This window comes from Polaribacter butkevichii, assembly GCF_038024105.1.
Classification (GTDB): Bacteria; Bacteroidota; Bacteroidia; order Flavobacteriales; family Flavobacteriaceae; genus Polaribacter; species Polaribacter butkevichii.
Genome location: NZ_CP150661.1, coordinates 2,807,472 through 2,865,142, shown reverse-complemented (window position 1 = coordinate 2,865,142; position 57,671 = coordinate 2,807,472). Strand labels below are relative to the sequence as shown.

Below are 57,671 nucleotides of genomic sequence, written 5' to 3'. Positions count from 1 at the left end.
AAAACCTTCATCCATCCAAGGGTGTAAACTTTCATTAGATGCTAACAAAAACTGAAACCAGGTATGTGCCATCTCATGTGCTGTTACGCCAAAAAGACTCCCAAATTTACGTTTACCAGTAATTAACGTAGACATTGCATACTCCATACCTCCATCTCCACCTTGTATTACAGAATATTGTTTGTATGGGTATTGACCAACATGCTTGCTATAATACGTCATTAATTCTGCAACTTTAGGTTGTAAATCTTTCCAGTTTTTTAAATACTCTGCTGCAAGATTTTCCTTGTATAAAAAGTGCAAATCAATTCCGTTTTCCATTTTTAAAACATCATGAATGTATGCTGGATCTGCAGCCCACATAAAATCATGCACATTTGGTGCTTTAAAATGCCATGTTAATTTATCGCCTTTAGGCAACTTTAACTCTTTTAATTCATCTTGATATCCATGACCAACTTCTTGAGGGTTTTGTAAATTACCTGAACCACCAACAGTATAGTTTTTATCGATATGAATGGTTACATCAAAATCTCCCCAAACACCTTGAAACTCTCTTGAGATGTAAGGAGGCGTATGCCAACCTTGAAAATCGTATTCAGCTAATTTAGGATACCATTGCGCCATAGATAACGCAACTCCTTCTTTATTGTTTCTTCCAGAACGACGAATTTGAACAGGAACCTGAGCATCAAAATTCATTTCTAAAGTAACTGTTTCTCCAGATTTTATAGGTTTATTTAATTGTACTTCTAAAATTGTACCTACGGTTTCATGAGAAACTGCAACGCCATTTTGTTTTAACGAATTTACTTTAATGTACCCTATTTCATCTGGCTGTAATTTGCTAATTCTATCTCTAACCCTTCTGTCTGGATCTTTAATATTTAAAGAACGAACATCCATTTGAGATCCTGGTTGAAATGCATTAAAATATAAGTGATAAAATACTTTATCTAAATCGTCTGGAGAATTATTAGTGTACGCTAAAGTCTGTTTTCCTTTGTATTGATATTTGTTTACATCTACATCAACATCCATTGTATAATCTACATGTTGTTGCCAATAGGTTTCTTTAGACACAGAAGTTGTGTTTTTTGTAACCGTACAAGAAGTTAACATGATAAGCGACAATCCTAAAAAGTAAATTTTTCTCATATTTAAGTTGATTAAAGTTTTAAAAAAAAAGCAGCATCTTTTACAATGCTGCTTTATCTAATTAATAATTATTTTTTTCCGTTTACCATTTCATCTGCCATTTTTAAGGCATTGTAAGCATTTACAACTCTACCCGAAACTGATAAATCTGCAAAAGGAACTTTTATTCCTTCTGGGTTTTCTCTTGATTGAGAACCTGGCTGAATTACATCAAAATTAATTTTGATACCAGAATTCATTAAAATATGTTTTACCTGACTTGCAGATAATTTAGGGTAATAAGAACGAATTAACGCTGCAACACCAACGGTAGAAGGTGCAGCCATAGAAGTACCGCTAAATTTTTTGTATTCATTTTCTGGAGTTGTAGAATAAATTTGAACTCCAGGTGCAAAAACATCTACATTCTTTTTACCGTAGTTAGAAAAATTAGCGGGTAACTTTTCGTTATAATTAGCACTCATTGCACCAATTGTTAATACGTTATCAGAAATTTCTGTTTCTAAATCTTTAGAATCGTTAGGATACGTTCTTTCTACGTCAATATTTTTACCATCATTTCCTGCTGCATTTACAATTAATACATCTTTAGAAGCTGCATATTTAATAGCATCATAAACCCATTCTTTTTTAGGCGAATATCCTTTACCAAAACTTGTATTAATAACTTTTGCTCCGTTATCTACTGCATAACGCAAACCTAAAGCAATATCTTTATCATACTCATCTCCGTCTGGTACAGCTCTAACAGCCATAATTTTTACATGATTTGCAACCCCATTTATTCCTATTCCATTATTTCTGCTTGCAGCAATAATACCAGAAACATGCGTTCCGTGTGCTTCATCTTTTACAGAGTGACCGGTTTTATTATTTCCATACACTTTTATATCCATGGTGTTAGGATTGTCTCCTACAGCACTTCTATAGTCTTTCTTTAACGCATCTCCATTTAACAACTCTGCAGAACTTGTAACCAATTTAGTTAATTCTGCTTTTGCTGCACTTAAAGATGGTAAACCAAAACTAAACATTTGCTTAGCAATCGCAACACCTTGTAATAAAGCAGGGTCTTCGGTAACAATAGCTAAAACCTCTTCTTTAGTATAATCTGTTTTATTTAAGTTTTTAGAAATAACATCGTCTGCATTTGTTATTCCTTGTAACATTTGCTCGTATCTTAATTTACTTTTCTCTGCACCTTCTAGTTTTTTATCATAAAACGCTTTTGCTTCTTTTGCTTCTTCTTCACTGGCAATAGATGGGTTTTTTACAATTCTTTCGTATTCTAAATTTTCTTTATAAATACTCCCTAAAAAATTCCAGCCATTAATATCATCTATAAAGCCGTTTTTATCATCATCAATTCCGTTACCTGCTACTTCTTTTGGGTTAACCCAAGCCACATCTTTTAAGTCTTCATGCTCTAAATCTGTTCCAGAATCTACCACACCTACAATAACTTCTACTCCTTTTTTACCAGAAAGAAACTGATATGCTTTTTCAAGACTCATACCTGGTATCGAATCTGTTAGCAAGTCTGCATGACTCCATTTATTTAACTCATCCTCAGACAACGTTCCTTTTTTAGCGGTTGCATTTAGTACCGTTGTTGCCCCCTGTGGAACAGGAATCTTAGAAATTGATTTACAACTAGAAAAAACTAAACCAGCAAAAGCTACGTAAAAAATAGGTTTTAAAACTCTCATAATCTCACTTATCTTAATTAAATATGTCTATAAATTTATGTGTATTCTTTAATCTAACTCCTTTTTCTGTATGCTGAACCGTACAAATTTCATTATAAGCATCATGTTCTAAAAAAAGGTAATATTCTTTATCTGCAGCTTGGTTTAAAAATGCTGCTTTTTCTTTTAACGTTAACAGGGGTCTTGTATCATACCCCATAACATAAGGCAAAGGAATGTGCCCAATAGTTGGTAATAAATCGGCTACAAAAACAATGGTTTTACCTTGGTAAGTTAACATAGGTAACATTTGTTTTTCTGTATGGCCATCCATAAAAAGTACGTCAAAACCAATTTGTTCTTTAAAATTACTGTGAATAAAATTTAATTGACCACTTTCTTTTATCGGGATAATATTTTCTTTAAAAAAAGAAGATTTTTCTCTTGGGTTGGGTTCGGTTGCCCATTTCCAATGTTTATCATTAGACCAAAATTTTGCATTTTTAAAAGCAGGTTGTAAAAAAGTTCTTTCTGCATTCCACTCTATAGCTCCTCCACAGTGATCAAAATGTAAATGTGTTAAAAAAACATCCGTAATATCATCTCTATGAAAACCATATTTTGCCAAAGAAGTATCTAAAGAAAAATCTCCAAAAAGGTAATAATAGCTATAAAATTTATTTGATTGTTTTGCTCCTAAACCTGTATCTACAAGAATTAAACGGTTTCCGTCTTCAATAAGCATACTACGCATGCTCATATCTATTAAGTTATTTTTATCTGCCGGATTGGTTTTTTGCCAAATTGTTTTAGGTACAACCCCAAACATTGCACCACCATCTAATTTAAAATTACCTGTTTCTATAGGATATATCTTCATTCTGTGTAGATTAAAATCATAAAAAAAATCGACTATAAAAATAATCAATTAAGACTTAATATATTCACAATACTTCATAAAAGTACAAGAGAACAAAGATGTAGAAAATTATATAAGTTTTTGTTAAGAAAAATCTAAAGGTTACCTATAAAACCTAAAATATTTTATGAATGTTAACCTTGCTTATTACTTGCCCTGTTAAAACTCAAATTACATAAAAATTTAGCAACTCTTAAAATTAAAAAAACTAAAAGAGTTAAACCTAGAATTACAAATAACAATTGATTTTCGAAAACAGATTCTACTGCTGCTACATTATTTGAAGATAAAACTTGTAAAAACATAATCAATTGTATTTTTATTACTTGAGCAACAAAAATAGGCTTCAACCGCTTTTTAAAAGTTTCTATTCGATAAACTGCGCCTAAGTTTCGATAACATGCAACTTACCCTCTTTTAATAAATTATTCCTTAACTATTATTTGTTGATGAATTTCGTTTCCAAAATTATCTGTAGCAGAAATAAAGTAACTTCCAACCCCTAAATTCACACCAAATTCATGCACTTCTTTTGTGGTTCCCAAATACGTATCATCTACATACCAATACAATACTGCCTCTTTATTTGCATGGGCTATTTTTAAAACAAGTTCATTCTTTTTTCCATCAAAGTTCTTTGGCAAAAAAATGGTGCTTTTTTCTGTTGGATACATAAATTTCATCACATTTTTTTGTTCTCCTAAACAATCATTTCTAAATTTTGGTAACGTTTTGTAAAACGGATTTTTATCCTTGTAATAGTATTCCATTAATGGAGGCAACACAAACCATTTTTTTTGCTTGATATTTTCTAAGCGTTCACAAGAAGTATTTACCTGATAATTTTCTGATACATCCACATTCACCAATACATGATATGGACAAGGTTTGGTTTTTAAACCCGAATTCTGTACAAATTCTACAGTTTTTTCTTCGCAATTTTCAGTAGCCCTATAACCACTTTTAGTACAAACTTCTATTTCTGTCATTTCATCAAAAGGTTTTTCAAACCATTCTGAATTTGGTAATTTATCAAAAACATCAAACAAAATAGGTGCTGCTGCTTGCACGCCAACCAAACCAGGTCTTCCTTCTCCATCTGCATTACCCACCCAAACTCCAACTACATAATCTTTGGTTGTTCCTATTGCCCAAGCATCTCTAAAACCAAAACTAGTACCTGTTTTCCAAGCAATTTGTTTAGACAAATTAAAAAACTCCCAATTCTGATCTGCATTGGGTCTATTTACATCTTTCAAACTCTCAAAAGTTAAATAAATAGAAGCGGCATCAAAAATGATTTTTTCTGATGATTTTTCTCCGAAATCTATTTTTTTATCGGCATAAAAAGTAGGTTCACAAAATTCATTTTTAAAATACCTGCTCGAATGTTCTGAATAGTGATTTACCGTAGATGCCATAGACGCATAACTTTTACACAAATCCCACAAGTTACTCTCTGCGCCACCCAAAGCCAATGTTAACCCGTAATAATTAGGATTTTTCTTTAAATCTTTTAACTTTAATTTTTGCAAATAATGATGAAATTTTTCTAACCCAAAACTTTGCAACATTCTTACCGTTGGTACATTTAAAGATTTAGACAATGCTAATTTTGCAGAAACAGCACCCGCATATTTTTTGTCGAAGTTTTCTGGATGATAACTTCCAAAATTTGTTGGTACATCTGCAATTAACATATTTGGCAACAAATCTCCACTATCTAACATGGCTGCGTACAAAAATGGTTTTAAAATACTTCCTGTACTTCTAGGCTTATCTATAACGTCTACAAATTTTTGATTTTTTTGCGTTGTTTCAGAATTGCCAACATAGGTTAAAACCTTCCTATTTTTTATATCTAAAACCAAAACAGAAATATTAAATATCTCATTGTTTTTCAGTTTTTTATAATGATTATTTACAATTAAATTTGTTTGAATTTGCAACTTTTTATCAATCGTAGTTTTTACAAATTTTCCATTATTATTTTTATTGATTTTCTGCAATAAATGCGATGTAATTTGAGGAAGCGGAAATGGCTTTTGTGGTAATTCTTCTAAAACGGATAATTCGTATGTTAATGAATCTATTATTTTTTTAGAGCGTAACTTTTTTAACAATCGATTTCTTTTTACCAATAATTTATGTTGATTTTTCCCTGGATAAATCAAGTTTGGCGCATTGGGTAAAACAGCTAAAGTTGCCGATTCTGCCCAAGATAAATCTGTAGCTTTTCTATTAAAGTAACGCCAAGAAGCAGCATCTAAACCTACAACATTTCCACCAAAAGGCGCATTAGAACTCCAATAGGTTATAATTTTTTCTTTAGACGCCCTAAACTCTAAACGCGTTGCCAAAATTAATTCTTTTACTTTTTCTAAATAAGTTCTAGGTCTATTATCTCTACTTAACCGAATTACTTGTTGCGTAATGGTACTTCCGCCTCGTTTTACACTTCCGGCTTGTAAATTTTGTTTTAATGCTTTCAAAATAGAAACCGGATTAAACCCTGGATGTTCATAAAAATGTTCATCTTCAAACTGAATTAAACAGGTTTTAAATTTCTGCGGAACCGAATCGTTATGCGGAAAACGCCATTGACCATCTTTTGCTATTAACGCACCCAACAACTCGTTTTTGTTACTTGTAATTACAGTTGATGTTGGCTTTGTAAATAATCTATTGGGCAAACAAAGCACATAGAAAATCAGCAAAACAACCACTAGAATTGTTTTCTTTTTATGGCGTTTTATGTAGTTTGTTATTTTCAATTTTTGATGTATTAATTTCTTTTAAGGTTTAATTGTCATTTCGAAATGAGCTTTTTTAGCGATTGAGAAATCTCACAAACAAAATATTCATGATGAGATTCCTCTTCCTACGTCAATTGGAATAACAATTCTACTTTTATCTGTCATTGCGAGTTTACAAAGCAATCTGTAATTTTTATCGAAAGATTGCTTTGCTCCTCGTAACGACAATCACACTTCCATTCCCTGTACAATTGTCATTTCAAAATGAGCCTTTTCAGCGATTGAGAAATCTCACAAACAAAATATTCATGATGAGATTCCTCTTCCTACGTCAATTGGAATAACAATTCTACTTTTATCTGTCATTGCGAGTTTACGAAGCAATCTGTAATTTTTATCAAAAGATTGCTTCGTTCCTCGCAATGACATTTCTCTACTTAATAACTTCAATCCAACTCCCTTTAGTTCTCACCATATAATCATTATCATACATAGCTTCTACCTGAATTCCCGGTAAATAATAAGTCCCTAAATAGGCTGCATTTAATAAAACTGAAAACGTTTTTGTTTCTGATTTTTTAGATTGATGCTTCAAATCGAAGTAAAAATTAACCCTATCATCTCTAATATCTGTATAACGAGCTTCACTTTTTGTAGTGGATCCAAAATCTGTAAAACGGGTGTTTACAATTTCCCATCCAGACGGGAAAATTTGTGTTAACGCAATATCATTAACCGTTTCGTTTTTAGGATTACTGACCGTAATTTTTGCTACAAAATCCTGACCTTGTTTTAAGTTTTTTATATCAATAGCCTTCCCTTGTATATCTTTATACTGAACAGCAACACTTAAACCTCTAGCTTCTGTAATTTCATCGCCCAAAGGCAATTGACCCAAATTGATAATTCTTGCAAAAACAATATTATTATCATCATTTTTTATGTTGATAGCATTTGTACCGCTTTTTACATCTAAAGTTCGTTGCACCATAGAACTTTGCGTTTTAATAGCCACTGTTTTTCCATTATTGGTATACTTCAAATTCATGGCTTTTCCTCCGTTTTTAACAACCATTTTACCAATTGCCAACAAACTATACGCGGTAGATTGTGTGCTCATCCATCTTTTACTAGACAACTCTTTGGCTATAGATTTTGCCACACTTTTAACGTCTTTATGATCGGTAATTAGCATGGTTTCTAAAGCCATTGCTCGGTTTCTATCTACAGAGCCATAAGAGTAATAATTGTATTTAGAAGATGTAAAATTAATGTTTGCACTACTCATAATTTCTTTACTTGCTTCTTTCTGACCTGCCAAAGCATAAGCTGCAGCCAATCGCCATTTTGCTTCGTTAGAAATTTGTTTAAACTCGCGCATTCTGTTCATTGCAGATAAGTCTGGACTACCAGCCAATGCCAATGTATACAATCTGTAAGCTTGCGCTAAATCTGTGTAATTATGACTATAATTCGGTCTCCAGTTTCTTGCAGCATTTTTCTGATATCTTATAAAATTACTTTTAAAAGTTAATGGTAAAACAAATCCTTTTTTGGCTGCTTCTAACATAAAATGACCTGCATATGTTGTACCCCAGTCATTTACATAATTTTCTCCAAGCCAATAACTCAAGCCTCCATTTGCTTGCTGAAAGTTTCCTAATCGTTTAATTCCGTTTTCTATATTTTCCTGAATTTCACGTTTTTTATCCGACGTTAAGTCGAAAATATCATTCAGAAATAATTGAGGAAAAACACTCGACGTAGTTTGCTCTACACAACCATGTGGATACTGAATTAAATACGCCAATCTACCAGAAAAATTAATTGGCGGAATTGTAGACAACTCTAACGTAGCGGTATTTGAACCTGCTACACCAAATGTACTAAAGTTAATGGTTTGGGTTTGTTTCCCTACTATAGTTGCCTCTACCAATTTAGAGGTAGTTGGGTTTGGATTTACAACATCTAATTCCACTTTATAAGTAGCTTTTTCTCCGTTTCCTGATGCAATAATTTCTACCGTATTTATGCCGTTTGCTTTTAAAACATCCAATTCAAAATACACCATTTTTTCATCTGGTTTCTCAAAATTGATGTTTTGCGTTTTATTGCCAATAACCGAAATTCCGTTAGACGTTTTTACCTGAATCGTTACATTTTTCACTTTTTTATCCATTGCAAAAATGGTAATTGGCAAGGTAACTTTTTCTTTTGGTGATAATTTTCTTGGCAACGTAGCCAATACCATTAAAGGTTTTTTAACAGGCACCGCTTTTTCTGCATTTCCAAAAGCTTCCTTATTTACATCACCAGCAACCACCATTGTTCTTACAGAACCAATATAATTTGGTAAGGTAATTTTATGCGAAGCTGTTTTTCCTTTTCCTAAATAAAACGGACCTAAATACTTTACAACCGGTTTAAATCTATTGGCTTTTCTATTTTTCCCTTTTGCAGCACTTCCATCTCCACCAATGGCAAAAACTTGATCTACGCTGCCCGAATACGCACCAATTACATCATCAAAAATATCCCAAGTTTTTACACCTAAAGCTTCTCTTGCATAAAAAACATCAAATGCATTTGGAGTTTTAAATCGTGTTAAATCTAACAAACCTTCTTCTACAACCGCCAAAGTATAGGTCATGGTTTTGTTGTTTTTTTCTGAAACTTTTACCACAAACTCTTTTTCTGGCTGTAACTCATCTGGCATAGAAATCTGAGGTTCTAATTTGGTGTTTTTATCTTCTACCAAAAGCGGAATTACACCAAACAACCTTAATGGTAAATCGTTTTCTGAAACATGATGTGGTTGCAATAATGAAATGTTTACAAACACATTAGGTGCCATATTTTTATTGATAGGAATTTCTACAGAAGTTGTTCCTTTTTGGGTTGCTACCCATTTAGTTTCTAAAACTTTTGTACCATTTTCTATACTGATTAATGCATGCCCTTTACTTCCTGAAGGAAATGTAATTTTTGCAGTTTCACCAACAGCATACTTTTCTTTATCTGCAGAAAAAACCAACATTTTAGCAGCTTCTTTATCGCCAGAACCAGCATTTTGCCACCAATTCTTATAAAAATACGCAGTTCTACCCGTTGCATGACCACTTTTTTTATCAATAACACGTATTAAAAAACGACCTCTATCTCTTTCTGAAATATTTAAATTAAAACTCCCTTTTCCTTTAGAATCAGTACTAATTTTTATTGTTTTATAAGGTTTATTATAAGAACTAGAAGTATATCTCGATAAATTATCATCTGAAGAACTCCACCACCAACGCCATTGAATTTGATACACTTCTACCTCAATTTCATCTCTTTTAGTTGGCACTCCTTTTTCATCAACAGAAACCACAGAAAAGGTTTGATTTTCATCTGTAAAGAAAGAACCATATCTATTTCCTTTTGGCGATTTTAACCCTACAAAAAACTCAAAAGGCGCATATTTTTTAGTAAAAGCATCTATAGAAAAATCTCCTCCGTTTTCAAAAGCCCTCACCAAAAACTGCACATTTAACATGCCCGGAGCATTTTTACCAATACTTAATTTACTATTTATTTTTGCCATTCCGTTTGCATCTAATTTTCCTTCGAAAACATTTATTTCTTCGGATGAAAAATCTCTTGACGGATCTGTAAAAACATAATCTTTATAGGCTTTAAAGCTATAATTAGCCGAAGAAACCTTAGCTTTAATTTCTGCTTTTAGATTTTTTGCAGGTGTACCATGCAACCATTTTACATCTAAAGTTCCGTTTATAGGTTTGTTGTTAGATAAAACCTCATCATTAAAATCTACTTTAATTTTTAAACGATTTGGTTTAACTGTTTCAATTTTTAAACTCTTGTAAAACTTGGCACCACCTACAGAAACTTCTGCATTGTAGTTTCCTGTTTTTGCTTCTTGTACTGTAGAAAATGTAAACTTGTAAAAATTATTTAAATTCTCTGATGTTACTTTTTTATACACCAATTTACCACTCGGATCTGTTACTTCTAATTTTACAGGATGATTTTTTGGCAACTTATTATCGGCATCATTTAGCATAAAAGTTAAGTGCACATTATCTCCAGGACGCCAAACGCCACGTTCTCCATACAAATATCCTTTTAATCCTTTTTGGGTTTTACTTCCCGCAACATCAAACTTGCTTAAAGACAAAGAATTTCCGTCTAACAATCTAATATAGCCTTTGTTATTTCCTTTAGAAACTACTGCAAAAGAAGCATTTTTAGCGGTTTCTACATTTGCAAATCCTTCTGAATCTGTTTTAGTAGAAAGAATTTCTTGTTGCTGAAAATTATATAATTTTATGGTAGCACCTGTTTCTGGTTTTGTCGTTAAAATATTAGTGATCGCAAAGAAATAAGAGTTGTCTGTCCCTTTTTTTGCAATGATACCTAAATTAGAAGCCAGTAAATTCTGAGTTACTTCTTTATAGCGATAATAAGAATCTGAACAAGGATTGTCTCTTTCTCTCCAATCATAATCACGGTCTTTATAATCGTATAATTTATTATCCCAATATAACTCTTCTCTTGCATTTGCGTCTTCAACAATACTTAAATCATCAAAGTCATTGTCATCAAATTCCTCTAAATTTGTATTGGAAGTTTTATTTTCTGAACACGTATAAAACACCTGATTTTTACTATAACTCAACTCTACCCTGTAAATTGCTCCAGGTTCTGCCTCAAACATTTTAGACAGATCTACACTGTATGCTTTCCATTTTTGTGTATTGTTCTTTTTACTATCAATTAAAGTAATGGTTTGTTTTGCAACTCTTCTACCAACTCTTTTAATTTGATACTCATTATTACTATTGATGTTATTTTCTTGCAAAAACTGCAATACATTATCTTCATATATTTTAATAACTCTAACATCTACTTCTTTTACGTTAATGGCCTCGAAATTGAATTTTAAATCTTTAGAGTTTGGTAAAATTGTTCCGCTACTTATGGCTCTAATTTGTGGTTTTTTTTGCTCGAAAGTAATGGTTTCTTTAAAAAGTTTTTTGAGCTTAAAATCATCTGAATTTCTAATTCCTTCAAAAACGGAAACCAAAATATTTCCTTCAAATTTATTATCAGAAAATACTTTTAACTCATTTCCGTTAACGATAAAACGAGGTTTTTTTTCATTTTGAATAGCAACCAAACCATCAAAATTTTGTTGTTTTTTTAAGCGATCAGAAAAGTTGATAGAAATGTATTGCTCTGTACTATTATTAACTTTTAAGCTTAGTACTTTAAAATTGTTTTTACCCGGAATTAAAATTTTATTTTTTCCTTTTGATGTTGCGTTAATTGCTTTACCATCCCAAGAAATTTCTAATTGAGAATCGTCTACAAAACGTTTGATACTATCAATCTTAAATTCAAATATTTTTCCTTTCTCATACGATTCATTCCAAATTATATTTTTTGAATCGCTGTTTTGAGAAGCATTTAAAAGTTTTTTTGCATTTTCTAGAGAAATTACATCTGCAGATTTTACAACACCTTCTATATATTGATATTCTTTAGAATACGACTGTAAGTTATTCGTTTGAATATTAAAATTAGGTGTAATTGTTTTAAACTGAAACGTGTAATCGTTAAATCCCTGAGGTGTATTTTTATAAATCTCTTTTAACTTTACCGTTACACTATATTCTGTATCTGCATCTAAAACCTCATCCGGAATAAAAATAAAAGCATGCTTATTTACCGTTTTAATTTTTCCGTTTACAAATGGTTTTATAACAATTATTTCTGATGAAATTTCTTTATTTGCTTCCCAACCGGCTACTTCTTTAGCTAGGTTAATTTCAATATTATTAGCCACAGAAACTACTCCTGAGGTAGTATAACTAATATATTCTTTAAATTTAAAGATATTATCGGTTTTCATTTCTTCTTTTTTACAAGAGAAAATTAATAGCAAAATTGAGATTGTTAAAAGTAGATTTTTAAGTTTCATAATAATTGTATTTGTAAACACTTATCAAAAGTAAGGGTTCCTTTTTAACTTAAGGGTAACCATTTAGTATTCGCTACTGTTTATTTAGTATTCGTATAAAATAAAAAAAACCCCAATCTTAAAGACTGGGGTTTTTGAGGTGTCTAGCGGATTCGAACCGCTGTACATGGTTTTGCAAACCATTGCCTAGCCACTCGGCCAAGACACCTTTTTATCTTAAAACTAATTTACAAAAATTTATAAATATGTTTTTAAGGATTGCAAATTTAAGCAAATTTACAAGGATTGCAAGTGTTTTTTTACTTTATCGCTTTTTTGTAAGAATAATTACCACTTCTTCTACATTTCCGCCGATAGGTGGATTGATTTTTGCCACAGAAACTTTGGCTTTTTTTACCATTAAAATTTCTTTAAAAATTCTATCTAATATTCTCTGTGCCACCTCTTCTAACAACTTAGAACGAATTGCCATTTCTTCTTTTACAATACGATTTAAGTGTACATAATCTACCGTATCTGCCAATTCATCTGTTTTAGATGATTTTTTTAAATTGGCTTTAATTTCTACATCTACACTGTATTCAGATCCTATTTTTGCTTCTTCGTCTAAACATCCATGAAAAGCATAGAGTTTTATATTGTTTACTTGTATTATTCCCATTTTGTATTTTAAAAGTACAAATATAGCTTTATTAACCGATTTTTATTGACTTTCTACAACCGTGTTAGTGATTGAAACGGCAGCTTTTTTATAGTTTTTTTTCTAAAACTATAAAAAACTACAGTGTAAAGCACGACCCGCAGGGAAACACCCAAAAAAAAGAACTTAAAAATGAGTTATTTTATGTAATTTTGGGGCTTAATTTTGTACCGAAACAGATGTCTGAAGAGAAAAAATCGCTCAATTTTTTAGAGCATATTATTGAAGAGGATTTAGCAAACGGAATGCCTAAAGAAAATTTACGTTTTCGTTTTCCGCCAGAACCAAATGGGTATTTACATATTGGTCATACCAAAGCAATCGGAATTAGTTTCGGTTTAGGTTTGCAATACAATGCACCCGTAAATTTGCGTTTTGATGATACAAACCCAGCAAAAGAAGAGCAAGAATATGTAGATGCCATTAAGAAAGATATTGCTTGGTTGGGGTATTCTTGGGCAAATGAATGTTACTCATCAGATTATTTTCAGCAATTGTTCGATTGGGCAATTTTGTTAATAAAGGATGGAAAAGCGTATGTAGATTCTCAGTCTTCTGAAGAAATGCGTCTGCAAAAAGGGACGCCAACTCAGGTGGGTACCAATAGTCCTTTTAGAAACAGATCTGTTGCTGAAAACTTGGAATTATTTCAAGGAATGAAAGACGGAAAATTTAAGGAAGGGGAACATACTTTGCGTGCAAAGATTGATATGGAGAGCCCAAATATGTTAATGCGTGATCCTTTAATGTACAGAATTATGTATAAATCTCACCACAGAACGGGTGATGATTGGTGCATTTACCCAATGTATGATTGGACGCATGGTGAGAGTGATTATATTGAGCAAATATCACATTCTTTATGCTCTTTAGAATTTAAACCTCACAGAGAATTATATAACTGGTTTAGAGATCATATTTATAATTTTAGTAAATCTGAATACCCAAATCCGCCAAAACAACGTGAGTTTTCTCGTTTGAATTTGAGTTATACAATTATGAGTAAACGTAAATTGTTAACGTTGGTAGAAAAAGGAATTGTAGCTGGTTGGGACGACCCAAGAATGCCTACAATTTCTGGTTTAAGAAGACGTGGTTACACACCAGAATCTATAAAAAGTTTTATTGAAACTGTTGGGGTTTCTAAGCGTGAAAACGTAATTGATGTAGCACTTTTAGAGTTTAAAATTCGTGAAGATTTAAATAAAACTGCTAAAAGAGTAATGGGTGTTTTAGACCCTGTAAAAGTAGTAATTACGAATTATCCGGAAGGAAAAGAAGAAATCTTAGACGCTAACTATAACGACTATGAAGATGGTTTTGGTAGCAGAGAGGTTCCTTTTTCTAGAGAGATTTATATAGAACGTGAAGATTTTAGAGAGGAAGCTAATAAAAAATTCTTCCGTTTAAAATTAGGAAAAGAGGTTCGTTTAAAAAATGCTTATTTTATTACTGCAACGAGCTGTACTAAAGATGCTGATGGAAATATTACAGAAATACAATGTACTTATGATCCGTTAACAAAATCTGGAATGGACACTGAAGAAAGCAAGCGTAAAGTAAAAGGTACTTTGCATTGGGTTTCTGTAAAACATGCTGTAAAAGCAGAAGTAAGAGCTTATGACAGGTTGTTTTTAGATGAAGCGCCAGATAGCCACAAAGACAAAGATTTTATGGAATTTGTAAACCCAAATTCTTTAGAAATAATTACCGCTTTTGTAGAACCTAGTTTACAAACGGCTAAAATTGGCGAACGTTTTCAGTTTCAACGTATGGGCTATTTTAATGTTGATGATGATGCTACCGAAGATAATTTAATTTTCAACAAAATTGTTGGATTAAGAGATTCTTGGGGAGGGAAATAAGTAAGAAGTGTTCAGTTGCAGTTATCACTGTTGTCTAATTAGTATTCAGTAGCAGTGGGCAGTTATCACTGTTGGGGTAAGACATCTCGATACAATTTTGATGAAAAATCAAAATTACTCGATGTGACAGAAACCGACAAATAAGTGTTAGGTGTTAGCAAATTACGAAATGTCAGTTCTTGCACGGTAGAGAACTCATAAAAATTATAATTATGAAAAAAATAATCGTTTTAAGTTTATTAATTTTAGCTTCTTGTGCTAATAAAAAAGAAACGAAGCAAATTGCAGAAATTTCTTGCGGCCTATGTCAGCTTCATTTAGATGCTGATGAGTGTAGCTTAGCGGTTAGGTTTAATGATAAAGCGTATTTTGTTGATGGTTTTAATATTGATGATTTTGGCGATGCACATGATGAGAAAATTGGCTTCTGTAATGTAATTAGAAAAGCAGAAATTACTGGTGTAGTTAAAGATGGACGATTCGTAGCGAGTTCTATTGAATTGATTGAAGAATAGAACCTAGATTTTAAGCATTAAAAATCAAGACATAAAATAGATTTCTGCTTTCGCAGGAATAGAAACAAAAAAATCCGATGAAATAATTTTCATCGGATTTTTTTTATACTGTAAACGGAAGACTGTAAACTACCCACTAATCTAAGGCGCAGGATTCGGAATTAACTTATGAACAGCTTCTATTTCATTTAAAATTTCTTCTGATAAATCAATGTTTATGCTACCAATATTTTCTTTTAACTGACTCATTTTTGTAGCACCAATAATATTACTCGTTACAAAAGGTAATTGATTAATGTATGCTAAAGACAACTCAGTTAAGCTCATTCCGTTTTTTAACGCAATTGCTTCATAGGCTAAAACTGCTTGTTCGCTTAAATCTGACTGGTACCTTGTAATATAATTAGGAAATAAAATTCCTCTTGCATCCGCAGGTTTTTGTCCTCTTAAATACTTCCCTGTTAAAACTCCTTGTGCTAAAGGAGAATACGCTAATAAACCAATATTTTCTCTCATAGAAACTTCAGACATTCCGTATTCATAACTACGGTGTATTAAAGAATACGAATTCTGAATCGTAGCCATTCTTGGTAAATTTACCTCTTTAGCAGCTTGTAAATATTGTAGGGCACCCCAAGGAGTTTCATTAGACAAACCTATTTGTCTAATTTTACCTTCGCTAATTAAAGTTTGTAGCGTTTCTAGAATCTCTACATGATTTTCTGCCTCTTTATTAGAAGTTTTATAAGGATAATCTCTTGTACCAAAACAGTTAACACCCCTTTCTGGCCAGTGCAACTGATACAAATCTATATAATCTGTTTGCAACCTTTTAAGACTACCTTCTACAGCATCTATAATTGCTTCCTTTGCAAATCCGTTTGCTCTAATATGCGCTGTATAAGGCCCAGAACCAGCAATTTTACTTCCTAAAACAACCTTATCTCTATTTCCTGTTTTTTTAAACCAATTTCCTATAATTGTTTCTGTAGTTCCATAAGTTTCTGGCGTTGCAGGAACTGCATATAACTCTGCAGTGTCAAAAAAGTTTACGCCTTGTTCTAAAGCGTAATCCATTTGTTTAAAACCATCTTCTTGCGTGTTTTGCCTTCCCCAAGTCATGGTTCCTAAACAAATCTTAGAAACTTTAATATCTGTATTTGCTAATTTTGTGTATTTCATAGTAATGTGTAAACGTGTAATTGTTTATTTGTGTAACTGTACAAAAACTGACCGCGAAATTATAATATATTCTTCTATAAAACAATAAGCGTGTAATTTTACAATTACACGCTTATTAATAAATTTATATTTTAAAATGAAACTTAGTCAAGCTCAGTTTTACATCTTAAATGTTAATTAGAATCTGAAATATGATTTAAAAATATAACGGTCTATTAAACAATTACACGATTAAACAAATAAACAGTGAAACGACTATTTTAAAATTGCATCAATTCCTGGTAATGTTTTACCTTCTAACATTTCTAACATAGCACCACCACCAGTAGAAACATAACTTACTTTATCTGCAAAACCAAATTGTTTAACAGCAGCAACAGAATCTCCACCACCAACTAAAGAGAATGCACCATTTTTGGTTGCTTTATCAATAGAATTACCAAGAGCAATTGTTCCTCCTGCAAAAGATTCCATTTCAAAAACACCTAAAGGTCCGTTCCATAAAATTGTTTTACACTTATTTACTACAACATCAAAATTTGCTTGAGATTTTGGTCCTGCATCAACACCTTCCCATCCATCAGGAATTGCATTGATATCGCAAATTTGAGTATTTGCATCATTAGAAAAATCATCAGCAGCAATAACATCTACAGGAATATGTACTTCTACTCCTTTTTCTTTTGCTTGCTTTAAAATATCTAAGGCCAATTCCATTTTATCATCTTCACAAATAGAGTTTCCAATTTTTCCTCCTTGTGCTTTAATAAAAGTAAAACTCATTCCACCACCAATAATTAAGTGGTCTACTTTATCTAAAATATTTTCGATAACCGTAATTTTAGAAGATACTTTTGCACCACCCAAAATTGCTAAAACTGGTCTTTCAGAATTATTTAATACTTTGTCTATACTTTCTATTTCTCTTGCTAATAAGTTTCCAAAACATTTGTTTTCTGGAAAAAATTGAGCAATAATAGTTGTTGAAGCATGAGCTCTGTGTGCAGTACCAAAGGCATCGTTTACATAAATATCACCTAATTTAGATAATTTTTCTGCAAAAGCAACATCTCCTTTTTTCTCTTCTTCGTAAAAACGTAAGTTTTCTAATAATAAGATTTCTCCAGACTGTAAATTTGCAACGGCTTCTTCTACTTTATCACCAATACAATCTGCCACAAATTTTACATTTACACCCAAAATTTCAGTTGCTTTGGCTACAATATGACTTAATGAAAACTCATCTTGAAATCCTTTTGGACGTCCTAAATGAGACATTAACACACAGCTTCCTTCTTGCTCTAAAATATCTATAATTGTAGATTTTGCAGCTTGAATTCTAGTAGCATCCGTTACTTCAAATTTATCATTTAAAGGCACATTAAAATCTACACGAATTAACGCTTTCTTATTCTTGAAATTAAAATCTTTTAGTGTTTTCATCTTTTATTAATCTATTTTCAACAAAAATACCGAATTATTTACTCTTTTTGAACTCTAAAACCCAAAATTTAATACAACGTTTGCGAAGATAAAGACAACGCTTACTTCTATTTTAGAAATTAAAAGATTGCACTCTAAAATTGATGGATTAATGCCAAACAAATTTTATATTTGCCTATGCTTTTTAACCAAATTATCGGCCAAGAACACATTAAAAAACACTTAAAAGTATCTGCGGAAAACGGCAGAATTCCGCACGCGCAATTATTTGTGGGTAAAGAAGGAAGCGGAACCTTGCCTATGGCAATTGCATACGCACAGTTTTTATTGTGTAATTTTTCTGATAATGTAGACGTTTGTAACTTAAAGTGCGACAAGCTACAACATCCAGATTTGCATTTTACATACCCTGTTACCGCTAATGAAAACGTAAAAAAACATCCTGTTAGTAGTTTGTTTTTAGAAGATTGGAGATCTTTTATAGCTACACAACCTTACGGAAGTTTGTTTAATTGGTTGCAACATATTGGCGTAGAAAATAAACAAGGAATTATTGGTGTTGATGAAGCAGAAGAGGTTGTAAAAAAACTGCGCCTTAAAAGTTACGAAGGTGGTTTTAAGGTAATGATTATTTGGATGGCTGAAAAAATGAATATTGCTGCCGCCAATAAACTATTAAAGTTAATTGAAGAACCACCAGAAAAAACGGTTTTTATTTTAATTACCGAAAACGAAGGAGACATTATAAATACTATAAAATCGCGTTGTCAGGCACTACATTTTCCTGCTTTAAGCGAGCAAGATATTTCTAATACCCTAGTGGTAGACCATCAGGTTTCGGATAATGAAGCTGCAAAAATAGCGCATCAGGCAGAAGGTAATTTTAACAAAGCCTTGCAATTACTACAGAATAATTCTAATGATCTTGTTTTTGAAGAATGGTTTATTGCGTGGATTAGAACCGCTTTTAAAGCCAAAGGAAACGCCGCTGTTGTACAGCAATTAATAGAATGGTCGGAAAACATTGCCAAAACCGGACGAGAAACTCAGAAGCGTTTTCTAGAATATTGTTTGCAATTTTTTAGACAAGCTTTATTATTAAATTACAAGTCTAAAAACTTGGTTTTTATGGAAACCAAAACCGGATTTGACCTTTCTAAATTTGCTCCTTTTGTGCATTCTGGTAATATTTTAGACATAGAAAAAGAACTAAATGATGCCATGTATCATATAGAAAGAAACGGAAATCCAAAGATTATTTTATTAGATTTATCTATGAAATTGACTCGTTTTTTACACAAAAAAGAAGCAACGGTTTAGAAGCTATTTCCAGCTTTCGTTACTCGCTTTTTTTACCATAAAAAATGGTAAAAAAGAGCTCAAACAGACCACTCAATCTGGGCTAAACTTGTTTGCTAGCTAATATTTAATTCTGTTTTTAGTTTTTTCAAAAACAAATAATTCAGTTAAAAACAAACTAATTAACAATACATTAATAGTCAACACTTTTCATATTTATATTTTTGACAGTAACTTAAAAGTTAAAAAATGAAAATAGTATTAACTACATTCCTTCTTTTTATTTCAACATTTATTTTTTCTCAAGAAAAATTCAATAATGAAAAAGAAATTAAGAATACTCAGAACTATAATATTCAAGAAATAAGTAAAAAAGTAAATGAAACCATTACAATTTTCGGAACATTACTCACACCAAAATCTAATTACAATAATATACTTGTAATATTATCCGGAACGGGAAAAACATCTCAAAAAGCTCATAATTATTTAACCAACTACTTGCTTAAAAATAATATTGGGGTTTTTAAATTTGACAAAAGAGGAGTTGGTAAATCTACCGGAGAATATAATGACCAACCAAAAATTTATACAAGTGATTTTATAGGAATATACAGCGAATTAAGAAAATTAGAACCTATAAAAAATAAGAAAATTGGCTTTTTAGGTCACAGTTTAGGTGGCATTGTAACTACAATGGCTATCGAACAGAATGTAAAACCCGATTTCTTAATTCAATGGTCTGCTCCAATTGGAAAACCAAGAGAATTATTAGGCTATCAAATTAAAAATGGAATTAAAAACTATAATAAATCAATAATTGGCAAGAACAAAGAGGAGCAGATAAAAAGTTTAAATTACATTCATCATTTGATAGATAAAAACCCAAATAAAACTGCTTTAGAATTATGGAAAATTGCAAAAAAAGAATCAAAAAAAGTAAACATCAATAAAAAATCTTTTTCGAATTACTTAACACCTATAAAAGTTGAGTTTGCAAGAATTAACAATACAAAAACCTATCAAAATATAGATTTTCCAACTTTAGTAATTATTGGAGAAGAAGATATTTTGGTTGACCCAAAACAAAGTAAAGTCGAACTAAATGAAATTGGAAATTCAAATATTATATTTAAAGAAATTAAAAATTTAAACCATTTTATGACTAAAAAAGGAACTAGCCAACTAACAAATGAAATTTATAATGTGGATATATCATTTAAAAAGTATTTGGTAAATTGGATTGCAAGTTTAAAAAGTTAAAAACTAATCACTAATTCCGTTTTCAATTCTTTTTGCAATAAATAAATCTGCAATTGTTGGATTTTCTGAGCAACTTTTTATCTGTATAAACTCGTCACCAGCTTTTACAAAACCTGTTTGTAAAACTTTAAAATAAACACCACAAAAAGTGGTTTTCCAAAACTTTTTTACAATGCTCATATTATTAAAACGGACTCCCAATTTATAACAAGGTTCTCTTTGTACAGTTGCTTCTAGAATGGTATCACCAACTTTAAAAGTATCACCTTGATGAATTTTAGTTTCATCAACATCATCAATGGTTAAGTTTTCTCCAAAAATTCCCATTTCAAAATTCACTTTCGGATACAGCTCTTTCCAATATGTATAGTGTTTAAACGAATACCCATAAACAGATTGCAAAACACCTCCATGATTCTCTCTATCGCAAATAGCGTCTCCTTTTACCTCTTCTACGTCTAAAAAAACCGGATGCTCAACTGCATATTTAAAGATACCTGTAGTAACCAATGTACCTTTGTAGTCTATTTCTTTTCGTTCCCCAATATTTGTTGAAATGATTTTCACACTCTTATTTTTTAAATTTTAACAATGCCTTTTTAGTGAATTCTGATAAAACTAATTCTCCTGAAACAGCAGCTCTTTCTACCAATAAATCCGGCCAATTTTCTGTTCCTTGCCACAATGCTTTCTTCATTTCTAATAAAGCTACAGAATTGTAAGAAGCCAATTTTTCTGATAACAATTCAACTTCTTCATCCAGTTCTTTTTGCGATTCAAAAACCTTTGCATACAAACCTTTTTCTTTAGCCCAATAGGCATTTTTCCAATTGGTTGCATCTAACGTTAATTCTGCGGTACCAGAAACTCCAATTTTACGAGTTACTGCTGGTTCAATTACAAAAGGTCCAATTCCTATTGTAAATTCAGATAGTTTTATTGCTGCATTTTCTGTAGCCAAAACATAATCGCAAGCAGCAGCTAAACCAACTCCACCTCCAACTGTTTTTCCCTGAACACGACCAATAATTAATTTACCACAAGTTCTCATGGCATTTAGTACGTTTGCAAAACCAGAGAAAAATTGTTTTCCTTCTTCTAAATTTGAAATGGCCACTAACTCATCAAAAGAAGCACCCGCACAAAATGCTTTTTCACCTTCAGACTTTAAAACAATAACAGAAACAGCTGCATTATTTCCCACTGAAATCAATTCGTTCGTTAATCTATCTAACAATTCACTCGGAAAAGAATTACTTGCAGGATGCCCAAATTCTATGGTTGCAATGCTATTTTGAATATTGATATATAAACTTCCGTTTTGTCTTGTAGTGCTCATATGATTGTATTTTTAGTAAAGTTAAGGTTTAATTCTTAATGTCATTTCGAAATGAGACTTTTTAGTCGATTGAGAAAAATAAAAGTATAATATTTAATGAGATTGCTTCGTTCCTAGCAATGACAAACATACTGTCATTACGAGGACGATAGGACGAAGTAATCTGTTTATTTAGAGTGTTAATTTAAAAGATTGCTTCCTTCCTCGCAATGACAACGCAAACTAATCATGTTCCGCAAGTGGTAAAAACTTACTTCTAAACTTAATAATTAATGGCAATCCTCTTGCAACCATCCAAAGGGTAAAGGCAATCCAGATGGCAGTTAATTTAAAATCGTAATAATCAAAAATCAATAAAGTGGGAATAAAAACCAAACTGGTAGCTAGAATAAGTAGGTTTCTTAAATATTTCATTTCTCCCATTCCTTTAAACATTCCGTCAAAAATAAAAGTAACTGCGTTTATAGGTTGCATTAATAAAATAATCCAAAAAACATTATAAAACTGTTCTAAAACAGCTATTTCTTTCGTGAAAATTTGTCCGATAAAATCATAAAAAACAAAACCTACTAAAGCAATAATTACGCCCATTATTAAACCATATTTAAAAAGCTTGTTACTTAATTCTAACAATAATTTATAAGATTTTGCCCCTAAAAGTTTACCCGATAAAATGTTGCCTGCACTCGAATATCCATCAATCATAAAAGCACCCAACAACCAAATATTAATACCAATAGTATACGCAGCAATGTATTCTTTTCCGTAATCTGTAGCATAAGAAGTTGCAAAGTACAAAGCTGCATTTAAAGCAATGGTTCTAATAAAAAGGTTACCAATCATCCCCAACAAACGAGGAACTTCTTTATGAAAAGGTAGTTTTAATTTTAATGAAATAGGCGTTTTTTTCATCAACAAAACCAATGCAATAATTGCCATTACAACTTGCGCAATAATACTTGCATAAGCAGCACCTTCTATTTGCATTGCTGGTATGTAACCTTCTACTCCGTAAACCAAAATAATATCTAAAAACACATTTAACAAGGCTCCTATTATGGCAATTATCATTGGATAATAGGTGTTTTGCAAACCTCTAAAAATACCGAAAACAGCAAACACAAAAAGCGAAAATGGAAAACCAAAAATTCTTATTTTAAAATAAGTAATACAATACTCTAAAACAATATCTGATGCATTATAAAATTGAAAAATTTGTTTTGCAAACGGATAAGAAATTGCTAAAACAAATACACTGCCTAATACAACTATAGCAATGGCTTGTGCAGGTAAATCTTTTACTTCATCTAATTTATTGGCACCAACATATTGAGAAATAATTGAAGAAATGGCGCTTCTAATTTGCCCAAAAACCCAAATTAACATCGAAATAAATGCACCTACAATTCCTACGGCCGCTAAACTTTCGGTTGCATTTTCATTAATATTACCAATAATGGCAGTATCTGTAATAGATAATAAAGGCTCTGCAACCCCAGCAATTAAAGCAGGAATTGCTAATTTATTTATGTTTTTAAAACTGATGTTTGTTTTCATATCTAGATTTTGCAAATGTAACTAGATTTGCGTTAAAGATTACAGCCTTTCTAATACACTCCAGATAAATTACATGCTTACAGCGCAATACAAACAAGTACTTAAAACCCAAAGCTAGTACCTTGTAGTAACGCCCAAAAAAAAAATGTAACTTTGCATCTTTAAATACAGCATTATGAAAAATATTTTAGTCCCAATCGGATCTACAGAAAAAGCAATTACCACTTTACAATATGCCATTGATTTTGCAGAAGAAATAAATGCAAACGTATTAGTTTTTAGGGCATATAAAGCAAAATCTAAAGCAGGTAGTATGGTAAATATGACGGCAATTATAGAGCGTGAAACAAAATTATACCTAAAAACATTGGTAAGCGCTGTTCATAGAAAAAATGTAGATGTAAAGTTAATTTCTTCTAAAGGAGGAGTTCTTGAAAGTGTTGAGGCTATAGATAATGAAATTGGTGTAGATTTAATTATTGTGGGAGCTAAAAGTAATTCTATTAAACATGGTGTTTTTCTAGGAAGTACAGCGGGTAGCTTGGTTAAAAAATCTGATTTACCTGTTTTAACGATTCCTGAAGGCTATGTTTATAAACCTATAAAATCTATTTTATTGGCATTTAAATCTGGTATTATTAAAAGTAAAACGGCTTTAAATCCTTTGGTTACTTTGGCAGAAAAATTTAATCCAGAAATAAATTCTTTATTAGTTAAAACTGTAGGTTATAAAGATGAAGATTTAGTTTTAGATAAAGGATTAATTGAACTACAAACCACACTTACAACTACAGAAAATGCCACAACGTATCAAGGTGTTCTAGAGCATTTTAAAACACATAACCCAGATATGTTATGTGTTTTTAGACGTAAAAGAGGTTTCTTTAAAAAATTATGGGAAAAAAATACAGTACTTAAAAAAGAGTTTTATACCTCTATTCCTTTATTAACTTTAAAAGGAAAATAAACTAGTATTTTAAATCTGCTGGTTCAATAAAATCTACATCAAGGGTATACATTTCTTTGATGTAGGTTTTTATTTCTACCATAAACTCTTCTAACTTTTCTTCCGTTATTTCAACGTCTGGTTTTCTATAATTTGATGAAAAATTGACAGATAAAAATCCACTATTTAGGTTTTTAAAAGAATAAATTCCGCCTTCTAAAGGTTGCTTAAAATCGTACTTTTTACTTTTAGTATATAAATAAGCGTACAACAATACCTGTATGGCTTTGTGCTGCTCTTTTTCTCTTAATTTATCAAATTCTACAACACGTAAATCGGCACTACTTACCATACCTGTTTTATAATCTGTAATACGTAACACACCATTTAATTCATCTACTCTATCTACCTGACCATGTATTTTTATAGGATATTCAATACCTTCTATTTCTATGTCTGCAGATAAATTTTCTTCGGTTGCCAGAATCTTTAATTGATTGTTTTTATCTTTTAATAATTCTTTTTCTTGTGATAAAAAATTATTAACAAATCGGTTGGCTACTTCAAAAATCAAACGGTTTCTACCTGTAGATATATCTCCGTTTTTAAAGGCTTCTTTAAAATGTTTCACCACCAAATCTTTCGATTTTTTGCCCATCGAATCAATATCTTCTACTTGTAAAAACTTACCTACAAACGGTGTGTATAGTTCATCTAATGTTTCATGAACAACAGTACCTAAGGTGTTATAAGCAACGGTTTCTTCTACATCTTCAAACTCTTTTAATTTAATTATTTTCTGTTTGTAAAACGAAATTGGGTTGTATAAATAATTGGTTAATGCAGACGGAGAAATTCCTTTTACAGCCAATTCTTGTAACTTATCTAAAACAGTTTTATCTTTTTTAATTTCTTTTAACTCCACTTTTTGATTCAGTACTTTTGGAGCAACCGTTTTCTGAATAACGTCTGTTCGCATCATTTCTAATTGCGTAACAAAACGGCTTTTCTCTCCACTTCCTAAAACATCGTGTTCTGTATTATAAATGATAAACACATTTTTGGCTCTCTGCATCAATCTAAAAAAGTGATACGAAAAAATAGCATCTTTTTCTCTGTAAGTTGGCAAACCAAACTCTACTTTAACATCAAAAGGAATAAAAGAATTTTGTTGACTACTTGCTGGTAAAACTCCTTCGTTAGTAGAAATTAAAATAATGTTTTCGAAATCTAAAACACGGGTTTCTAACATTCCCATTAACTGTAAACCTCTTAAAGGTTCTCCTTGAAACGATAAACTTTCCGAAGAAATTAATTGTCTAAAAAAGAGGGCTAATGTTTTTAAATCTGGGAAGTATTTAAACTCATTTTGCAAGGTTTTTAATTGCGTAAAGGTGGTGTAAAAACGAAACAAATATTCTTTTTCTAAATCACTTACATCTTCTTTTAAAAGATTGATTAAGTTTAAAACCCGATCTATAAATTCATCTACAGAAGCATACGCGTTAAAAATTGAAATAAGCGCTTCTTTTAACGCTGCATCTATATTTTCTAATAATTTATAGATGTCTTTTTGTTTAATAAACGTTTGGTTATGTTTGGCAATATTGTCTGAAAAAGCATCTATATCTGGTATTATTTTATAAATAGATTGATGTTTTAAAAACCGAATTACATCCTTATAATAAAATTCATTTACAACTGCTTTTTGCAATTTTTCTTGAGAAATAAATAGCTGAAATACAGAAAACAACAAGTTGGTTGTGGGCACATCTTTTAAAGGGTATCCCATGGTAATATTAATTGCATTGATGTTTTTAGGCAAAGAATTTAACGTTATTGGCAACAAAGTTTCATCTGCTAAAACCAAAGCTGTATTTTTAAAATCAGTAATTTTTTCTAAAATTTCTCCTGCATATTTTATTTGAGTCGTGTTTTTAGATGCCCCAATTACTTCTATTTTTTTAGGCTCTGAAAATGTTGTACCTAAAGTTTGTATTTCGTTTTTCTCGTAATATTTCCATTGTTTTTTATACCTTCTGATGAATTTTCCGGCTTGATGATTTGATTTGAAAAAGGTTTCATCAATATCCCAATAAATTTCCGAATTACCACTTTCTAAAACTTTCTGAAACAATAATTCTTCGGCAGTGTTTAAGGCATTAAAACCAATAATAAAGAATTTTTTTGTTGAATTTTTTTCTAAAAACTCATCAATTTTATCGCAAGATTCTCTATAAATTAAACCTTGGTATCCTATCTTTTTTTCTTTTAAAAATTGATAAAAAGCATCGTAATACACATTTAATTTCTCTAAAAACGAATAATGATCTTTCATTAACTCGGTTTCTGTAAACTCACCGTCTACAGACCATTTTTTTAAACGCTGAATGTCTCTTAAGTAAATAAAAATCTTTTTAGTTTCTATTAAATGCTGATCTATCTCGTTAAAATCTTGAATAACAGTAAATGCCCAAGAAGCAAAAACATCAAAAGTTACAGGTTCTTTCTCTAACCCTTTATAAATGGTATAAAAATGAAATAATAATTGAATGCTATCTGCCTTTTCTATACCTGAAACCTTATTTATAAATTGCTCTACATTAATTATTTCTGGTAAAAAACCAACCGTAATTTTATCTTTAAAGGTTTGCTTTACAAACACTTTTGCTCTTTGAGATGGAAGTATAAATACCACATCTTGAAAAGATTTTGTGCTTTTTAAAATGTTTTCTATAGTATCAGAAATAAAAGATTGCATAGTTAAAATAGGTCTCGACTGCGCTCGACCAGACATTTAGGAGAACTTGTCTCCTCGAACGGAGTCGAGAGGTTTATATTAAATACCAAATTACAATTTTTATCCTATTTTTGAGTAATCTAATTTTTAATTTTAAAAATAAAAAATGCAAAACGAATTGAACATTGTTGGTATTCAGGCAGATTTAGTTTGGGAAAATCCTGCAAAAAATTTGGCTTTTTTTGAAGAGAAAATTAATATGCTTTCTAAAAACACCAATCTTGTTGTTTTACCAGAAATGTTTACTTCTGGTTTTACCATGAACCCAGAAAAAGTTGCAGAAGAAATGAATGGAACTTCGGTTTCTTGGATGCAAAAAATGGCAACAGAAAATGCTTTTGCAATTTGTGGTAGCTTGGTGATATACGAAAGACCTTTCGACTGCGCTAAAGGTGACAAAAAATATTACAATCGTTTGGTTTTTGTACATCCTTCTGGTAAAATAGAAACGTATGACAAACGACATTCTTTTACCTTGGCAGGTGAAGATAAAGTGTATACTTCTGGTGCTGAAAAACTAATTGTAAATTATAAAGGATGGAAAATTTGTCCGTTAATTTGTTATGATTTGCGTTTTCCTGTTTGGGCTAGAAACACTGAAAATTACGATCTTTTAATTTTTATGGCAAATTGGCCTATAATTAGAATTAAAGCTTGGGAAACACTTTTAAAAGCACGCTCCATAGAAAATATGTGTTATGTAATTGGCGTTAATAGAACCGGAAAGGATGCTAATAATTATGATTACTCTGGAAACTCTTTAGTCTTGGATTTTTTGGGTGATGAGCTTTCTCAATTAGAAAGTAATGAAATTGGAATTGTTACCACTACTTTGGTGAAAACCAAGCAAGATGCAATTAGAAAAAAACTTGGTTTTTTAAATGATTTGGATACTTTTAAAATTGATTTTTAATGTTTCTACAACATAAAAAGACCTTTCTGTATTTAAACAAAAAGGTCTTTTTAAATTATATATAAGTTTGCAAACAAGTCTAGCCCTGATTAACTCTGCTTTACTATTTTTTTGAATCGTTGAATGCTTCGCATTTGAAACGACATCCTTTTTGTTTTTTACAAAAAGATATAGTGGAAAGCAGGAAATAGCTTCTAATACTAACTAGGATTCATCATCCATTTGAATTTGAAATCTGTTTGAGGAACTACAATTCTTTCTGTAATTCTGTACATTCTATCTGGTAATTTCATTAAATAATCTCTTGCCTTTTCTGCTTCTGGCGTAAGATTTGTAATTTTATCGATTTCCCAAGCTTCATTTAATTTTCTTAAAATATCTACATAATCGAAACCGGTGTAAACACCAACTCTTTGTGCTACAATAGAAAAATCATCGAACAAACTTCCTTTTGCTTCAAAAGATTCTCTTAAATGCATTGCAGGCATTACAATCTTATGTTTCATCATGTGCTGAAAAGCCAACATCATTTCACTAGGATCAATTTTAAAGATTTCTTTTACGAATTCTGTATATGCTTGGTGATGACGCATTTCGTCTCCTGCAATAATTCTAGACATTTTTGCCAAAGCTTTGTGCCCTTTTTTACGTGCAATTTTAGCTACGTTGTTGTGAGAAACATAGGTTGCTAATTCTTGAAAACTTGTGTACACAAAGTTTTTATATGGATCTGTAGAAGTACCAATATCAAAACCATCTGCAATTAAATGTTGTGTAGAAATTTCTACTTCACGCATATTTACACGACCAGATAAGTACAAGTATTTGTTTAAAACATCTCCATGTCTGTTTTCTTCTGCGGTCCAAGTTCTTACCCATTTTGCCCAACTATTGTCTGGATCTTGAGAAACTCCGTCTAAATCTAATAACCAAGATTCGTAGGTTGGTAATGCTTCTTCTGTAATGGTGTCTCCTACTAAAACAATCCAAAAATCGTCGTGCAATTCTTTAGATAATTCTCTAATTTCTTCTACTTCTGATATAAAAGAGTCTTTCTGAGAATTTGGCAAAAAGTCTGTTGGCTGCCAGATTTTTTCTGCAGGGATTAAATATTTATCTACAAAGGTATGCATGCTTTTTTCTAAGGTTAGCATCACTTCTTTTCTTACGTTGTGTATAGACATATCTTTATTTTATGTGGTCTTTAATGACTGATTCGGTTTTTTCTAATAATTCATTAAAAGGTAATGAATTTATTTTTAATGGTTGATGAACAGTAAATGTAATTGGGCTACCTAAACCTAATGGAAATTTTCCGTATTTAAAAATTTTCCAAGAATTATTTATTGTTATTGGCACAATATAACCTTCTTTATTAAATTTAGTGATGACTTTTAAGCCATTTATGGCAAATTTCTTAGGCTTACCATCTCTACTTCTTGTTCCTTCCGGAAAAATTACGGCTCCCCATTTATTGTTTTTAATTCTTTTTGCAAACTCCATTAAGGCTGAAATGGCTTGTTTTGAATCTTTTCTATCGATTAATGCTGCACCACCATGTTTTAGGTTAAAAGAGATACTAGGTATGCCTTTACCGAGTTCTTTTTTAGAGACAAATTTTGGTTGATGTTTTCTAAATGCCCAACTAATTGGTGAAATATCAAACATACTTTGATGGTTAGAAACAAAGATTAGTGAGCAATCTTCTGGTAGTTTGTGTTGATTATCTACCTTAACAACTACGCCTAAAATTAATAATGTTTTAGATAAAAACCAGTTCATATAATCTACTACAAACTGATGCCCTTTATAACCAAATAATTTTAACCCCAACCATTGTAATGGATGAAATATAAGTAGTGATAAAAAAAACACCAATATAAAAATTGGTGATAATATGTAGCTTAAAATTTTCATTTTGAATCTAATATAGATGCTTGCTTATGCAAGGATGCTTGTTATTAAAACCAGTTACTCCAAGGGATTCTAGAAAGAATCAATATTAAAGCAATACCGTAGAAAATTGCAAATGTTTTAAATTTAGCTGCATCTTCTGTTTGCTTTTTATGTTTAGACCAACCTATTGTTATAAATACAATAGCAATAAGCATCATTAAAGGGTGTTCTACAGCTAATAATCTAGTTGCTTTATTTGCCATAACTTCGCCACCATTAGCTTTTAATGCTTTGTACCAAGGAGACATAAAATACCATCCTAAACCAATTAATAATTGTATATGAGACACTATTAAGGTAAACAAACCTAGTCTTAAATCTTTATCTGTAAATTCTTTTTTTTGCTTTAAACCAATTACTGCATTAACTACTGCAAAAATTAAAATTGCTAAAACAAGGTATGCCCAATATGAATGTACGTCTTTCATGCTTTTTATATTCTATTTGTATATGTTACAAAGTTACTAATTTTAATAATAAAAAAACCACCTCAATTGAGGTGGTTTTTGTTAAGGTTTTTTTTAGGATTTATTCATTCCAAACCCATTCTCCATTTTCTTTAATTAAATATCTGATTACATCATTTGTACCATTGTCATACAATAAGTATGTAATTAGGTATTTTTGACCATCTTCTGCAGATGGATTTAAATGATCTAATAATAGGTCTAACGAAAATAATATTTGATCGTCTTCCCAATTATAATCATAATCAGAATAATCCGCAAGATTACTTAAACTTACATTATCAAAATCTGTATTACCTTCTAATTCTGCAGCCATATAAACATAATCATCTGCATTTAAAGTATATTTAATTGTATTATCTGGAATCCAGTTACTACCATCATGACCAAATTGTAATGTTGTACTCATTGTTGATTGATGTTTAACCCAAACTCCATCAGTTTTTGTATATCTATCTCCACGTACTTGCGCACCACTAGAACTAGATACATATTTATATAGTACATCTAAAACAGCATCGTTTTTAGCATAAGGAAATTTTAGGTTTAAAAAAGCTGCTAAATAATCATCTGCAGGCTTAGAGCTTCCAAAGTTTTCAAGTCCCATTGAAGCAAAATCTGCATCAGTAACTGAGTAAAATCCATCTGTAGATGGGATTTCCCAAGCACCTTCATTGAAAGTGTAAATAGCATTATAAGTTTCTTTATTACCTACAGTTTCATCTGCTAAAGTTTCATTACTCATAATAGAAGACCAAGTGTTTGCAACACGGATACCATCTATGATAGCTGATGGTCCGCCACCACCCTGACGGATACCAATTCTTTTAGCGCTATTACCAGAATTACCCGTATTTGTAGCTTCAGGAGTAGCAGGTTCTGTATCTGTTACAGACGTTAATACATATAAATTTGCAATACCTGTTTCAACCTCATAAGAAGTTACTATAAGATAAGTAGTATCTAATTCGTAAGCAGTTGTACCATAAGTTAAAGAACTAGAACTAGCACCTATACCAAATAAAACTTTTCCGTTACCATCGCTTTTTGCTCCGGTTCTTGCAGAAAAATTAAAACTTCCGTCTTCTTCCATTAAATGGAAAAAGTAAGTTCCATTACCAACTTCACTTAATTTAATTAAAGCGCTAGAATATACTTTTTTGGAAGTTAATTCTGGAGAAATAGCTGTATTTACATCTTCAGAACCAGCAGTAGAAATAGCTAAAGCCCCCCCAACATTTGAAGAAGGATAATCTGCCATTGTTAAGTTTTCTGTTGTATACATTAATTGATTATCAGCTCCTGAATGATTAACCCAAGCTCCTGCAGAAATTGTAGTTAAATCTCCAGCTGTTGTACCGTAATCTAAGTTTTCATCTAAAGAAACCTCAGGTGTTACTGTAAAAGCACTACCTGTAAATTGATCATATTGTGCAGAAACAAAATCTCCTTCTGTTGCAGTAGGATATTTAGCTGTAATGATATCTACCAAATAATCTCCTGGTGTTGCAGTAGATTGGAAACCTAATAAATCACTTCCGCTTGTTGTATAATCTGCTTGATCTAAAGTGTAATTTTTTAAACCAAAAGCATAACCAACATTTAATTGGTAACCTACTAAAACAGATGAATTTTTTCCCCAAACTGGGTATTTATCTGCTAAAAAAGCAGGTAAAGCTGCTTTTGCTTCATCTACGTCGTTAAAACGTCCAGATAATTCTAATGCGTCGTAGTCATCACTTGTAAGTGTATAAGAAGCTTCTCCTACGATTGCATTTTCATTCGCGTCAACTTCTGCATTAATATCTTCTAATGGCTCACAAGAAGTAAATACCATTGAAAAAATTGTTAGTAATAATACTATTTTTTTCATCTTTTGTTTTTTAAAATTTAACTTTTAATCCTAGACTAAATGTTCTACCTGCTCCATAATAAACTTGTGCAGTATCATAAGTAGAACCATCACCATCATTTGCATCTGAAATATATTCTACATCAAATAAGTTGTTCATATTTGCTGTTAAAGTAGTATCAAAATCACCAATTGTAAATCCGTGTCTTAAACCTAAATCAAATAAACTATAGCTTGGTAATTTCCAAGGGTTAGATGTGTTCGTTGGATCATTTCTTCTGTTTACATCAAAGTAAGCATAGTTGTCTCCTGCATAATTAAAATCTAAAGAAATTGTAGTTTTTTCTAATAAATCATACTTTGCACCTAATGCAAATGTAGTTTGTGCTGCATCAGATACTTTTAATCCTTTAGCATAAACTGTAGAGCTAGCTATTTCAGTACCATCTTGCGCAAATGTTCTACCTACTGCATCGTTTTTCCATTTCCAGTTACCAACAGAAGCCATACCTGTAATAGCTAATTTATCCATAGGTCTAAGTAAGAAATCGAATTCTACACCTTGGTGTAAGGCATCTAAACCATTAATATTTACTGTTAAGTTTTCTCCTCCAGGTCCAGGAAGACTTCTAATAAGAGATTTATCTAACCAAGAAGTTGTGTAAATGTTAAGGTTTGCAGAGAATACTTGAGATTTAAAACCGTATCCTACTTCTGCACTAAAAACTTTTTCATTAATAGCATCTTCATTTAAAGCTGTAGATCTATCACTTTGAAAAACGTTTCCTGTTAAAAATGGTGCTTTTGAGAAATAACCTACGTTAGCAAAAACATTTTGTTGATCATCAATATTATAGTTTGCTCCACCTTTAGTACTGTATCCTAAGAAATTTGCTACATCAGATTTTCTTTCAGGATCATTTGCTGCATATTTCATAAAGTCTTCTTTACTGTATGCTGTGTTAGAAATTGCAGTAGAAAAGAATACAGATAAATCGTCTACAGAATATTCTAATTGACCAAATACACCATATCTTTTTACGATACCATCGTAATCTTTACTAAATCTATCTCCTACTTGTAATGCTTGACCTCCTGTATTATCAGAACTATCATCGTTATAGAAATACTCTCCTCCTAATAAGTCTGTTACCTCATACCAGTGAGACCCCACATAAGATCTTGCGTCTATACCTACAGATAAAGATAAAGTTTCTGATAATTTAGTTTTTAAAGTTGATAAAACTCCGTACCATTCGTGAGAGTTTTTTGAAGCTGCAAAGAAATCTGTAGCACCTAAAGCTCCGTTTGATATATTTTCATCAACAATTCTATCGAAATCTATTGGTTGGTCTGCACCACCTAATCTATAATCATTGCTAATAAATTTTGAACCTTGAGTTCTTCTTCCTCCTCCTGTACCAAAAGAAGCATATACAGAAGTAGTTAAAAATGTTTCTTCAGAAATTATCCAATCATAATTTAAAGAAATTTGTGGTTTGTGATAAAAGTTAAAAGAAGTATTTTCTACTTGACCATTTCTGTAACCCCAATCTGGGTTAAATCTTTTACCTCCTTGTTCTGTTGCTCTATATTCTGCAATAGTTCTTCTATTATATCTTTGTCCGTGTTCTTGAATTGTACCAATTACGTTGAAAGATAATTTATGTTTCTCGTTAATTTCTTTAGAAACATTTAAGAAATAGTTTACACCACTAAACTGAAGACCATCTACATAACCCTCTCCAGAAACTTTAGCTGCAGAAGCTGTTACTGCAAAACCATTGTCCATCATACCTGTAGATAATGTCATTCCATATTTTTGGTAACCATTGTTTCCTGTACTCATTCTAACAATACCACCTTTTTCTGCATCTGTAGATTTAGAAATAACATTAATGGTACCACCAATAGAAGGTACTGCTACTTTAGAAGCTCCTAAACCTCTTTGTACTTGCATTGCAGAAGTAACATCTGATAATCCTGCCCAGTTAGACCAGTAAACTGCTCCGTTTTCCATATCATTAACAGGTATACCATTAATCATAACTGCAACGTTTTGAGATCTAAATCCACGTAAGTTAATTCTTCCATCTCCATAACCACCACCAGATTTGGTAGCATAAACACCTGGAGTAGATTTTAAAATCTCTGGAAATTCCTGTGCTCCTAATTTAGCTTCAATATCTGCCGCTTTAATTGTAGAAACTGCCACTGGTGTTTTTCTACCAATTGCAAAAGAAGTTGCTGTAACAACTATTTCATCTAAAGCTCCAGCATCCTCTTCTAATTTAATAGATTTAAAATTTGATTTTGAAGAAGAAAACGCAAATTCTCTAGTTTTGTAGCCTATAAAAGAAACTACCACAACCCCAGACTTTGTTTTTGCTGTTAAAGTGAATTTTCCATCAAAATCTGTTGATGTACCGTTTGCTGTACCTTTTACAACAATACTTGCTCCTGGTAATGGTTGGTTTGTATCATCTACAACTGTACCAGTAATTTTAGTTTGTCCTAAAATTGTAGCTGTTACAAATAGTAAGGCTACAAATAATAAGTTTTTAAAATTTCTCATTGTTTAATTTTATGTTATTAAATGTTCTGCAAAATTCCTCTTTTCGTAGAGTTCTAATGTTAATTTAATGTTAAGCTTTAACAAAAAATTAAGACAAGTAAGTACATAAAATATTTTTTCTATACTAATAATCAAACTGTTAAAAATAAACAGATATGTTAACAAAAGTTAACTAAATAATTAATAGTTTAAAAAACAAGACAAAAAACTAAATTTAAGATTTATTCAATAATTTTTTAGCCATTTCTTTTCCTAATTCTACACCAAATTGATCGTAGCTATAGATGTTCCATAAAATTCCTTGTGTATAAATTTTATGTTCATAAAGTGCTATTAATTTACCTAAAGAACGTGGTGTTAATTTATCAAAAAGGATAGCATTACTTGGTCTGTTTCCTTCAAAAACTTTAAAAGGCAAAAGTTTTGCAATTTTATCTTCATCACCAGAAAATTTTAATTCTAAATGCACCTCTTCTTTTGTTTTACCAAAAGCCAATGCATCCATTTGACCATAATAATTAGACATTAATTTTTTATGATGATCTGTTAAACCATATAAAGATTCTTTGTAACCAATAAAATCTGCAGGAATTAATTTGGTTCCTTGGTGTACCAATTGCATAAAAGCATGCTGCATATTTGTACCTGTACTTCCCCAAACAATGGTACCTGTTTGGTAAGTTACTTTTTCGCCATTTCTGTCTACACCTTTACCATTACTCTCCATAGTAGCTTGTTGTAAATAATCTGGAAGTTTAGATAAATACTGAGTATATGGTAAAACAGCCTCTGTTTCTGCTCCATAAAAATTATTATACCAGATACTTAACAATGCTAAAATTACTGGAATGTTTTTATCGAAATCTACATTTTTAAAATGAAGATCCATTTCTTCTGCGCCTTCTAAAAGCTCTTTATAGTTATCGAAACCTACTGACAAACTAATAGACAAACCTACTCCAGACCAAAGTGAAAAACGACCTCCAACCCAGTTCCACATAGGAAAAACGTTACTTTTATCGATACCAAAACTATCTACTGCCTCTAGATTTGTAGAAACTGCCACAAAATGCTTTGGAATATCAAAAATAGTTGCCGATTTTAAAAACCAATTTTTAAGCGTTTCTGCGTTGGTAATGGTTTCTTGTGTTGTAAATGTTTTAGATACAATTACAAATAAGGTTGTTTCTGGATTTAATGTTTTCATAATTTCAGAAACATGATCTCCATCTACATTAGATACAAAATGAGGTGTTAGTTGGTTTTTATAAAACTTTAAAGCTTCTACAACCATGTCTGGTCCTAAATCTGAACCTCCAATACCAATATTTACAATATCTGTAATAGATTTTCCTGTATATCCTTTCCATTTACCAGAAATAACTTTGTTAGAAAAGCTTTTAATTTTTCTTAAAGCGGCTTGTATTTGTGGTTTCACATTTTTTCCATCAACCAAAACAGGTTCATCAGAAGTACTTCTTAGCGCAGTATGTAAAACTTCTCTACCTTCAGTTACATTAATAACATCACCAGCAAATTGCTTTTCTATGGCATCTTTTAAATCTACCTCATTTGCTAAATCCAGTAGTAAACTAATGGTTTCTTTAGTTACTCTATTTTTAGAAAAATCTACCAATAAATCATCAAATTCTAAAGAAAAATCTTCTTTTCTGTTTGCATCTTTATCTAAATCTTTAATCTGGATATTTTTAATATCGTTAAAATGATTTGTTAATGCTGTCCAAGCATTTGTTGTAGTTGGGTTGATGTTTTTTAAAGCCATTTTATTTTAATTTTGTGCTATTTTTTCTATAACTTCTGGTTCTTTAACCGGAAGTACTTTGTTTTCTAATTGATATTTAAGCGGTTTAATAAACTCTAAATATTGAGGTTTTAAACTTTTCTTTAAAGGTTCTGCAGAAGGTAACTTCTCTTTAAAAGGATCTACTTGCTTGCCATGTTTCCAAAAACGATAACATACATGTGGCCCACCTGTGTTACCTGTCATTCCTACCCAACCAATTACATCCCCTTGTTTTACGTAGTCGCCTTTTTTAACTTTACGTTTTTTCATGTGTAAATACTGTGTAGAATAGGTGCTATTATGTTTAATTTTTACATAATTACCATTACCGCCTCTTCTTGCAGACTCAGAAACGGTACCGCTAGCTGTTGCTAAAATAGGTGTTCCAATTTTGGCTGCAAAATCGGTACCCTTATGTGGTCTTATTTTATTGCCGTAATATGCAATTCTTCTTCTTAAATTGTATCTAGAAGAAATTCTATACTGAAACTTTATAGGTGATTTTAAAAACTGACTACGAAGCATATTACCGTTTTCATCATAATACTCCGAAATTCCTTTTATAGAATCTGACATATATTTAAATGCATATAAATCTTGTCCTTTATGATTAAATATTGCCGATTTAATTTCTCCATATCCTGCAAAAAGAGAGTCTTTTATATATTTCTCCTCAAAGATAAGTTTAAAAGTATCTCCTTTCTGTAGTTTGTAAAAATCTAAAGTCCAAGCATAAATATCTGCAACTGCATAGGTTAAATTTGCAGATAAATGCAAACTATCCATTGCGTTAGAAAGATTAGAATGAATTTCTCCTTCTACAATTTTCTCTACTGTTTTTATTGGCTGAACATAAGTGTGTGCATCTATTATAGAATCTTTAAAATCTATAACTGTAGCGTTAATTAAATTATCCTTGTAAATAAAAACCTTGGCTTCTTCTAAAGAATCTTTACTAGATAAAATTACATAAGGTTTTCCTGTTCTTAATCTTCTAACATCAAAAACATCTTTTATAGAAGTAGTAATTTTACTAATTTTTGGGTAACCTACATGATGCCTATCTAAAATAGCGCCAAAACTTTCGCCTCTTCTAATAGTATCTTGTATTACTTTATAATCATCTATTTTATACCCAAATTTATAAACAGGTTTAGGTTTTACTTTTTTAGGTACTATTATGGGTTTTTTAACATCTTTTTTACAAGATGAAAACGAGGTAATTAAAACTAAAAGGAGGATTATTTTTTTCAAAAATATGTGCTATTGAATGTAGCTTCAAAAGTACAAATAAAAAAGTTTTTTTAGGTGTCTATCTCCATGAACTTCCGATATCGGTTTCGTTAAAAATTTCCTAATTTTTGATAAAAGGATTCGCTAATCCATTATAAGACTCTAATTCTGCTCTTAAAGAACCAACTGCTAAATCTGCTTTCATTTTAATAGGAATTTTATTAGCATCATCTGTAATCCACAAAGTAACACTCTCTTGCGCTTTAAAAACTCGACCAGACTGAACTAACGGTCTAAAAATAAGGGTTTTAATTTTACCGAATTTTGTTCTTAACGTTTCTCTTCCTATAAAACGCAACTTAAAAGGATATACCTGAGAATCTAAAAACATATCTATAGCAATTTCTTCTCCTTTATTCATGTTTTTAACATCTTTATTTCTTAAATAATAGAATGAAGAAAGGATGTCTTGCACATTAGAAAAAGAAACAGAAGTATCTTTTTGCATTGTAAAATCTTGAACGTATGCCTTATTAGAATCATAATTAAACCTTGTAATTCTGTGTTTTTTATAACCACCTTCGTCAATTTTTCTTTTAAAAAGATACGGTTTTACGCTATCTCTATCAAAATAGCTTTCATATTTATCATCAACACTAAAAAACCATTTTATCATACCAGAAGTCCAACCAGTACCTTTTGTATAAAATACTTTTTTACCATTTAGTACTTTTTCTTTTACTTCTAAAACGGCAGTTCCTGCTCTTAAAAAGCCACTGTAACTCATTTTATAACGCAACAATTCTCCGCTTTTAAAAGCAACTGATTTTTCTTGACTGTTAGTAATTGTCAAGAAAAAAAGGGTCAAAAATAATAGGGTATACTTTTTCATATTAAACCAAACATATAAAAAAGTAATGACAATTACCGTTCCAAAATAAAAAAAAACCATTTACTAACTATTTGTAAATGGTTTTTTAATATAAATCTATGTTTCTATCAGTCAATCAAATTGAGTAATAATTTGACAAAAATGATCGTTTTATTTTTATTAAAAACAAACTATTTTACTTTAAAATGTTCCCCAATTTTTTAATTCCTCTTCGCTCCATAAATATGGGTAAAAAATTCTTCGTTGATATTTTGGATGCATGTATTTTCGCCAATTACTACCTCCAGTAGCTTTTAATTCAGAATCATTACCGCCAATATATTTTGCAGCAGCGTTGTAATGAGCCATTACCCATTTTACATTTACCGTATAATCATAATGGCGCATTGCTTTTATTAAATCTTCATTTTCTTGAATTTCCTTTGGAAGCTGCTGAAATTTTAAGGACAAATTAATATCATTATAATCTTCCATAAAATCGATAAAATCTCCCATATATTTTTTTTCAAAAAGATTTAATAGAGTAGATTTTTGCCCTGTGGTGTAATTTTTACCTGCAGCTTGCCAATACAAATGATTATACGCATTTTTAAATGACGAGTTTCTATCGATATTATCTCTAAAACGAACATCTATTAAATTGATTAATTCTGTGGATGCAAACTCAATTTTACGGTATTGTGCACTTTGAAAACCACTTGCAGGTGTTAATGTATTTCTAAATTTTAAATATTGTTCTCGTTCCATACCATCTGCCATCACCGTAAAAGAACTACAAAGCATATCAAAATACCTGCTAATTCTACCTAAATGCATCGAAAATTTATCGGCAGTAACTTCTATTGTTTTTGCAACCTGATCTATTTCCCACAAAATCATTTTAAATAACAACTCATTTACTTGATGATACATGATAAAAACCATTTCATCGGGTTGTGTGGTTCTTGGAGTTTGCAAGCCTAAAAGGGCATCTGTCTGAATATAATCCCAATACGTAATTGGTGTACTGTGCAACAAACCCTCTAACATAGAATCTACGGGAACACCTAATGTATCGTACTTTTCTTCTATTGCTTTTAAAATTTCGTCTCTGTTCATTTTTTTTTAAGAATCAAGATAATTAGGGCCAAAAAACAAGAAATTTTTGATTTTTGGACATTATTGATGCAATTTAATATAAAAAATAAAGATTATTTCATCTTTCTAGTGATGTTTAATTAAAACAAAAAACAAAGTCTTAAATCTTGATTCTTGGTTCCTTTTTATTTTGTCTCTTTTTATAAGGTTCCCCTTTTTGCTTGTTCTCTTTCTATAGACTCAAACAAGGCTTTAAAATTTCCTGCACCAAAACCTCTTGCTCCCATTCTCTGAATAATCTCGAAAAACAACGTTGGCCTATCTTCTACTGGTTTGGTAAAAATTTGCAATAAATACCCTTCTTCATCGGCATCAATCATAATACCCAACCCTTTTAGTTTTTCGATATCTTCTTTTAATTCGTGGCTATGTTCTTCTAACCTACCCGGAACTGCTTTGTAATAGGCTTCTGGCGGTGTTGATAAAAACTCGACTCCTTTAGATTTTAATTGAGATACTGTTTTAATAATATCGTCTGTTGCAACAGCAATATGTTGCACACCAGAACCTTCATAAAAATCTAAATATTCTTCTATTTGAGATCTTTTTTTCCCTTCTGCTGGTTCATTTATCGGAAACTTAATTCTTCCGTTTCCGTTAGACATCACCTTACTCATTAAAGCGGAGTATTCGGTATGAATTTGCTTATCATCAAAAGATAAAAAATTGACAAACCCCATAACATCTTCATAAAATTTCACCCACGTATTCATTTGGTTCCACCCCACATTACCCACCATGTGATCTATGTATTTTAAACCCGCAGTTGGCGGATTGTAATCGGATTCCCATTTTTTAAAACCTGGTAAAAATGCACCTTTATAGTTTTTACGTTCTACAAATAGGTGTACGGTTTCTCCGTAGGTATATATTCCTGCTCTCACTACTTCTCCGTGCTCATCTTTTTCTACTGTTGGTTCCATGTAAGATTTTGCGCCACGTTTTGTGGTTTCTTCGTATGCTTTTCTTGCATCTTCTACCCAAAGTGCTACTATTTTTACACCATCGCCATGTTTTACAATATGGTCATTAATTGGCGATTTGCTATTAAGGGGAGTTGTTAGCATCAACTTTATTTTGTCTTGTGTTAACACATAACTTACAGAATCTTTAGAACCCGTTTCTAATCCGCGATACGCGTGTGACTGAAAACCAAAAGCTGTTTTATAAAAATGTGCTGCTTGTTTTGCGTTACCAACGTAAAACTCTACATAATCTGTTCCTAAAAGTGGAAGGAAATCTTGTGCTCCTTCAAATATTTTTTCTAAACCGTAGTTTACTGATTTTATTTCTTTTTTACTCATCTGTATGTTTTATAGAACAAAGAAAAAAGAGACAAGAAAAAAGACTTTTAGAGCTTATTTTGAAACCCCATTGTCATTTTTTGAAATTCTTGAATTTTTGCTTCAATCTTTGTTAATTGTTCTTTATTTATATAATTTCTGTTACAAGCTATTATTAATTGAGTTTCGAGCTCGAAAGAAGAACCTAAAGCGATATCAATAAAGTGAGAAAAAGATTTATCTGTTCTCGATGATCCTTCTGCAATATTACTTGGAATAGAAACTGAACATCTACTAATTTGAGAAATTAACCCAAATTTTCGTCTTTTGGAAAATCTTCGATAATCGTATAAACATCATCTACAATTTCGATTCCAATTTTCCAAATCTTTAAATTCTTATAATTATGTCTTTTTCTAACGGTCATAATCTCTTTTCTTGCTTCTCCTTTCTATTTACTCCAACCACGATTTATAATACTCTTCATCGGCAATTTTCATGGCTTCTTCTGTAACCATCAAAGGTTTAAAAGTATCTACCATTACTGCTAATTCTTCGGTTTTTGTATGCCCAATACTACGTTCTGTTGCGCCTGGGTGTGGACCATGAGGAATTCCGGCTGGATGCAAGGAAATATGCCCTTGATCGATGTCGTTTCTACTCATAAAATCGCCATCTACATAATACAAAACTTCATCTGAATCTATATTACTGTGATTGTATGGCGCAGGAATTGAGTTGGGATGATAATCGTACAAACGGGGTACAAAACTGCAAATTACAAAGGCATTGGTTTCAAAAGTTTGATGCACTGGTGGCGGCTGATGAATACGACCTGTGATGGGTTCGAAATCGTGAATTGAAAATGCATACGGAAAATTATAACCGTCGTAACCCACCACATCAAAAGGATGCGAAGCGTAGGTCATTTCTATAATTTCGCCTTGTTTTTTTACTTTGATAAGAAAATCACCTAACTCATTATAAGTTTCTAATTCTTGGGGTCTTCTTAAATCTCGCTCACAAAAAGGTGCATGTTCTAATAATTGACCAAAGTAATTTCTGTACCTTTTTGGTGTATACACCGGACTGTAAGATTCTACAATAAAAAGTCGGTTGTTTTCATCATCGAAATCTAATTTGTAAATAATTCCACGTGGAATTACCAAGTAATCTCCGTATTTAAAGTTGATGTTACCAAGATGCGTTCTTAATTTTCCGGTTCCTTTATGGATAAAAATCACCTCATCTGCATCTGTGTTTTTATAAAAATATGCTGTGGTAGATTTTTTTGGTGCCGATAAAATAATATTACAATCAGCATTTGTTAAAACGATTTTTCTACTTTCTAGATAGTCGTTTTCTGGCGGCACTTGAAATCCTCGAAAACGATAGGATTGAATATTATTGGCTTTTGCAATTTTTGGTTTTACAGAATATTGTTTACCAATATGCTTAACCATGGTTGGTCTGTGCTCATGATACGAATTGGTAGACATTCCGTCGAAACCAATAGTACCAAACAATTGCTCGTAATATAAGCTTCCGTCTTTTTTACGAAATTGCGTGTGTCTTTTGGGTGGAATTGCACCTAACTTATGATAAAAAGGCATAAAATGTGTTTAATTGTTGAACTGCTTAATTTTTTGTCTCAGCTTTATAAATGAGATTCTGAAACAGGTTTAGAATAACAACAAATAATTCTTTATTCAGGATTACGCTTTATTAAAAACTTTAGATATGTAAGTAAATCTGAAAACATCTCAATCGATTTCGTTAGTTATTCAAATATACAAAATGTATGCAGAAAAAAATACTATAAGAAGTAACCTGTATTTAAAAATTTGAAGATAGGCATAGAAACTACTATTAAAATAAAGAATACAACAATAGTTTTAGTAACAAATGAATATTCCTTTACTACTATAATTTCAATTTGACTATTATTTGAGGTTTTAAAATCTGTTTTGTTGAAAAAATTGTGAAGAATAATTGAAGTTAAAACTGACAAAAAGGTCAAAATTATTATACTGTCTGAACTTAATTGAAAAATAGAATCTGGATTAGGATAATAACCACCCCAACATGTACACAATAAGCCTAACAAATTTTCTTCTTGATTCATAATTCTAATTTTTACCTAAAATAAGAAATTTAATTTACAAAGTATGGATTCCTGCCTTCGCAGGAATGACAAAAATAAAAAGACCTCACAAGAAAAAATCTTGTGAGGTCTTTTTATGTTGTTGAACGCGTTAGGGATTGAAATGACATCCTTTTTGCTTTTTTTTTTGCAAAAAGATATAATGTAAAGCCCGACCTTTAGGTAACGCCCAAAATTATATTTTTATAAATATTTTAATTAGTTTACGCTACGTTTATTACTTCTGTAATTTGTGGTGCAAACTTTTTAATGGTAGCTTCTACTCCGTTTTTTAACGTCATTTGATTTACAGAACAACCTGTACAAGCGCCTTCTAATTGTACTTTTACAATAGAATCTTCTATTGATAAAAGCTTAATATTCCCTCCGTCACTAATTAAAAAAGGGCGAATTTCGTCTAATGCTTTTTCTACATTATTTAATGTTTCTTCTGCTGTCATAAATCAAGTTTATTTAGAACTACAACCACTCATAGTTGTAATTCTTACCACTTCTGTTGGTGGTAAAGTTTCATTTCTTTTTAACAATTCTGAAAGCATTTCTTTGGTAATATCGTTAAATGATTTTTCTAAAATTGTTCCGTTTTGTAAGGCTACAGGATGTCCAACATCTCCAGCTTCTCTAATACTTTGCACTAAAGGAATTTCTCCTAAAAATTTAGTTTTAATATCTTCTGCTAAATTTTTTGCGCCATCTTTACCAAAGATATAATATTTATTATTTGGTAATTCTTCTGGTGTAAAATACGCCATATTTTCGATAATTCCTAAAACGGGTACATTAATACTGTCTTGTTGAAACATTGCAACTCCTTTTTTAGCGTCTGCTAAAGCAATGTTTTGTGGTGTACTAACAACTACTGCTCCGTTAATTGGTAAGGCTTGTACTATTGATAAATGTACATCTCCTGTTCCTGGAGGTAAATCGATTAATAAAAAGTCTAATTCTCCCCAATCTGCATCAAAAATTAATTGATTTAAGGCTTTAGAAGCCATTGGTCCACGCCAAATTACTGCTTGATCTGGGTTTGTAAAAAAACCTAAAGACAATAATTTAACTCCGTAATTTTCTACAGGCTTCATTTTAGAACGCCCTTCTACTTGTACAGAAAGTGGTTTTGATTTTTCTACATCGAACATAATGTGTTGCGATGGCCCGTAAACATCTGCGTCTAAAACACCTACATTAAAACCCATTTTTGCTAATGAAATAGCTGTATTTGCTGTAATTGTAGATTTACCAACACCACCTTTACCAGATGCAATTGCTATAATGTTTTTAATATTAGGAATTGCTTTTCCTTTAATTTGATTCGGTTTTGCTTTTTCTACTGGCTTTTCTACCTTTACATGTATTTTAACCGTAATATGCTCTCCTACATTGGTTTGAATTGCCTTTGTAATTTCCGTCTCAATCTTCTTTTTTGCTTGTAAAGTAGGGTTACTAATGGTAACATCTACCTCTACTTCATTACCAAAAGTAACAACGTTGGTAACATTGTTATTTTCTATTAAACTTTTACCTTCTCCGGGAGCGGTAATTGTTTCTAATGCGTTGTATATATCTTGCTTTTTAAAACTCACGTTTTCTTATATTTAATCTTACAAGCAAAGATACGTCTTACTGCTCAGAAAAGAAAGTTTGTAGATTGTGAATATTGATGAATTGATAGGTTAGAATTATAGAATGGTTTTTGATTACTATTTGATCATGTATTTACAACAAGAAAACGTTTAAATTAACTCTTCTGAAGGGTTCCAAAATACGTTTTCTAAATCTTGAATTTGGTTTTCTATAACAATTATTCCTTCACTTTCTAATAATTGCTGCATCAGGTTTGTGCCATCAAAGTGATGCTTGCCTGTTAGTAACCCTTTTCTATTTACAACTCTATGTGCAGGAATATCGTTTAAATTATGGGCTTTGTTCATTGCCCAACCTACCATTCTTGCAGATCTTGCTGCTCCTAAATACGTTGCAATTGCTCCGTAACTGGTCACTTTTCCGTAAGGAATTAAACGTGCAACCTTGTAAACTTTATCAAAAAAATTGTCTTCTTTTTCCACGTTGTGAAGATACTATTATTACACAGAATTTTGCAGAGAAATTTAGAGTGTTAGAAGTATACATTAACAATAGTGATGCTATGAGATTCCTCAATCGCCTAAAAATGCCCATTTCGGAATAACCGTAGAACCTTTTAATGAATATTGATAATTAGAAATGATAGAAATAAATAATATTGATTTTCAGAAGCTAAAAACCGACCTACTTTTAAATTTTGTAATAATTCGAGTTTTATGGAATGGCTAGTGTCCAAAGAACGTAGTGGTCTGGACACGTGAATGGAATAAAATGTAGAATTTTAGAAATTTAAAATAAGTCTAGATTTTTTTGTTTTGTTTTTCATCAATGGAAAAAAGAAAAGAAACTTATTACGCAGAGGTTCAGGGAGTTAAAAATAAATACTCAAAATTGTTGGTAATGAGATTCCTCAATCGCCTAAAAAGGCTCATATCGGAATGACAGTAGAACGTTTTAATGAATATTGAGAATTGAATTGACAGGAATAAGTAATATTGATTTCAGCATCTAAAAACCGACCTACTTTTAAATTTTGTAATAATTCAAGTTTTATGGAATGGCAAGTATCCAAAGAACGCAGTGGTCTGGACACGTGAATGAAATAAAATGTAGAATTTTAGAAATTTAAAATAAGTCTAGATTTTTTTGTTTCGTTTTTCATCAATGGAAAAATGAAAAGAAAGTTATTGTACAGAATTTTGCAGAGAAAAAACTAAGATTCACGGAGTTAAAATAAGTGCTCACAATTGTATGGTAATGAGATTCCTCAATCGCTTAAAAAAGCTCACTTCGGAATGACAGTAGTGCGTTTTAATGAATCTTCATAAAAAAACTAGTACTCATTAAAATGAATACTAGTTTTTTATATCTAAGATTTCCTTAAATTACCCAAAAAGGTTTTTTGAAGAAAAAAAATTAATATTTTAATCTAAATTTAATGTAGGTAATTGGCTTATCTACTTCTAAATATTGATTTTCGTAAAAGGTTTGTGTTTCTGTAACTTCTTTCGGAGCTCCTTCATTTTTATACACGGTATGATTTGCATATAAAACCTCATGCCCTTCTCCATGTAACAAACCTAAAGTATAACCATGCATAAATTCAGAATCTGTTTTTAAGTTCATAATTCCGTCTTCATTTAAAATATGGTGGTACTTTTTCATAAAACTAGAATTTGTCATTCTATGTTTTGTACGTTGATATTTTATTTGTGGATCTGGGAAAGTAATCCAAATTTCTGAAACTTCATTTTCAGCAAAAATAAAATCGACCAATTCTATTTGAGTTCTTACAAAAGCTACATTAGGTAAATTTTCTTCTATTGCAGTTTTTGCGCCTCTCCAAAAACGAGCGCCTTTTATATCGATACCAATATAATTTTTATTCGGATTTTTCCTAGCCAAAGCAATGGTATATTCTCCTTTACCACAACCAAGTTCTACAACAATAGGATTGTTGTTACCAAAAAAAGAATGCCATTTCCCTTTATGAGAAAAATCTGTTACAACTTCTTCTCTAGTTGGTTGAATGACATTTTTAAACGTTTCATTTTCTTTGAAACGTTTTAGTTTATTTTTGCTTCCCAAATTGTTATTTTAAGCTTTATCTTCAGTTCCTTCTCTCTGAAATTTAAGAGATTCTTTCATCCAATATGCTAATAAACATAATAAAACCACTAGAAACCCCCAGTTTACTGCATTAGAAATCCACCAACCTAAATCTGCTTGTGCTACACTTGTGCGTAACCAATTAAATGGAAGGAATAAAAAATCAGTAAATAAACTACCAATCAGTCTAAAAATATTGCTTGCTATCATAACTTAATTATCTTTACGCTGCAAAAATAACAAAAGAAACAATGCTAGCCAATTTTTTAGAGAAATCTAAACCAATCAATTTTATAGTCTATTTAGGACTCTTTTTTTGTTTCTTTTTAATTACTGTTTTTACAAGTAATTTTACAGGATACCAAACCATAGAAAACCTGTCTTTTTTATTGTTATTTTTGGTTGTTTTTTTCTTTTATAATTTTATCGTTTCTAAGAACAAATTAACCTTCGATCATTCGTATGCGTTCTTTATTTTTGTACTCACAACCATCCTTTTTATTTCTAAGCTACTTGAGTCTAAAGCCCTGTTAATGCTTATAGTTTACTTACTTTTTTTAAGAAAAACTTACAGCTTACGCTCTTCTAAACAGGTTATTCAAAAATTATTTGACAGTGGTTTTTGGTTAGGTATTCTTTTTATTTTAGAACCTTTTACATTGGTATTTATCCTTATCATATATGCATCTATTCTGTTAAGAAAAAAAGTATCAATTCATACTTTATTAACCCCAATTACAGGGTTTATTTCTCCTTTAATTATTTACTTTGCGTACTTATTTTGGAATGATGCAACAGAAAAAATACACCATTTATTCTATTTTAAAAGTATAAATAGTCTTTTTATTTACGCAAAAGACAATACTATATGGATTTTTGGAACTATAATTTTATTAACAATCTCTTCTATTTTCTTAAAATCGCCTAAAGCATTTTCTGTAAATAATTCTTTTAAAAAGAGTTGGACTCTGTTAATTATAAATACAGTTATTGCAGTTACCTATGCTCTAATTATTACCAATAAAAATGGATCTGAAATTGTTTATTTATTAGTTCCAGCATCAATAATTATTGCAAATGGGTTTGAAACCATTGATAAAATGTTGGTTAAAAATATTTTAGCAGGATTGTTGTTTATTGCAACAGTACTAACTTTTTTCTTTTTATAATTTAGATCCAAAAGCCAAATCGCCAGCATCACCTAAACCAGGCACAATATATCCTTTACTATTTAAAGTATCATCTACCGCTGCAATCCATAAATGGGTGTTTTCTGGAAACTTATCTTCTATAAATTCAATTCCTTCTTTAGAACCAATAACCACTACAATATGAATTTCTTTTGGAATTCCTTGCTTTTTTATCGCTTCGTAAACAGACACTAAAGATTGCCCTGTTGCCAACATTGGGTCTGCCAATAATAAGGTTTTATTTTCTACGGATGGAGCAGCAAAATACTCTACTACAATTTCAAATTCGGCATTGTTATTTGGGTGATGACGGTATGCAGAAATAAAAGCATTTTCTGCATCATCAAAATAATTTAACAACCCTTGATGCAAAGGCAAACCTGCTCTTAAAATAGAACACAAAACAACTTCATTACTAGATAATTGCTCTCTTTTTACGCCTAAAGGTGTTTCTATAGAAACATCACTATATGATAGTTTTTTACTTAATTCATATCCCAGAACTTCTCCAATCCTCTCAATATTTCTTCTAAAACGAAGTGAATCTTTTTGAATTTTGACGTCTCTAATCTCTGCAATAAATTTATTAAGAATTGAGTTTTCTTCTTGTAGGTGATGAATAATCATTTGTTAAGGTATTTCTACAAAGGTAAAAAGAAAAATTTACCTAAAAGTTTAATTAAAGTTGATAAAATTAGTATGCTCTATATCCGTTTTTTATCATATTAAAAAAAATTCGATTATCAGCTTAATCTGTAGGAAAAGTAGTATTTATACATCAGAAAATTTGCGCTATAAATTAGACAAACTCCTGCAAAACATAGACCTTATATTTTTGTTATAATAAACATAGTTGTAAGCATAACATATATTAATTTAAATTTATGATGTTTAACAAACAATCAAAATAATGTTTAATACATTTTAAAAACCCAATAAAAACATCTATTTTTTTTGTATCTTGCATGAAGACAAAAAATTAAAAATTTAACAAAAAACAATTAAAAAAAATGGGAATTTTTTCATTCATTAAAAATGCAGGAGCAAAAGTTTTCGGCATTGGAAAAACTACAGAAGAAGAAAATGCAGATAAATCTGAACAATTAAGAGGTGCAATTGCCGCTTTAGAATTAGAAGTTAAAGACCTATCTATAGAGGTTGAGGATGATGCCGTAAAAGTTTGGGGAGAAACTGCAGATTTAGCTACCAAAGAAAAAGTAGTTTTAGTAGTAGGTAACACCAATGGTGTAGCTTCTGTTGAAGACAATTTAACGGTTGCAGAGGTTGAAGTTATTGAAGAAGCCGCAATGGCGCAATTTCATACAGTAGAAAGTGGAGATACTTTAGGTAAAATTGCAAAAACATATTATGGTAACGCAATGAAGTATCCTGTAATTTTTGAAGCTAACAAACCAATGTTATCGCATCCAGATAAAATTTACCCTGGTCAAGTTTTAAGAATACCACCTTTAGTAGACTAACTTAAAAAACAATAAAATTTTAAAAGAGTTTCAAAATATATTTGGAACTCTTTTTTTTGTGCGATAAATTAAAATTTATCACCAACTTTGCAAGCTAATTTTAGAATTTTAATCTTGAAAATAAACCAAAGAACATTAGCATTAATTGCAGTATCTATAGCCACCTTAATTTACGGGCTTAATTACACCATAGCTAAAGAAGTAATGCCTTTTTATGTAAAGCCCTTTGGTTTTATTTTAATAAGAGTTCTTGGGGCAGCTACTATTTTTTGGATTCTTGGTTTATTTATTAAATCAGAAAAAATAGATAAATCAGATTATAAAACCATTCTCTTAGCCTCCTTTTTTGGTATCGGTGTAAACATGCTTTCCTTTTTTAAAGGATTAAGCCTAACAACTCCCATAAGTGCTTCTGTAATGATGGTTACCTCGCCAATTATGGTGTTAATTTTCTCTAGCATACTAATACGTAAAGCAATTGGTAAACAAAGAATTATAGGCGTTATTATAGGTTTAATAGGTACAATTATACTAATTACATACGGCAACTCATCAGACTCTAACGCTACAAACAGCAATTGGGGTAATTTCTTGGTTTTTATAAATGCTGCTTCTTATGGTTTGTATTTGGTTATTTCTAAAAACCTAACAGCAAAATACCATCCAATAACTTTAGTAAAGTGGCTCTATTTATTAGGTTTACTCGTTACAGTTCCTTTTGGGTATAGCGAATTAATGGAGGTTAATTGGCACCAGATGCCCACAAATATTTATTGGAATATAAGCTTTGTAGTTGTCTTTACTTCTTGCGTTACCTATCTCTTTAATCTATACGGTTTATCTAAATTAAAGCCAACCACTGTTAGTGTTTTTATTTATTTACAACCTGTAATTGCAACCATTTTTGCATTAATTGTTGGTAGCGACTCTTTAAACCTTATAAAAATAGGGGCAACCTTACTTATCTTTTCTGGTGTATATTTAGTAACCAGACAAGTAGAAAATTCTGTGAAATAAAAACTATATTTGCCCTTCATCTAAAATGTTGATTTTATGATTCAATCTATGACTGGTTATGGGAAGTCTGTATTACAATTACCTACAAAAAAAGTAACCATAGAAATTAAATCTTTAAACAGTAAAAACCTCGATTTAAACGTTCGTATTCCTTCTTATTATAAAGAGAAAGAATTGGCTGTTCGTAAAAAACTAGCAAGTGCATTAGTTCGTGGTAAAGTAGATTTTTCAATCTTTGTAGAAATGACTGCGGATGAAACTTCTACAACTATAAATCACGGGGTTGTAAAAGAATACATGCAACAACTAAGAAACGTTGTACAAACAGGCACTACAGATGATGTTGAGTTATTAAAAATGGCCGTAAGAATGCCAGATGCTTTAAAAACAGAACGCGAAGAATTAGATGAAAACGAATGGAATCTTATCAACCAAAGTGTAGATATTGCCATTAAAGATATTGTACAATATAGAATTGATGAGGCAGCTTCTTTAGAAATAGATTTTAAAGAAAGAATTGCTAATATTAAAACCTATTTAGAAGAAGTAAAAGCTTTGGATGGCGATAGAGTAGAAAACGTTAAAACACGTTTAAAAAAGGCTATCGACGATTTAAAAGTTGATACGGATGAAAATCGTTTTGAACAAGAATTGATTTATTATCTTGAAAAATTAGATATCAACGAAGAAAAAGTTCGTTTGGCAAATCATCTAGATTATTTTTTACAAACAATGGATTCTGAAGATTCTAATGGTAAAAAATTAGGATTTATTGTTCAGGAAATGGGACGAGAAATAAACACAACAGGTTCTAAAGCTAATTTTGCACCAATGCAAAAAGCAGTAATTCAAATGAAAAACGAATTAGAGCAAATTAAAGAGCAAATTTTAAACGTATTGTAAAGTTTTCTGCAAGGTTTCTAAAACCTTGTAGGTATTTACACTATTCAAATTATTAAGATGCTGAAGAAAGTTCAGCAAGACAAATACTAAAATATATGTCAGATTTTAAAGGAAAATTATTCGTTTTTTCGGCACCTTCTGGTTCAGGTAAAACTACAATTGTACGTCATTTATTAAAACAAGAAAGATTTAATTTAGAATTCTCTATTTCTGCTACTTCTAGAGCACCAAGAGGAGAAGAAAAAGATGGTGAAGATTATTACTTTATCAATTTAAGAGAATTTAAAGATAAAATTAAAAATGATGAATTTTTAGAGTGGGAAGAAGTTTATAGAGACAACTTTTATGGCACTTTAAAAAGTGAAATTGAACGTATTTGGGCATTAAAAAAACATGTTATTTTTGATATTGATGTGGTTGGCGGATTACGAATTAAAAAGAAATACCCAAATGAAACCTTGTCTGTTTTTGTAAAACCACCAAGTGTAGATGAATTAAAAATTCGTTTAAAAAAGCGTTCTACAGAAAGTGAAGACAAAATAAACATGCGTATTGCAAAAGCTTCTGTAGAGTTAGCAACGGCTCCGCAGTTTGATAAAATCATAAAAAATTACATTTTAGAAGACGCTTTAAAAGAAGCAGAAGATTTAATGAGTAGTTTTTTAGGATTAGAATAGAAATAAAGAAGAAAATTTAAAAAGACTGAAAAAGGTAGTATAAAGATAGAAGCCGAATACGGACTACTTCAAACTCCATTCTTCAAACTTCAAACTATTTATAATGAAAATCGGTTTATATTTTGGCACCTTTAACCCCATACATATTGGGCATTTAATTATTGCCAATCACATGGTAGAATATTCAGATTTAGATGAAATTTGGATGGTGGTAACCCCTCATAATCCGTTTAAAAAGAAAAGTTCTTTACTAGAAAATCATCATCGATTTGAAATGGTTTACAGAGCAACAGAAAACTATGTAAAAATTAAACCTTCTGATATTGAATTTAAATTACCACAACCCAATTACACCGTATATACATTAGCAAATATTACAGAGTTACATCCAGACAAAGAATTTTGTTTAATTATGGGTGAAGACAATTTAAAGAGTTTACATAAATGGAAAAATTATGAAACTATTTTAGAGCATCATCATATTTATGTATATCCAAGAATTGCAGAAGGTACTGTAGATCATCAATTTAAAAATCATTCTAAAATTCATAAGGTAGATGCACCTATTGTGCAGATCTCTTCTACCATGATTAGAAAGGGTATAAAAAATCAAAAAAACATACAACCACTCTTGCCAAAAGAAGTTTGGGAGTATGCCGATGAAATGAATTTTTACAAAAAATAATTAAATTAAATTTGTAACGTTAATAAACCGAGTACATACTGCAAAGGTTTCTTGTATCTTTGTTAAACATCAAATACATTTTTGTGGCTAAAAAAAATAACAAAAAAGGAAAACTTAAAGAAAAACTGACCGACAAATACAGGTTGGTTGTTTTAAATGAAGATACTTTTGAAGAGCGTTTTTCATTAAAACTATCTAGATTAAATGTTTTTGTTTTAGGCGGCTTTTTTTCTATTTTATTAATAGCCAGCACCATTTTATTAATAGCCTTTACCCCTTTAAAAGAATATATACCCGGTTATTCCTCTTCCGCTTTAAAAAGAAAAGCAGCCAATTTAACTTTTGAAGCAGACTCTTTAAAAACTAAATTAGCCATTTTAGAAAACTATACAAAAGCCTTAAAACCTGTATTAACAGGCGATATTGAACCCGATAATATAGATTCTATTCAGGTTGAAGCAAGACACCGTTTAATAGACGAAAGCAAGCTAGATGCCTCTAAAGAAGATTCTATATTTAGAGAAAAAGTAGAAAGCGAAACCCGATTCTCTATACAGAAAAATGCGCAAAGCAATGTTAAAATTGTATTTTTTGCTCCTTTAAATGGTACTATTTCTCAAAGTTTTGATGCAAGTGCAAAACATTTTGCCGTAGACATTACCGCAAAAACAGGAACCCCAATTAAAGCAACGGCAGATGGTACTGTTATATTTTCTGGATGGACTGCAGAAACGGGCTACGTTATTATTTTAAAACATGCTAAAGATTATATTTCTGTTTACAAACACAACGGAAATTTACTAAAAGAACAAGGAGATTTTGTAAAATCTGGCGAAGTTATTGCCACTGTAGGTTCTACCGGAGAATTAACAACCGGACCTCATTTGCATTTTGAACTCTGGAACGGTGGTTATTCTGTAAACCCAACAAATTTTATTGATTTTAAATAATGAGCATCAAATCACTTTTTGCAATACCGTTTGCTAAAATAGCAACAAAAAAAGTTTACAAATGGGCAAATAACCCTCATAAAACACAAGAAAAGGTTTTTAAAAACCTACTCTCTAAAGGAAGTAAAACCGCTTTCGGAAAAGATCATAATTTTTCTAATATTACTACCTACGAAGATTTTAAAAAAGAAGTTAACGTTACAGATTACGAAGGCTTAAGACATTATGTAGATAGAGTTGTTGCCGGTGAACCTGATGTTCTTTGGACCGGAAAACCGCTTTACTTTGCAAAAACCTCGGGTACAACTTCTGGCGCAAAATACATACCTATTACCAAAGATTCTATGCCAACACATATTAAAGCGGCAAGAAATGCTTTGTTATTTTATATCAAAGAAAAAAACGATGCTAGTTTTGTTGATGGAAAAATGATTTTTTTACAAGGAAGCCCTGTTTTAGCCGATAAAAACGGCATAAAACTAGGTAGATTAAGCGGAATTGTAGCGCATTATGTTCCTCAGTATTTATTAAAAAACAGGTTACCAAGTTGGGAAACCAACTGTATAGAAGATTGGGATACCAAAGTAAATGCCATTGTAGAAGAAACCATTAACGAAGACATGTCTGTAATTAGCGGCATTCCGTCTTGGGTACAAATGTATTTTGAAAAATTAATAGAAAAAACAGGTAAACCAATATCAGAAACGTTTCCTAATTTTAATTTCTTTATTTATGGAGGCGTTAATTTTGAGCCTTATAAAAATAAATTTGAAAGTTTAATTGGTAAAAAGATAGATTACATAGAGTTGTATCCTGCCTCAGAAGGATTTATTGCCTATCAAGATTCTCAGACAGAAAAAGGAATGTTGTTGCAATTAGATTCTGGTATTTTTTATGAATTTATTCCTGCGGATGAGTTTTTTAACGAAAACCCAACAAGAATTTCTTTAAAAGATGTAAAAATGGGCGTTAATTATGCCATTATTTTAAACACCACAGCAGGTCTTTGGGGATATAATATTGGTGATACCGTAGAGTTTACATCAACAAAACCTTATCGAATTAAAGTTACCGGTAGAATAAAACATTTTATATCCGCCTTTGGCGAACATGTTATTGGTAAAGAAGTAGAAAAAGCACTAAACGACTCTATTAAAGGCACAAATATAAACATTAGCGAATTTACAGTAGCACCACAAGTAAGCCCAGAAAGTGGTTTACCGTATCATGAATGGTTTATAGAGTTTGAAAACGAACCAGAAGATTTAGAAGCTTTTGCGGCTAAGATTGATGCTTCTATGCAGGCTCAAAATATTTATTATATCGATTTAATTGAAGGAAAAGTTTTACGTCCTTTGGTGATTAGAAAAGTAAAAAAGGGTGGTTTTCATGAATATATGAAATCTATTGGTAAATTTGGAGGACAAAATAAGATTCCGCAATTATCTGACAACAGAAAAATTGCAGATGTTTTAAATAATTTTTTAATTACAGCATAACAAAATACACACAAAATGGGAGGAGATTTTTTATTTTTAGGATTGGCAATAGCATTAGTTGTTGTTTATTTTTACAACAAATTTAGAAACAGAAGATAATTTTTTTGTCATTAAAAAGCATAAAATAATCTGATAATAAAAAACAGATTACTTCTTTATTCTTACTCGTAATGACAGATTCATAAAAAACACAAATGAGCACAATTAGAATTACCAAACAGTTTAATTTTGAAACAGGACATGCATTATATGGTTATGATGGAAAATGTAAAAATGTGCACGGACATTCTTACAAACTATCTGTAACTGTTTCTGGAAAACCAATTAAAGACAATACCAATGTAAAATTTGGTATGGTAATAGATTTTGGGGATTTAAAGAAAATTGTTAACGAAGAAATTGTTGATATTTTTGACCATGCCACTGTTTTTAATAAAAACACACCTCATGTAGAGTTGGCTAAAGAATTACAAGCAAGAGACCATCATGTTATTTTAGTTGATTACCAACCAACTAGCGAAATGATGGTGATAGATTTTGCCGAAAAAATTAAAAACAGATTGCCAGAAAACATCAAATTATATTCTATAAAACTACAAGAAACAGACTCTAGTTTTGCAGAATGGTTTGCTAGTGAAAACAAATAGTCTATTTTAAAAAAGTGTACTATTTTAATCGTAACATTTTAAATTATGACTTATATTTGCCCAAAAAATCAAAATATTATGAAATTATTAAAATCATTTTTAATCTTATTTATCGCAATCTCTATTACTAGCTGTAGTAGTGACGATGACAATTCTTTTGAGTTAGTAGCAACCAATTTAGCTGGTAGTTATAACCTTACAGCTTATAAATCTGTAGAAGCAGAAATAGCAACAGCTTCTAATGGTAATGAATCTACACTTTCTACAACCACAAAAACAGGAAGTACTTTTTCAATAGATGTAGCATTAAATGCAAACGGAACTTACAGCATTGGCGGAACTTTATTATTAAAGTATAAAGCAGATCCAACTCCAAAAGGTGGAGATGAAGATAACGAAATACTAACTTTAGCTTCTAGTGGTAATTACACTTTAAACGCAACAGCTAAAACAATTACCCTTACAGTATCTGAAGACGAAGCTTTTATTGGTGGTACTTTTGATATTAAATCTTTTAATGAAGATAAAATGGTACTAAAACAAACAGTTGAAGGAACAGGTGACGTTAGAATAGATGCTATTACAGACATTACTTTAGAAAGAAATTAAAAAAGTAAGTAAACTTTAATAAAAAAAGGTATCTAGAAATAGATACCTTTTTTTATTTACCGTTAAAAGTATTCATGGTATTATTTAAGCCTGCAGTACCAAAAGAGGTTATTACTTTTGCCGAAGTTGGCAAGCGTTCTATTAATTGGCTCGTTTCTTCTTTACTCCATTCGCCAAGTACAAAATCTACTTGTCTACCTCTACTATAATTACCCCCTACTCCAAAACGAAAACGAGCGTATTGCTGTGTATTCAATTTTTCTTGAATGTCTTTTAATCCGTTATGTCCGCCAGCAGATCCCTTTGCTTTTAAACGAATCACACCAAAATCAATATTTATATCATCTGTAACTACTAAAATATTTTCTATAGATATATTTTCTTTATCCATCCAATACTTTACCGCCTTTCCACTTAAATTCATAAACGTACTTGGTTTTAGTAAAATAAAAGTTCTGCCTTTAAATCGAAAGCTAGCTACATCACCTAGCTTTTCAGTTTCAAAAGTTACATTGTGTTCTTCTGCCACTTCGTCTAGCACCTTAAAACCAATATTATGCCTTGTATTGGTATATTTATCACCAATATTACCTAAACCAATAATTAAAAATTTCTTCATCAACTCTTCTTT

General features: G+C 31.0%; 48 protein-coding genes and 1 tRNA gene (1 of these 49 only partly in view). 16 read left to right on the top strand and 33 right to left on the bottom strand.

The genetic code is table 11. From position 1 onward, the window contains the following. The 7 genes from WG951_RS12200 to folB all read right to left on the bottom strand — a co-directional run. Nucleotides 1–1,158: the 5' portion of a M1 family metallopeptidase gene (locus tag WG951_RS12200; protein ID WP_105049541.1), read on the bottom strand. Its footprint begins 669 nt before the window's first position; only the first 1,158 of its 1,827 coding nucleotides appear in the window; its start codon is at nucleotides 1,156–1,158; its stop codon lies off the left edge, out of view. A 68-nt stretch (nucleotides 1,159–1,226) separates the two neighbouring features. Next, complete coding sequence (locus WG951_RS12195) at nucleotides 1,227–2,867, bottom strand: S8 family peptidase (RefSeq protein WP_105049542.1); 1,641 nt, start codon at nucleotides 2,865–2,867, stop codon at nucleotides 1,227–1,229. 13 nt (nucleotides 2,868–2,880) lie between these two features. Continuing rightward, on the bottom strand, nucleotides 2,881–3,726 hold the full coding sequence (locus tag WG951_RS12190) for an MBL fold metallo-hydrolase (RefSeq protein WP_105049543.1): 846 nt from the start codon (nucleotides 3,724–3,726) through the stop codon (nucleotides 2,881–2,883). A gap of 464 nt (nucleotides 3,727–4,190) precedes the next feature. Continuing rightward, nucleotides 4,191–6,539, bottom strand: coding sequence for a penicillin-binding protein 1C (pbpC, locus tag WG951_RS12185; protein WP_245893530.1), 2,349 nt, complete (start codon nucleotides 6,537–6,539; stop codon nucleotides 4,191–4,193). Nucleotides 6,540–6,954: 415 nt separating this feature from the next. Continuing rightward, nucleotides 6,955–12,504, bottom strand: a complete 5,550-nt coding sequence (locus tag WG951_RS12180) for an alpha-2-macroglobulin family protein (protein ID WP_105049545.1) — start codon at nucleotides 12,502–12,504, stop codon at nucleotides 6,955–6,957. Between the two features lie 137 nt (nucleotides 12,505–12,641). Further along, nucleotides 12,642–12,712, bottom strand: a tRNA-Cys gene (locus tag WG951_RS12175). A gap of 96 nt (nucleotides 12,713–12,808) precedes the next feature. Continuing rightward, nucleotides 12,809–13,165 (bottom strand): dihydroneopterin aldolase, encoded by a 357-nt coding sequence (gene folB / locus WG951_RS12170; protein WP_068449179.1) that lies wholly within the window; start codon nucleotides 13,163–13,165, stop codon nucleotides 12,809–12,811. A gap of 218 nt (nucleotides 13,166–13,383) precedes the next feature. Here folB and WG951_RS12165 point away from each other — a divergent pair, with 218 nt between their 5' ends. Together WG951_RS12165 and WG951_RS12160 are read left to right on the top strand one after the other, a co-directional pair. Further along, the gene (locus WG951_RS12165) at nucleotides 13,384–15,069 is read left to right on the top strand and encodes a glutamine--tRNA ligase/YqeY domain fusion protein (protein WP_105050592.1); all 1,686 of its coding nucleotides are present in this window, start codon (nucleotides 13,384–13,386) and stop codon (nucleotides 15,067–15,069) included. 212 nt (nucleotides 15,070–15,281) lie between these two features. After that, nucleotides 15,282–15,584, top strand: coding sequence for a DUF6370 family protein (locus WG951_RS12160; protein ID WP_105049546.1), 303 nt, complete (start codon nucleotides 15,282–15,284; stop codon nucleotides 15,582–15,584). A 141-nt stretch (nucleotides 15,585–15,725) separates the two neighbouring features. Here the strand turns inward: WG951_RS12160 and WG951_RS12155 are convergent, their stop codons facing one another. Together WG951_RS12155 and WG951_RS12150 are read right to left on the bottom strand one after the other, a co-directional pair. After that, the gene (locus tag WG951_RS12155) at nucleotides 15,726–16,766 is read right to left on the bottom strand and encodes an aldo/keto reductase (RefSeq protein WP_105049547.1); all 1,041 of its coding nucleotides are present in this window, start codon (nucleotides 16,764–16,766) and stop codon (nucleotides 15,726–15,728) included. A gap of 255 nt (nucleotides 16,767–17,021) precedes the next feature. After that, complete coding sequence (locus tag WG951_RS12150) at nucleotides 17,022–18,209, bottom strand: phosphoglycerate kinase (RefSeq protein ID WP_105049548.1); 1,188 nt, start codon at nucleotides 18,207–18,209, stop codon at nucleotides 17,022–17,024. 177 nt (nucleotides 18,210–18,386) lie between these two features. Here WG951_RS12150 and WG951_RS12145 point away from each other — a divergent pair, with 177 nt between their 5' ends. Next, complete coding sequence (locus WG951_RS12145; protein ID WP_105049549.1) at nucleotides 18,387–19,529, top strand: ATP-binding protein; 1,143 nt, start codon at nucleotides 18,387–18,389, stop codon at nucleotides 19,527–19,529. Nucleotides 19,530–19,757: 228 nt separating this feature from the next. Continuing rightward, nucleotides 19,758–20,771, top strand: coding sequence for an alpha/beta fold hydrolase (locus WG951_RS12140; RefSeq protein ID WP_105049550.1), 1,014 nt, complete (start codon nucleotides 19,758–19,760; stop codon nucleotides 20,769–20,771). A 3-nt stretch (nucleotides 20,772–20,774) separates the two neighbouring features. Here WG951_RS12140 and WG951_RS12135 read toward each other — a convergent pair whose 3' ends face one another. From WG951_RS12135 to WG951_RS12125, 3 genes are all read right to left on the bottom strand, one after another. Continuing rightward, nucleotides 20,775–21,338, bottom strand: a complete 564-nt coding sequence (locus WG951_RS12135; protein ID WP_105049551.1) for an MOSC domain-containing protein — start codon at nucleotides 21,336–21,338, stop codon at nucleotides 20,775–20,777. A gap of 4 nt (nucleotides 21,339–21,342) precedes the next feature. Then, entirely contained in the window at nucleotides 21,343–22,110 is a 768-nt protein-coding gene (locus WG951_RS12130) for an enoyl-CoA hydratase/isomerase family protein (RefSeq protein WP_105049552.1), read from the bottom strand. Nucleotides 22,111–22,332: 222 nt separating this feature from the next. Next, nucleotides 22,333–23,667 (bottom strand): MATE family efflux transporter, encoded by a 1,335-nt coding sequence (locus tag WG951_RS12125; RefSeq protein WP_105049553.1) that lies wholly within the window; start codon nucleotides 23,665–23,667, stop codon nucleotides 22,333–22,335. Nucleotides 23,668–23,842: 175 nt separating this feature from the next. Here WG951_RS12125 and WG951_RS12120 point away from each other — a divergent pair, with 175 nt between their 5' ends. Next, nucleotides 23,843–24,634: a universal stress protein gene (locus WG951_RS12120; protein ID WP_105049554.1), complete on the top strand. Its 792-nt coding sequence runs from the start codon at nucleotides 23,843–23,845 to the stop codon at nucleotides 24,632–24,634. Between the two features lies 1 nt (nucleotide 24,635). Here WG951_RS12120 and WG951_RS12115 read toward each other — a convergent pair whose 3' ends face one another. Continuing rightward, nucleotides 24,636–27,374: a PD-(D/E)XK nuclease family protein gene (locus WG951_RS12115; protein WP_105050593.1), complete on the bottom strand. Its 2,739-nt coding sequence runs from the start codon at nucleotides 27,372–27,374 to the stop codon at nucleotides 24,636–24,638. Nucleotides 27,375–27,519: 145 nt separating this feature from the next. On the opposite strand from WG951_RS12115, the gene WG951_RS12110 reads away from it, so the two are divergent. After that, nucleotides 27,520–28,326: a nitrilase family protein gene (locus tag WG951_RS12110; RefSeq protein WP_105049555.1), complete on the top strand. Its 807-nt coding sequence runs from the start codon at nucleotides 27,520–27,522 to the stop codon at nucleotides 28,324–28,326. 200 nt (nucleotides 28,327–28,526) lie between these two features. Here the strand turns inward: WG951_RS12110 and WG951_RS12105 are convergent, their stop codons facing one another. The 18 genes from WG951_RS12105 to WG951_RS12020 all read right to left on the bottom strand — a co-directional run bounded on the left by WG951_RS12105 (nucleotide 28,527) and on the right by WG951_RS12020 (nucleotide 47,592). Continuing rightward, nucleotides 28,527–29,510 (bottom strand): acyl-ACP desaturase, encoded by a 984-nt coding sequence (locus WG951_RS12105; protein ID WP_105049556.1) that lies wholly within the window; start codon nucleotides 29,508–29,510, stop codon nucleotides 28,527–28,529. A gap of 4 nt (nucleotides 29,511–29,514) precedes the next feature. After that, nucleotides 29,515–30,243, bottom strand: coding sequence for a lysophospholipid acyltransferase family protein (locus WG951_RS12100; RefSeq protein WP_105049557.1), 729 nt, complete (start codon nucleotides 30,241–30,243; stop codon nucleotides 29,515–29,517). 44 nt (nucleotides 30,244–30,287) lie between these two features. After that, nucleotides 30,288–30,710, bottom strand: a complete 423-nt coding sequence (locus tag WG951_RS12095) for a hypothetical protein (RefSeq protein WP_105049558.1) — start codon at nucleotides 30,708–30,710, stop codon at nucleotides 30,288–30,290. A 100-nt stretch (nucleotides 30,711–30,810) separates the two neighbouring features. Next, on the bottom strand, nucleotides 30,811–32,622 hold the full coding sequence (locus tag WG951_RS12090) for a hypothetical protein (RefSeq protein WP_105049559.1): 1,812 nt from the start codon (nucleotides 32,620–32,622) through the stop codon (nucleotides 30,811–30,813). A 10-nt stretch (nucleotides 32,623–32,632) separates the two neighbouring features. Next, nucleotides 32,633–35,176 carry a TonB-dependent receptor gene (locus WG951_RS12085; RefSeq protein WP_105049560.1) on the bottom strand — a complete coding sequence of 848 codons (2,544 nt, stop codon included), beginning with the start codon at nucleotides 35,174–35,176 and terminating at the stop codon, nucleotides 32,633–32,635. Nucleotides 35,177–35,390: 214 nt separating this feature from the next. Then, a complete protein-coding gene (gene pgi, locus WG951_RS12080; protein WP_105049561.1) occupies nucleotides 35,391–36,959 on the bottom strand; it encodes a glucose-6-phosphate isomerase in 1,569 nt (522 codons plus the stop codon). A gap of 6 nt (nucleotides 36,960–36,965) precedes the next feature. Continuing rightward, nucleotides 36,966–38,234 (bottom strand): peptidoglycan DD-metalloendopeptidase family protein, encoded by a 1,269-nt coding sequence (locus tag WG951_RS12075; RefSeq protein WP_105049562.1) that lies wholly within the window; start codon nucleotides 38,232–38,234, stop codon nucleotides 36,966–36,968. A gap of 100 nt (nucleotides 38,235–38,334) precedes the next feature. Then, nucleotides 38,335–39,105, bottom strand: coding sequence for a DUF3108 domain-containing protein (locus tag WG951_RS12070; RefSeq protein WP_105050594.1), 771 nt, complete (start codon nucleotides 39,103–39,105; stop codon nucleotides 38,335–38,337). A 180-nt stretch (nucleotides 39,106–39,285) separates the two neighbouring features. Next, nucleotides 39,286–40,203, bottom strand: coding sequence for a tryptophan 2,3-dioxygenase family protein (locus WG951_RS12065; protein WP_105049563.1), 918 nt, complete (start codon nucleotides 40,201–40,203; stop codon nucleotides 39,286–39,288). A gap of 179 nt (nucleotides 40,204–40,382) precedes the next feature. Then, nucleotides 40,383–41,546: a 4-hydroxyphenylpyruvate dioxygenase gene (gene hppD / locus WG951_RS12060; RefSeq protein ID WP_105049564.1), complete on the bottom strand. Its 1,164-nt coding sequence runs from the start codon at nucleotides 41,544–41,546 to the stop codon at nucleotides 40,383–40,385. Nucleotides 41,547–41,593: 47 nt separating this feature from the next. Continuing rightward, entirely contained in the window at nucleotides 41,594–41,824 is a 231-nt protein-coding gene (locus tag WG951_RS17270; RefSeq protein WP_422897633.1) for a four helix bundle protein, read from the bottom strand. A 156-nt stretch (nucleotides 41,825–41,980) separates the two neighbouring features. After that, on the bottom strand, nucleotides 41,981–43,138 hold the full coding sequence (locus tag WG951_RS12050; protein ID WP_105049565.1) for a homogentisate 1,2-dioxygenase: 1,158 nt from the start codon (nucleotides 43,136–43,138) through the stop codon (nucleotides 41,981–41,983). Nucleotides 43,139–43,341: 203 nt separating this feature from the next. Further along, nucleotides 43,342–43,650 (bottom strand): hypothetical protein, encoded by a 309-nt coding sequence (locus WG951_RS12045; protein WP_105049566.1) that lies wholly within the window; start codon nucleotides 43,648–43,650, stop codon nucleotides 43,342–43,344. Nucleotides 43,651–43,892: 242 nt separating this feature from the next. Then, a complete protein-coding gene (locus tag WG951_RS12040) occupies nucleotides 43,893–44,129 on the bottom strand; it encodes a NifU family protein (protein WP_105049567.1) in 237 nt (78 codons plus the stop codon). 9 nt (nucleotides 44,130–44,138) lie between these two features. Then, nucleotides 44,139–45,272, bottom strand: coding sequence for an Mrp/NBP35 family ATP-binding protein (locus WG951_RS12035; protein ID WP_105049568.1), 1,134 nt, complete (start codon nucleotides 45,270–45,272; stop codon nucleotides 44,139–44,141). 150 nt (nucleotides 45,273–45,422) lie between these two features. Then, nucleotides 45,423–45,755, bottom strand: coding sequence for an MGMT family protein (locus WG951_RS12030; protein ID WP_105049569.1), 333 nt, complete (start codon nucleotides 45,753–45,755; stop codon nucleotides 45,423–45,425). 934 nt (nucleotides 45,756–46,689) lie between these two features. After that, entirely contained in the window at nucleotides 46,690–47,361 is a 672-nt protein-coding gene (gene trmB / locus WG951_RS12025; RefSeq protein WP_105049570.1) for a tRNA (guanosine(46)-N7)-methyltransferase TrmB, read from the bottom strand. A 9-nt stretch (nucleotides 47,362–47,370) separates the two neighbouring features. Further along, on the bottom strand, nucleotides 47,371–47,592 hold the full coding sequence (locus tag WG951_RS12020; protein WP_105049571.1) for a DUF6341 family protein: 222 nt from the start codon (nucleotides 47,590–47,592) through the stop codon (nucleotides 47,371–47,373). Between the two features lie 41 nt (nucleotides 47,593–47,633). On the opposite strand from WG951_RS12020, the gene WG951_RS12015 reads away from it, so the two are divergent. Next, a complete protein-coding gene (locus WG951_RS12015) occupies nucleotides 47,634–48,551 on the top strand; it encodes a DUF6427 family protein (protein ID WP_105049572.1) in 918 nt (305 codons plus the stop codon). On the opposite strand, the gene upp is transcribed toward WG951_RS12015, so the two are convergent. Continuing rightward, nucleotides 48,546–49,199, bottom strand: coding sequence for a uracil phosphoribosyltransferase (upp, locus tag WG951_RS12010; RefSeq protein WP_105049573.1), 654 nt, complete (start codon nucleotides 49,197–49,199; stop codon nucleotides 48,546–48,548). The genes WG951_RS12015 and upp overlap by 6 nt on opposite strands. A 383-nt stretch (nucleotides 49,200–49,582) precedes the next feature. On the opposite strand from upp, the gene lysM reads away from it, so the two are divergent. The 9 genes from lysM (at nucleotide 49,583) to WG951_RS11965 (ending at nucleotide 57,040) form a co-directional block, all read left to right on the top strand. After that, nucleotides 49,583–50,053 carry a peptidoglycan-binding protein LysM gene (gene lysM, locus WG951_RS12005; protein ID WP_105049574.1) on the top strand — a complete coding sequence of 157 codons (471 nt, stop codon included), beginning with the start codon at nucleotides 49,583–49,585 and terminating at the stop codon, nucleotides 50,051–50,053. Nucleotides 50,054–50,173: 120 nt separating this feature from the next. Continuing rightward, nucleotides 50,174–51,070 carry a DMT family transporter gene (locus WG951_RS12000; RefSeq protein ID WP_105050595.1) on the top strand — a complete coding sequence of 299 codons (897 nt, stop codon included), beginning with the start codon at nucleotides 50,174–50,176 and terminating at the stop codon, nucleotides 51,068–51,070. Nucleotides 51,071–51,118: 48 nt separating this feature from the next. Continuing rightward, the gene (locus WG951_RS11995; protein WP_068449384.1) at nucleotides 51,119–51,973 is read left to right on the top strand and encodes a YicC family protein; all 855 of its coding nucleotides are present in this window, start codon (nucleotides 51,119–51,121) and stop codon (nucleotides 51,971–51,973) included. A gap of 95 nt (nucleotides 51,974–52,068) precedes the next feature. Further along, nucleotides 52,069–52,650, top strand: a complete 582-nt coding sequence (gene gmk / locus WG951_RS11990; RefSeq protein ID WP_105049575.1) for a guanylate kinase — start codon at nucleotides 52,069–52,071, stop codon at nucleotides 52,648–52,650. Nucleotides 52,651–52,753: 103 nt separating this feature from the next. Continuing rightward, on the top strand, nucleotides 52,754–53,335 hold the full coding sequence (gene nadD / locus WG951_RS11985) for a nicotinate (nicotinamide) nucleotide adenylyltransferase (protein WP_211296734.1): 582 nt from the start codon (nucleotides 52,754–52,756) through the stop codon (nucleotides 53,333–53,335). A gap of 83 nt (nucleotides 53,336–53,418) precedes the next feature. Beyond that, a complete protein-coding gene (locus WG951_RS11980; protein ID WP_105049577.1) occupies nucleotides 53,419–54,285 on the top strand; it encodes a M23 family metallopeptidase in 867 nt (288 codons plus the stop codon). Beyond that, a complete protein-coding gene (locus WG951_RS11975) occupies nucleotides 54,285–55,784 on the top strand; it encodes a GH3 auxin-responsive promoter family protein (protein ID WP_105049578.1) in 1,500 nt (499 codons plus the stop codon). The genes WG951_RS11980 and WG951_RS11975 overlap by 1 nt, the downstream gene beginning before the upstream one ends. Nucleotides 55,785–55,978: 194 nt before the next feature. After that, nucleotides 55,979–56,431: a 6-pyruvoyl trahydropterin synthase family protein gene (locus WG951_RS11970; protein ID WP_105049579.1), complete on the top strand. Its 453-nt coding sequence runs from the start codon at nucleotides 55,979–55,981 to the stop codon at nucleotides 56,429–56,431. Nucleotides 56,432–56,509: 78 nt separating this feature from the next. After that, on the top strand, nucleotides 56,510–57,040 hold the full coding sequence (locus tag WG951_RS11965) for a hypothetical protein (protein WP_105049580.1): 531 nt from the start codon (nucleotides 56,510–56,512) through the stop codon (nucleotides 57,038–57,040). Nucleotides 57,041–57,092: 52 nt separating this feature from the next. Here WG951_RS11965 and pth read toward each other — a convergent pair whose 3' ends face one another. Then, complete coding sequence (pth, locus tag WG951_RS11960) at nucleotides 57,093–57,659, bottom strand: aminoacyl-tRNA hydrolase (RefSeq protein ID WP_211296759.1); 567 nt, start codon at nucleotides 57,657–57,659, stop codon at nucleotides 57,093–57,095. Nucleotides 57,660–57,671 lie beyond the last annotated feature (12 nt).

Excerpts from the sequence above, each read along its gene's own strand:
- WG951_RS12195 (WP_105049542.1), bottom strand. The coding sequence starts at position 2,867 with ATGAGAGTTTTAAAACCTATTTTTTACGTAGCTTTTGCTGGTTTAGTT.
- WG951_RS12190 (WP_105049543.1), bottom strand. The coding sequence starts at position 3,726 with ATGAAGATATATCCTATAGAAACAGGTAATTTTAAATTAGATGGTGGT.
- WG951_RS12180 (WP_105049545.1), bottom strand. The coding sequence starts at position 12,504 with ATGAAACTTAAAAATCTACTTTTAACAATCTCAATTTTGCTATTAATT.
- folB (WP_068449179.1), bottom strand. The coding sequence starts at position 13,165 with ATGGGAATAATACAAGTAAACAATATAAAACTCTATGCTTTTCATGGA.
- WG951_RS12165 (WP_105050592.1), top strand. The coding sequence starts at position 13,384 with ATGTCTGAAGAGAAAAAATCGCTCAATTTTTTAGAGCATATTATTGAA.
- WG951_RS12160 (WP_105049546.1), top strand. The coding sequence starts at position 15,282 with ATGAAAAAAATAATCGTTTTAAGTTTATTAATTTTAGCTTCTTGTGCT.
- WG951_RS12155 (WP_105049547.1), bottom strand. The coding sequence starts at position 16,766 with ATGAAATACACAAAATTAGCAAATACAGATATTAAAGTTTCTAAGATT.
- WG951_RS12150 (WP_105049548.1), bottom strand. The coding sequence starts at position 18,209 with ATGAAAACACTAAAAGATTTTAATTTCAAGAATAAGAAAGCGTTAATT.
- WG951_RS12145 (WP_105049549.1), top strand. The coding sequence starts at position 18,387 with ATGCTTTTTAACCAAATTATCGGCCAAGAACACATTAAAAAACACTTA.
- WG951_RS12140 (WP_105049550.1), top strand. The coding sequence starts at position 19,758 with ATGAAAATAGTATTAACTACATTCCTTCTTTTTATTTCAACATTTATT.
- WG951_RS12130 (WP_105049552.1), bottom strand. The coding sequence starts at position 22,110 with ATGAGCACTACAAGACAAAACGGAAGTTTATATATCAATATTCAAAAT.
- WG951_RS12125 (WP_105049553.1), bottom strand. The coding sequence starts at position 23,667 with ATGAAAACAAACATCAGTTTTAAAAACATAAATAAATTAGCAATTCCT.
- WG951_RS12120 (WP_105049554.1), top strand. The coding sequence starts at position 23,843 with ATGAAAAATATTTTAGTCCCAATCGGATCTACAGAAAAAGCAATTACC.
- WG951_RS12115 (WP_105050593.1), bottom strand. The coding sequence starts at position 27,374 with ATGCAATCTTTTATTTCTGATACTATAGAAAACATTTTAAAAAGCACA.
- WG951_RS12110 (WP_105049555.1), top strand. The coding sequence starts at position 27,520 with ATGCAAAACGAATTGAACATTGTTGGTATTCAGGCAGATTTAGTTTGG.
- WG951_RS12105 (WP_105049556.1), bottom strand. The coding sequence starts at position 29,510 with ATGTCTATACACAACGTAAGAAAAGAAGTGATGCTAACCTTAGAAAAA.
- WG951_RS12100 (WP_105049557.1), bottom strand. The coding sequence starts at position 30,243 with ATGAAAATTTTAAGCTACATATTATCACCAATTTTTATATTGGTGTTT.
- WG951_RS12095 (WP_105049558.1), bottom strand. The coding sequence starts at position 30,710 with ATGAAAGACGTACATTCATATTGGGCATACCTTGTTTTAGCAATTTTA.
- WG951_RS12090 (WP_105049559.1), bottom strand. The coding sequence starts at position 32,622 with ATGAAAAAAATAGTATTATTACTAACAATTTTTTCAATGGTATTTACT.
- WG951_RS12085 (WP_105049560.1), bottom strand. The coding sequence starts at position 35,176 with ATGAGAAATTTTAAAAACTTATTATTTGTAGCCTTACTATTTGTAACA.
- pgi (WP_105049561.1), bottom strand. The coding sequence starts at position 36,959 with ATGGCTTTAAAAAACATCAACCCAACTACAACAAATGCTTGGACAGCA.
- WG951_RS12070 (WP_105050594.1), bottom strand. The coding sequence starts at position 39,105 with ATGAAAAAGTATACCCTATTATTTTTGACCCTTTTTTTCTTGACAATT.
- WG951_RS12065 (WP_105049563.1), bottom strand. The coding sequence starts at position 40,203 with ATGAACAGAGACGAAATTTTAAAAGCAATAGAAGAAAAGTACGATACA.
- hppD (WP_105049564.1), bottom strand. The coding sequence starts at position 41,546 with ATGAGTAAAAAAGAAATAAAATCAGTAAACTACGGTTTAGAAAAAATA.
- WG951_RS12050 (WP_105049565.1), bottom strand. The coding sequence starts at position 43,138 with ATGCCTTTTTATCATAAGTTAGGTGCAATTCCACCCAAAAGACACACG.
- WG951_RS12045 (WP_105049566.1), bottom strand. The coding sequence starts at position 43,650 with ATGAATCAAGAAGAAAATTTGTTAGGCTTATTGTGTACATGTTGGGGT.
- WG951_RS12040 (WP_105049567.1), bottom strand. The coding sequence starts at position 44,129 with ATGACAGCAGAAGAAACATTAAATAATGTAGAAAAAGCATTAGACGAA.
- WG951_RS12020 (WP_105049571.1), bottom strand. The coding sequence starts at position 47,592 with ATGATAGCAAGCAATATTTTTAGACTGATTGGTAGTTTATTTACTGAT.
- WG951_RS12015 (WP_105049572.1), top strand. The coding sequence starts at position 47,634 with ATGCTAGCCAATTTTTTAGAGAAATCTAAACCAATCAATTTTATAGTC.
- upp (WP_105049573.1), bottom strand. The coding sequence starts at position 49,199 with ATGATTATTCATCACCTACAAGAAGAAAACTCAATTCTTAATAAATTT.
- lysM (WP_105049574.1), top strand. The coding sequence starts at position 49,583 with ATGGGAATTTTTTCATTCATTAAAAATGCAGGAGCAAAAGTTTTCGGC.
- WG951_RS11995 (WP_068449384.1), top strand. The coding sequence starts at position 51,119 with ATGACTGGTTATGGGAAGTCTGTATTACAATTACCTACAAAAAAAGTA.
- gmk (WP_105049575.1), top strand. The coding sequence starts at position 52,069 with ATGTCAGATTTTAAAGGAAAATTATTCGTTTTTTCGGCACCTTCTGGT.
- nadD (WP_211296734.1), top strand. The coding sequence starts at position 52,754 with ATGAAAATCGGTTTATATTTTGGCACCTTTAACCCCATACATATTGGG.
- WG951_RS11975 (WP_105049578.1), top strand. The coding sequence starts at position 54,285 with ATGAGCATCAAATCACTTTTTGCAATACCGTTTGCTAAAATAGCAACA.
- WG951_RS11970 (WP_105049579.1), top strand. The coding sequence starts at position 55,979 with ATGAGCACAATTAGAATTACCAAACAGTTTAATTTTGAAACAGGACAT.
- WG951_RS11965 (WP_105049580.1), top strand. The coding sequence starts at position 56,510 with ATGAAATTATTAAAATCATTTTTAATCTTATTTATCGCAATCTCTATT.
- pth (WP_211296759.1), bottom strand. The coding sequence starts at position 57,659 with ATGAAGAAATTTTTAATTATTGGTTTAGGTAATATTGGTGATAAATAT.